The sequence below is a fragment of the Pseudoalteromonas sp. 2CM32C genome (assembly GCF_023161925.1).
Taxonomy (GTDB): domain Bacteria; phylum Pseudomonadota; class Gammaproteobacteria; order Enterobacterales; family Alteromonadaceae; genus Pseudoalteromonas; species Pseudoalteromonas marina.
The window spans coordinates 773,520-831,190 of sequence record NZ_JALNTI010000001.1; the positions used below are offsets into that span (position 1 = coordinate 773,520).

Consider the following 57,671-nt stretch of genomic DNA (forward strand, 5'->3'; position numbering starts at 1 on the left):
CCACTTTCGTGAACCTCTATAGCAGCTTGAGTGTCTTGTAAAAATACAAGTACCTTTGCCTCACCTTTCTCACCACGTCTAAAATCAATAGATTGGATGCGGTTAATGTAGTTTCCACTCACATCACCTGTCAGAACGGCTTCATCTTCAGTTACTGAACCGGTTAATGGGTTATCCGATACACGTATTGAAACTAAGTTGTTATTAACTTCTGTTTCATACATTTTTAATCTGTCTAGATTAACTGTTACCTTTAAACCTTGCTCAGATAACACATTGGTGACACTACTAATACCTGCTTGATTAACTTCAACGTCATTTAATCCTAATTCTAACTCTGCGGTATCAAAAAACATTTCAATACGCGCTGGGCTGTTAAATACTTGAATTTGCGGTTCTAAAGTTATTTCTTCGTCGAAAACAAGCTGTAGTTCGGTTTCACCTTTAAGTAATGGGTTATAACGTACATCGTAAAGCAATGGTCCTGCCAAAGCATTGTTAGCACAAACCAAAGCGGCTGTTGCAAATAAAGCTCTCGCAATGCGATTAAACCAAAGAACATCCTTATGCATGTTATTTTTACCTTTTTTATTATTAATTTGCGCCATCAGTTGCCGCCTCTAACATTTCCAGTTTAGTCAGGCGCTCTTTCCAACAACCAGACCCATCAGGGATTAATTCAACTAATTCTATAAAATCGTTACTCACAGCTTTTACCTTGCCATCGTAACTACCCAAATAATTACCAATCGTTACACGATGTAATGTTTCATCTGCAGCAGTTATAAGCGCCCAAACTTGACCACTTGAACCAATTGTACCTTTCATTGCTAAATTATCTAATGGGTATTTTTCTAATGGCTCTCTGCGCCTGTCTGGGTCAGGGTGTAAACAGTTTTTTATTTGCGTCAGTTTGTTCTGAATTATTTCAGGTTGAGGTGCCACAAATGGACTTCGTAAATTACCTGCACTATATTCAAAAATCTCAAATTGAGTAAGTTCAGGAATCGACTCAACTTTAGGCGTTGTGCTTGCTTTTACCTGATCAATAAATTCTTTTTGTTCCGAGGTATCGTCGTTACACCCCACTAACGCAACAACAGCCAATAGCGGCATTAAATGAAGGAGCCTCATTTTTTAACTCCTTCTTCATAACGGTAAGTTTTTGCTACAACACTAAATGTTAGTTGTTTTTCGCCAGAAGACGTAATAGAAAAGTCATGCAAACTAACTATTCGTGGTAACTGAGCAACTTTGCCAACAAATTCACCAAATTCATGATAAGTACCTACTACTTCTATTTTGATAGGTAGCTCGGTATAAAACTCTTTCTCTACTTCAGGTAACCAACCAATTTTTAAAAATGTTAAACCGCTCGTTGTGCCAACATAAGATAAATCGTCAAGTAAGCCTGGTATTTCGTTTGATGTCGGTAACCGCTTAAGTAATTGAGAAAACTTATCTTCCATTTCTATCATTTGTTGGCGATAAATATCTAGCTTACTCGCTACAGCGTATTTTGTTCTGTAGGTACTTCTTAAGTCGACCTCTTTTGATACCGCATTATGGTAGCTATCAATCTCGTCAGAAACTAACAGGCTATAGCTAAAAAATAATATGAGCCCAGCAACAAATGCACAGCAAATTACTTTTACAGCAGCAGGCCAATCACCAATATTGTCTAACTCAATTTCATTCCAATCTATTTCGCCAAGCGCTTTAAAATCAAGGTTCATTACGTACCTCACCAATCTCGTCAAATGGTTTTACGTAAAACTCCATACTAAAGTCACTAAGTAAACGCGAAGACTGATCACCTGCTACAATATCCTGCATAGTCAGACGCTCTAGCAAATATGAACTTTGTACCTGGCGGATCATGGTAGATAAACGGTTATTTGATTCACTTCGGCCAAGTACATAAATCTGGTTTCCTCTGCGCTCCAGCTTTGTTAAGTAAATACCTTGAGGTACTATTTTTGTTACTTCATCCATAATTTGTGTGCCAAGGTTACGGCTACTTTGCAGCTCTTCGATTAATCGCATTCGCTGCTGTAGGTTTTCTTTTCGTTTGTCTAATTCTCTAATATCACTGATCTTTCGATCAAGCATGCTTATTTCAGAACTTAAGTAATTATTTTTTAAGTTTTGCCCGTCTTTTAATGCACTGTAAAACATACTTAATAAGTACATACTTAAAAAACAAGCTAAAACAATTCCAACTAGTATGGTTACAAATTTCTTTTTAGATTCTTCGCGCTGCAGTTCTCGCCAAGGCAATAGATTTATATGTGGCATGATGAAAAGCTCCTTAATGCCAAACCTGTTGCAATTGCAAACTGTGTTCGGTGACGCTGCATAACATTACGATCTACTTTTGGCGAAATTTCCATATTTGCAAACGGTTCTGCAACAACACTGTGTATACCTAATTCTTCAATTAATAAGCGATCAAGCCCTTTGATCATAGAAGTTCCACCGGTAAGCACAATGTAGTCTATTTGTTCTTTACCACTCGTTGTTAAAAACATTTGCACCGCTCTACGTACTTGCTGAAGCAACGCTGTTTGAAATGGCGCTAATACCTCAAAGGTATAGTTAGGTGGTAAGTCGCCTGATGTTTTACCTATTTCAGCTTCATCAAACCCTTTGTTGTAGTAGTTAACAATACTATTTGTGTATTGATCACCACCAAAAACCTGGTCACGTGTATAAATAGTTTCACCAGCTTGCACAACACTTACAAGCATGAGTACGGCACCAATATCTACAACAGCAACACACTTATTGAAGGCATCGCTTGGTAGTTGTTGGTAATAAACGTCCATCGCACGGCTTAAGGCGTAACTTTCTACATCAACAATCTTAGTATCGAGATTAGCCTCTTCTAATGCGCCAACACGTGCTTCAACACTTTCTGTTCGGGCTGCTGAAAGTAATACATTCATTTTACTCGGGTCAGCTTCGTTAGTAGAGAGCTTTTCGAAGTCTAAGCTAACTTCATCGAGTGGGTAAGGTATTAAACTATCTGCTTCAATTTCAATTTGAGATTCAAGTTCTGCATCGCTCAACGACACATCCATAAAAATTACTTTTGTAATAACCGTTTGCCCTGACACCGCCACTGCTGCATTTTTAAGTGACTTAGGTAATTTTCTTTTTAATTTTGTTATTACATTACCAATCGCTTCAATATCTTGAATCGTTCTTTCACTCATGGCGCCTTTAGGCATGGGCTCAATTGCTAGGGCCTCTAATCGAAATCCACTTTCAATTTCTCTCAGAAGCACCGCTTTAATCGAGTGCGATCCGATATCAATTCCTACCATCATTGGCGACGGCTTTTGAAATAGTTGACTTAGCATGTTTGCAACTTGGCCTTTGTTTTAATAATAAACAAGTTATAATTTTTTTCTGAAAAAATATTATTCATTTTTTAATCAATATATACTATCAGTCCAAACTCGCAATTGGGAGTCCATTTAGGGAAATATAAGTGATTTTATTAAAACGAACTTTACAATTTTTTATCATTTGTACGTTAATCGGTCTGATAACTTTGGTCAGTCTTTATTACTACGTTAAACCTGATATCCCCAGTGTGCAAGTTTTAAAAGACGTGCAATTACAAACTCCTATGCAAGTATTCACTAAAGATGGCCTCTTGATCAATCAATTTGGTGAAAAACGTCGAATTCCGGTCACTATTGATGAAATCCCACAACCTTTAATTGATGCATTTTTAGCAACTGAAGATAATCGCTTTTATGACCATATAGGTATAGACCCTATTGGTATAGTTCGCTCTGCTATTGTTCTTATTTCTACAGGCGAGAAAAAACAAGGTGCTAGTACTATTACCATGCAACTTGCACGTAATTTTTTCTTAACCCGAGAAAAAGCTTATATCCGTAAAATAAAAGAGATATTCATCGCTCTACACATAGAAAATGTACTTACTAAAGATGAAATTTTAGAGCTTTACCTAAACAAAATCGAGCTAGGTAACCGCGCCTTTGGTATTGGAGCTGCCGCTCAAGTTTATTACGGTAAAGAGTTAAAAGACTTAACGCTTGCTCAAATGGCGATGATTGCTGGCTTGCCAAAAGCGCCTTCGGCGTTAAACCCAATTCGCAACCCTACCCGTGCAAAAGCACGCCGTAATGTTGTACTTGGTCGTTTATTAACTGAAAACTACATAACACAAGACGTGTATGATGATGCAACAAGCCAACCTATTACCGCTTACTTTCATGGTGCTGAAATAGATTTATACGCACCGTACATTTCTGAAATGGTGCGTGCAGAAATGGTTTCACGTTACGGAATAGACAAGGCATATAATTCAGGCTTTAAGATATTTACCTCTGTTGAGTCTAAAGTACAAAAAGCGGCGCAAACCGCGCTAGTTAATAATCTTCATAGCTACGATATGCGTCATGGCTTTAGAGGCCCAACCGCTATTTTATGGGATCCTGAAAAACAATCAGCGCTAAGTGAAGAGAAAATACTAGCTAAACTCAATGAAGCCAAAGAGATAGGAACGTTAAAAGCAGCTGCTGTTATTAACGTGGATGAAAAAAATGCCACGGTATTGCTTAAAAATGCAGAGCAAATAAACCTGAATTGGGACAACTTAAAATGGGCACGCAAATACATAACTCGTTATCGCCAAGGTTTTGCTCCAACTACGGCAACTGAAATATTAACGCCAGGAATGCAAATCTGGGTGCGTAAGAACAGCAATAACGAGTATGAACTAAGCCAACTACCTGAAGCATCAAGCGCAATTGTTTCACTTGACCCACAAGATGGCCGCATTAAAGCCATTGTTGGCGGCTATAGCTTTGAACAGAGCCAATACAACCGAGCTATTCAAGCAAAGCGCCAAGTGGGGTCAAACATAAAACCATTTATTTATTCTGCTGCGCTTGAAAACGGCTATACGCTCGCCTCAATTTTAAACGATGCGCCAATTAATCAGTGGGATAAAAGCCAAGGTGTGGCATGGCGACCTAAGAATAGTCCGGCTGTTTACAATGGCCCGATTAGAATTCGTCGCGCGTTAGCACAATCTAAAAACGTAATATCAGTTCGTTTGCTCCGAGGTGTTGGTTTGCAACGAACAGCAGATCACTTACTAAAATTTGGCTTTAAAAATTCAGACATCAACCGCAGTGAATCCTTAGCACTGGGCAGTGCTTCAATTACTCCAATTGAACTAGCTCGCGGTATGAGTGCATTTGCGAATGGTGGGCATTTGATTGAGCCGTACTTTATCTCAGAAATCCAAGATGCTTACGGTAACAGTTTGTTTAAAGCTAATCCTTCAGTAGTGTGTGACGACACTTCAGATCAGTCATTAACCCCAGACAATGCTACTGGATTATTCCCACAACAAAATACTGATACGCCACAATTAAAATGTGCCCCTCAGGTCATATCAAAACAAAATGCATTTTTAATTGCTCAAGCAATGCATAGCGCTGTTTGGGGAGGTGGAAACTGGTCACATAAAACGGGTTGGTCAGGAACAGGTTGGCGCGCTCAAGCATTAGGCCGTCGTGATCTATCAGGAAAAACAGGCACAACTAATGACTCTGTAGATACTTGGTTTAGTGGCTTTAATCGAAATGTTATGACCTCGGTATGGGTTGGTTTTGATAACCCTGGCAACCCGCTAGGCAGAACTTCATACAATAATAATCTTGATAACGGGCAAATATCAGGGGCTGAATCTGGCGCTAAAACAGCACAGCCAGCTTGGGTTGAGTTTATGAAAGTTGCGCTTGAAGGTAAACCTGAAGCCCCCATAGAGCCGCCAGAAGGTTTAGTGTCTATTCGGATTGATTTAGAAACCGGTTTATTAAGTCATAAAAATGATTACACCAGTCGCTTTGAGTATTTTGACAAAGGCACCGCCCCCACAAAATACGTAATGTCTCAACCAACAGATATATTTGAAGAAGACACTAAAACAGAAGAAGAACTGTTTTAAATAAAGAACGGCAGCCATTGGCTGCCGTTTTTAGTTGATACCAAATTTAGCTGTTCTAAATAAGAATTTTTTAACGCATGTAGCGACACGTTTAGCCCCGCAAAATGATTAGGTATTATTGCGGATTGATACAAGGCCCTTGTAACCTTTATTTTATATTTTGTACCAGCCAATATAAGTCAGAATGAATACCCGCCGCGGTTACTTCCTTACCCGCACCAGGCCCTTGAATCACAAGAGCGTTAGCGCTATACCACTTACTATTAATGACAAAAATATTATCGCCAGGTGTTAAATTAGCTAACGCATCACCAATAGGAGTATAAGTAATACCTACTTGAGCGGTTACTTTGTTTTCCGTAATTTCAAGTAAACCCGTGTAACGAAGTACGGAACTTTGTGCTTTGGCATTTGCAGCATGAGCGTCAATAAAGTCATTGAGGGTGGATTCATTAGCCAAAAAGTCGTCCCAACTTCCTATAGCAAGCGTTTCGGGCATGAGTGCTGATAAGCTTATATCATCAAGGTCGAGTTCTAAACCAAGCTCTCTGGCAAGTATAAGCAGTTTACGCTGCATATCACGCCCTGATAAATCTTCACGCGGATCGGGCTCTGTGAACCCCATCTTTTGTGCTTCAAGCACCAGATCAGAAAATGGTATTGTTCCGTCAAACTTACTGCATAACCACGATAACGTGCCTGAAAAAACACCTTCAATACGAGTGATTTTGTCACCACTGTTTTGCAAATCTGCCAATGCAAAGTTAACAGGTAAGCCTGCACCTACGCTTGTGTTGTAGCGCCAATGCAAATTTCGCTCACTAATACTCGTACGCAAAGCTTTATACCATGCTGTATCTGCAGTTCCAGCGTATTTGTTAGCACTGATCAAGTGGCAATCTAATGCAACAAACTGCGGGTATAACTGGCTAAATGCCTCGCTTGCGGTAATATCAACAACCACTTTATGCTCATAATCAAGTTCACTAATTATGTTTAGTAATGTTTGGTTATTATAAGCTTTGCTTTGTGAGAGAAAATGCGTTTTCCAATCAGCAATGTTTATACCACTGGGATTAAAAAGTAACGTTTCAGAGCGTATTAACCCAACCAATTTAATTGTAAAGTCATCAGAGAAACGCTCGAATTGAGCTGACAACTGCTCTATAAATACCTCTCCCACATTTCCAAGGCCCGCGATTATTAAAGCGACTTCTTGGCCTTTATTAATAAGCTTATCGTGTAAAACACTGAGTATATCGCTATCTATAACCTGATCCGTTAATAGTAAAATGTATCCACTGTCTTGGTGAATAAAGCGCGGCTCGATGGCATGAGCATTTAACGTATCAATAGCCAATACATTCAATTTTGAAATATCATTAACAGGCGCTACAACCGCACAGCCATTTAAGCTCGACTCGCTAATGTTTGCTCTACCCTCAAAATAACTAACAACTTTATATGCTGAAGCAGAGGGGACAACTAAATAAGTTTCACCATTTTGACTAAAGTGATGAATGCTGTGTTGAATCAGCTGGCTAACATCTGCGACTTCGCCTTCGGCCAGCTTTTCAACTGTTAATAAATCGATGTTGTTTAACGTGGTAATAAAACGCTTTTGTTTTACATTTCCTTCTTTAACTATATCTGTAGGCGTTGCTTGCACATCAAAACTACTACGAACAGATAGTTTTATATCGCTGTTTCTTAAAGGAGAAAGCGTTTTAGCGTGTAAAACAGGATTACCTAATCGCGCTAATAGGTTGGCTTGACCTCTACATACTTTATTGTATTTAACCGCTTTACTAACTTTGCGAGGGTCTGTGCTGTATACACCTTGTGTATCAGTCCAAATACACACCTGCTTAGCATGGCAGTAATTAGCGAGTAAGGTTGCACTATAGTCACTCCCATTGCGGCCAAGTGTAACCGTGTCACCCAACGTATTTGATGCAATAAAGCCTGTGACAACATTAATGTAGTCTGGGGTTATAAACTTTGCACATTGCTGCGCATTTTGGGTATGTAACAATTGCCCATTATTTAATGTAAAAAGTGTTCGAGCATCAAGGTCACAAGCATTAATATTTAATTGCGTAAGGTAAAGCGCCAATAAACGTGCAGACCAGACCTCACCATGAGCAAGCAAGGGAGCCTCTTTCAAGCCTTGGTTTTTTATCAATTCACTAATCGCTGTTAGTTCACTATGCAAACGCGTTAAAGCAGTTCGCTTAAGATCTGCATGGAGTAACTGTGTGATTAAATCAGTTTGATGATTATTTAATTGCAGCAATATATCAGCAACGACATGCGTATCTTGTTGCTGATAGCTTTGCCATAACTTCACCAAAGTATCGGTTGTTTTTCCCGCCGCAGATACAACAACACAATCGCCCGGCTGAGTATGCTCTAAAATAATACTCGCAACCCGCTCATACCGCTGAGCCGAACTAAGGCTTGAACCACCAAATTTATGTACTGTTTGTGTCATATTGTTCACCAAAGCGCTGGATGAGCGGCACTTAATTTAATGTCACCGCCAGCTCCTTTGTTTAAATTTGCTTTACTGCCTGGCTTTACAAGCTGAAACACGCGCTCTAAATCAGCTAATAAGTCGTTTATATCTTCTATACCTACTGAAACTCGAATAAGTGTATCGCCCACTCCCGCTTCAAGACGTGCTTTAGGCTCCATGCCAGCATGGGTCATGGTTGCAGGATGGCATATTAAGCTCTCTACTCCGCCCAAAGACTCTGCCAAGCTAAAGTCACGTAAGCTGGTTAAAAACGCCGCAGCATCGTTTACGTCTCCTTTAATATCAAAACTCACCATGCCACCAAAGCCTAGTTGCTGCGCTTTGGCTAATTCATGCTGTGGGTGTGATTCAAGACCAGGGTAATAAACTTGGCGAACAAATTCCGACTTTTCTAGGTATTTAGCAATCGCTAATGCGTTTTCTTGATGCTGCTTTAAACGCACATTTAGTGTTCGCAACCCGCGCAATGTTAAATAACTATCAAATGGCGCACCTGTAATACCTATATTATTTGCCCACCATCCCAGTTCATCGCCCAGCTCTTGTGAAGCGGCAATCACCGCACCGCCCACTACATCTGAATGACCATTAATGTACTTGGTGGTGGAATGTACAACTATATCAACACCAAATTTAATAGGGTTTTGTAATGCTGGTGATAAAAATGTGTTATCGGCAGCGACTAAAGCACCGCACTGTTTAGCAACATCGGTTATTGCTTTAATATCAGTTAAGCGTAGTAATGGGTTACTTGGTGTTTCTATCCAAATTAGCTTAGGCTTAATTGCTAAAATTTTATCTAAACTTTGTGCTTGTGTTAAATCTAAAACTTCTAGCTTGAGCAAACCGCGCTTTTGCAGTGAAGTAAATAAACGATAGCTTCCGCCGTAACAATCATGTGGGATCACTAACGTATCGTCATGATTCAGGATTTGCGTAGCCAAATGAACGGCAGACATACCCGTGGCAGTAATAATACCGCGTGCGCCACCTTCAAGCTCAGCCAAGGTTTCAGCTAAAATATCACGATTGGGGTTACCACTTCGCCCGTAATCGTATTGACGCTTTGTATCAAAGTCGGCAAACGAATAGGTGGTTGATAAGTAAATAGGTGCGACAACTGCGCCATGATGTTTGTCTGCTTCAACACCACTTCTCACTGCAATGGTTGCTTTATTTTTTTCGCTCATATTCGTCACCTATTTAATTTGGATGTTTAGACGTCTAAAAGAGTAATTTATCTTATTAAAGATGTCAAAACATTTAAAGCTCCAGATGGCTAAACAACTAGTATTTGACTATCTTTTTTAAATCGATAGAATTTCACGCATATTCATATGTATTGTAGTGCATATGAGCAATTATTAATCTGAGGCGACGATACATCTTATGGCTAAATGGAATGGTGAGTATATTCACCCATACGCAGAACACGGGAAAAAATCAGAACAAGTAAAAAAAATTACCGTTTCAATCCCACTAAATGTATTAAAGGTATTAACGGACGAACGCACGCGTCGTCAAATTAATAACTTACGTCATGCAACAAATAGTGAATTACTTTGTGAAGCATTTTTACATGCATTTACCGGTCAACCTTTGCCTAACGACGACGACTTACGTAAAGACAACGCCGAAAAAGTGCCTGAAGAAGTAAAAAAAATAATGCAAGAAATGGGGCTAGAAGTGCCTGTTTTAAACGAAGACTAAACGTAATTTAGACACAAAAAAACCTCAATTAATTGAGGTTTTTTTGTGTCTAAATTACAACTTAGTCGTTATTCCATATAGTTTTCTGGTAAATCAATTTGTGCAACACCTGACTCTACAGCAGCTATTGCAACCGCTTTTGCAATGCGTGGTAATAAACGAGGATCCATTGGTTTTGGAATAATATACTTATCACCAAACTCCAGCTTATCAACACCCGCAGCCGTCAGTACTTCAGCAGGTACAGGCTCTTTGGCAATACTTCTAATCGCTTCTACAGCTGCAATTTTCATTTCATCATTTATTGCACTGGCGCGTACATCAAGAGCACCGCGGAATATAAACGGAAAACACAGTACATTATTAACTTGGTTAGGGTAATCTGATCGACCCGTTGCCATAATTAGATCGTTTCGAGCAGAATGAGCCAGTGCAGGATCAATTTCTGGATCTGGGTTTGAACAAGCAAACACAACTGGTTTTTCTGCCATTAATTTTAAATCATCGGCAGCTAATAGATTAGGCCCCGATACACCAACAAATACATCTGCATCTTCAATAACATCTTGCAACGTGCGCTTGTCTGTATTGTTAGCAAAAAGTTTTTTGTATTCATTTAAGTCATCACGACGAGTATGAATAACACCTTTACGGTCAAGCATATAAATGTGCTCGCGCAAAGCACCACACTTAATTAACAGCTCCATACAAGCAACCGCAGCAGCACCAGCACCCAAACACACAATGGTCGCATTTTCGATAGACTTGCCTTGCACCTCAAGCGCGTTCAACATACCCGCAGCAGTTACAATGGCTGTACCGTGCTGATCATCATGAAATATCGGAATACTGCAACGCTCAATCAATGCTTTTTCTATTTCAAAACACTCTGGCGCCTTAATATCTTCAAGGTTAATTCCGCCAAACGTGTCGGCAATATTAGCAACTGTATTAATAAAGTCTTCAGTAGTGCGGTGTTTCACTTCGATATCAATAGAATCAAGGCCAGCAAATCGCTTAAACAGTAACGCCTTACCTTCCATTACAGGTTTTGAAGCAAGTGGGCCTAAATTACCTAAGCCTAAAATTGCAGTACCATTAGTGATAACCGCAACCATATTCCCTTTGCCTGTGTATTTATAAGCGTTTGCAGGATCTGCAGCGATTTCACGTACGGGTTCTGCAACTCCTGGGCTATATGCTAATGCGAGATCTTTTACCGTTTCAGCAGGCTTTGTTAGTTCAATGCTAATTTTTCCTGGAACGGGATGCGAATGATAGTGTAGTGCTTGTTCACGAAAGTCTGACATAACGCGATTGTATCCTGCAATTAAAGTAAAAGTGAGAGGTGAAGTTTAGGCTACGATACCCTTATTATTTTTAAATTCCAAGCAATATCAGGTCTATCCTGTTATATGCTAGTTCGATTAATTTTAAGAGGTTTTTCAATAACTTTTGTAAATTATATCGACACTTTATAAATAAAAATTCATCCAATAACGGATTCTAAAGGCACATTTGTTCTTTCATTATTTTTTATAAAACATCTTAATAAAGTACTATAAAAATAAGCAAAAATAGGCTTATTCACATACTTTAAAAACATATAACTTCACGTTAGCTACATTTAACTACTTAGTTAAAAAATGAACTAATTAAAAATATAGAGAATAATTTGCGGTTTGTCTGTAAAGGTTTATGCATATTCAGAATAAGAACAGGAAATAGTTATGCATAGCAGGGAAATATGAAAATCGAGCAATAAGCTAAATAATTTGTTATTTAGTTGTCCTATATTAAAAAATATTGACGCCGTTCGTGTAACACTTAACTTTTTAAATCGAAACGTTATTACGATTAAATTGGTATAACTAAACTAAAAGCATAAAAAAAGCACCCTAAGGTGCTTAATTTAACAAGACAGCAAAAATTACTTCTTGCTACCAAGTGCACCGAAACGCTTGTTGAAACGATCAACACGTCCGCCAGTGTCTAAAACTTTTTGCTTACCAGTGTAAAAAGGGTGACACGCTGAACATACGTCAAGGTGAATGTCTTTACATAAAGTAGAGCTTGTTTCGAATTTATTGCCGCATGAACAAGTTGCAGAAATTACTTCGTACTTAGGGTGAATACCTTCTTTCATAGAAACCTCTAGTTAAGGCCGCATCGCTCTCCAAACCCGAAGTCTGGCACCATACGTCGTTAAAACAAATTTGTTGGTCGCGGATTTTATCCAACTACCATCAAACACACAAGCTATTATTAACTGTTTTGCTAAAAAAGTAGGCAGACACTTAAGCAAGCAATATTTGCTAGTAGGTTTTTAACGTTATTTTTAGTACATTACATCATTAATTTTATGAGTTGAGTTGCTATGTGTTTTGCTGAAGTCGCTATAAAAGTCCCCTTACCGCGCACCTTTGATTATAAAGTAGATAAGCAACTCGATGGCATGGCATCACCACTTAAACCGGGTATGCGTGTGTTGGTGCCTTTTGGTAACCAAAAAAAAGTCGCCGTTGTTTTAGCTATTAAAAGCATGACCGACGTCCCCGAAAACAAAATAAAATCCATCATCGAAGTCATTGATGACGCGCCTATTTTATCATCTGAACACATTGCGCTTTTGAGTTTTACATCTCGCTATTACTGTTACCCACTCGGCGAAACAATTCATATAGCGCTACCTAGTGCGCTGCGCCAAGGTGAGTCACCGGATAAAACCAGTATCAATATGGTTATGCTGACAGAAAAAGGATCAACACTTCCGTCACTCAAAGCAAAAACTCAACTTAACTTATTAAAGCAACTTGCACAGTCAGGTAAATCATCATTAACCGAGCTCAAAGCACTCGGCTTTAGTAAAAAAACTATCGATAGCCTTATTGCAAAAGCGCTTGTTACACAAACCATAGAACATGATAATCAGTGGCAAAGTACTGCACCAACAGTAGGTAGTAAGCCTACACTGAACAAGGAGCAAGCCGTAGCTTGCACTGCAATTAATCAAAGTAAAGGCTTTAACACATTTTTATTAGAAGGGGTTACTGGTAGTGGTAAAACCGAAGTCTATCTTCAATGTCTTGAAGAAGTATTAAAGCGAGGTGAACAAGCCTTAGTACTTGTCCCCGAAATAGGCCTTACCCCTCAAACGGTAAATCGTTTTCGTCGCCGCTTTCCAGATACCCCCATCATGTTATGGCATTCTGCACTTACCGATAACGAACGCCTACAAACATGGCGCTTTTGCGAAAAAGGGAGTTGCGCTATTGTAATAGGTACGCGCTCAAGTATTTTTTTACCCTTTTTAAAGCTCGGTATGATTGTAGTTGACGAGGAACATGACTCATCATTTAAACAACAAGATACCCTTCGTTACCATGCTCGAGATTTAGCAGCTTATCGTGCATTCCAGCATAAAATCCCACTTATACTCGGCAGTGCTACTCCAGCGCTCGAAACCTTGCATAAAGCCATTAATAATAAGTACCAACTATTAAGCCTGACTGAGCGCGCTCAAACCTCAACCGATAACCAATTTAAATTACTCGACATGAAAGGCCAGCCCGATCAGGCCGGTATTGCTCACGCAAGCCTTGCTACTATGCGCCAACATTTAAATCGTGGTAAACAGGTTATGGTGTTTTTAAATCGTCGTGGTTTTTCACCTACACTTATTTGCCATGAATGTGGTTGGTTAAGTGAATGTAACCGTTGCAGTACTAGTGCCACGTTCCATAAAGCGATTGGTCAAATGATTTGCCACCATTGTGGCGACCAACATCAAGTACCTCATCAATGCCCAGATTGCGGGAGCACGCAAATATTCCCTAATGGTAAAGGGACTGAACAAATAGAAGAATTTTTAACAAACGAGTTTCCTGATACACCAGTAACCCGTATTGATCGCGATTCAACTCGTCGTAAAGGCAGTTTAGAAAAAGCCCTAGACGAAATTAATTTAGGTGGAGCGCGCATATTAGTAGGTACGCAAATGCTTGCAAAAGGTCATCACTTTGCTGATGTAAGCCTTGTCATAATTTTAGACGTAGACAGCGGCCTATATTCCTGTGACTTCAGAGCAACGGAACATTTAGCGCAGTTAGTGACTCAAGTAGCAGGACGTGCTGGTCGCTCAGGAGAGCCTGGCCAGGTGTTATTACAAACACATTTCCCAGAACATCCTCTTTTACAAGATTTGGTCAATAATGGTTACCAAGATTTTGCACGCTTTGCGTTAAGCGAGCGTGATGACGCCGACTTACCGCCTATTACTAATATGGCCATAGTTAGAGCACAAGGGCTAAGTATTAAACTAGTCGTCGACTTTTTGACAGATTTGGTTCCAGTTAACGGGGTATCTGGTATACAATTGCTCGGTCCGATCCCTGCCCCATTAGAAAGAATTGCGGGTATGTATCGGTTTCAATTGCACATTCAAGCGCAAGATCGCCGCATATTACATCAGTATCTTGCGCAAATGGTTGATTATTTAAGCACCAGTAAACTTGCACAAAAAGTTCGCTGGAGTTTAGATGTAGACCCTATAGATATGATTTAGGTTAAGGCCAAAATAACGCTATGGCACAGCACGATTACATTAATAAAAAACCAAAAAATAGAAAAAACACCAAAAAAGAACCTGCTAAAAAGCCATTCCCTTATCTTTTGGTAATTGTTGCAGCTTTGCTTGTGGGCGGTTTTGCCTATGGATTATGGTTTATTAAAAATAATGCCGACCCCGAGCTTGTTGAAAAACAAACTAACCCAGCCGAAAAAGAAAAAATAGAAGTGGTCGTTCCTCGTGCGCCTGAATTTATAAAAGAAATCAGAAACCATGAAGTGCAAGTAGAAGTAAAAGAAATTGAACAAAAAGGTCCTTATGTTATGCAATGCGGCTCGTTCAGGACTCATGAACAGGCTGAATCGTTAAAAGCTAAAATAGCCTTTGCTGGTCTTATATCTGAAATAAGAGAAACCAAAGGCGAAACGGGTATTTGGTATAAAGTACGTTTAGGGCCTTATAAAACGAAGCGCCAAGCAGAAAGTGATAAAAATAAACTCAAGCGTGTCAAAGTCGTCGGCTGCGGAATTTGGGGCTGGACTTGAAAATAAACCATTCACCCATATAACCTCATCATAATCGTTTTTAACGAGTTGCCCCTGCAACTCGATGATGAGGAATAACATGACCACTATTGTAAGTGTACGCCGCGACAACAAAGTTGTAATTGGTGGCGACGGCCAAGTTTCATTGGGTAATACCGTAATGAAGGGTAACGCCCGTAAAGTTCGACGTCTTTATAATGGCAAAGTAATCGCAGGCTTTGCCGGCGGTACTGCTGATGCCTTCACCCTTTTCGAACGTTTTGAAAGCAAACTAGAAATGCATCAAGGTAATCTCACCAAAGCTGCTGTTGAAATGGCGAAAGATTGGCGTAGTGACCGTGCACTCAGAAAGTTAGAAGCCCTTTTAGCTGTAGCCGATGAAACTGCCTCTTTAATTATCACCGGTAACGGCGACGTCGTTCAGCCAGAAAATGACTTAATTGCCATTGGTAGTGGTGGTAACTTTGCCCAATCGGCCGCAACCGCGTTATTAGAAAACACCGATTTAAGCGCTCGTGAAATAGTAGAAAAAAGCCTAACTATTGCAGGTGATATCTGCGTATTTACTAACAACTTCCAAACTATTGAAGAATTATAATAGGAACCGCTATGTCTGCTATGACCCCAAGAGAAATTGTTCACGAGTTAGATCAACATATTATTGGCCAAGCTAACGCAAAAAAAGCCGTTGCTATTGCACTTCGTAATCGCTGGCGCCGTATGCAATTAAACGATGATTTACGTGCAGAAGTAACGCCAAAAAATATTTTAATGATTGGTCCTACAGGTGTTGGTAAAACAGAGATTGCGCGCCGCTTAGCCAAACTTGCCAATGCCCCTTTTATTAAAGTAGAAGCAACCAAGTTCACCGAAGTGGGTTATGTTGGTAAGGAAGTTGAAACCATCATTCGCGACTTAGTTGAAGTGTCTATTAAAATGACACGTGAACAACAAACTAAAAAGTTTAAACACCGCGCAGAAGAAGCGGCCGAAGATCGTATTTTAGATGCACTTTTACCACCTGTTAAAGATCAATACGGTGAAACTCAGCGTGATGAAAACTCATCAACACGCCAAACATTCCGTAAAAAGCTTCGCGAAGGTCAACTAGACGATAAAGAAATTGAAATCGATTTAGCACAAGTACAACCAAACGTAGAAATTATGGCGCCTCCTGGTATGGAAGAAATGACCAACCAGCTACAGGGCATGTTTCAAAACATGGGTGGCGATAAGCGCACTAAGCGCAAGCTCAAAATTAAGGAAGCCTTTAAGTTACTAACCGAAGAAGAAGCAGGCAAATTAGTAAACCCAGAAGAGCTAAAAGAGCAGGCTATATTTGCTGTAGAGCAAAATGGTATTGTGTTTATCGATGAAATAGACAAAATTTGTAAGCGCGGAGATTCATCGGGTCCAGATGTTAGTCGAGAAGGTGTACAACGCGATTTACTTCCGCTTATTGAAGGTTCAACAGTAAATACTAAGCACGGTATGGTTAAAACTGACCACATGCTATTTATTGCCTCTGGTGCATTCCAAATGGCTAAACCATCAGACATGATCCCTGAACTACAAGGTCGCTTACCTATTCGCGTTGAGCTTGAAGCTCTTACTGCAAACGACTTCAAACGTATACTTACAGAGCCTCATGCATCACTCACAGAGCAACAACGCGAGCTACTTAAAACAGAGCAAGTTGATGTTCAGTACAGTGATGACGCTATTGAGCGTATTGCAAAAGCTGCATGGCAAGTTAACGAGAAAACCGAAAATATTGGTGCTCGTCGTCTTCATACCGTGATGGAAAAGCTAATGGAAGAAATTTCATACGATGCGTCTGAGCAAGCTGGATCGTCGGTAGTTATTGATGCGGCTTATGTTGAAAAACATTTAGGTGCACTAGTTGAAGATGAAGATTTAAGCCGCTTTATTCTTTAATTGGTACTATAAGTAGTTATACTAAAAGCCTCCATATTGGGGGCTTTTTAATGGGATACAAAACATGAAACACGTAACAAAAGTGCATTATCATAGCGTGAGCAAAAATTTAGATGTTTACTTTGACGATGATAGTAAAGCCGTATTTAGTTGTGAATTTTTACGTGTTCACTCTCCATCAGCAGAGGTACAAGGCCATGGCTCTGGCCCTATGAAGCTGGTTTTAAACAAGCAATCAGTCGGGATAAAAAAAATAGTCCCGGTTGGGCATTACGCACTGCGCCTAGATTTTGACGATGGCCATAATAGCGGATTATTTAGCTGGAACTATTTTGCTAAGCTGCAAGAACAGCAGACTAAGCTGTGGAATGAATATTTAGAACGTGTAAGCGAAAACACAAAAAATAAAGATAGTGTGCCAATAAAGTTTATTCCTTAAACCTTATTGGCTCTTTAATAAATTTAGACTTTAAATTTATCTATCGCAGCATATAGTACGCGACCTTGCTCAGATACCTCTTCACTAGTTTGTGCGTTACGCGATGCATGCTCTGATGCATCTTGTGCAATATCTCTAATACGTACCACGTTTTTATTAACCTCTGATGCAACTTGGCTTTGCTCATCAATAGCAACGGCAATTTGTGTACTCATTTCCATAATGGTTTGTACATCTTCAGTAATAGCACCCAACAACTCGCCCGCTTTAATTGCCTGGGATGCACTTTCATCACCTTGTGAGCGACATTGGTGCATAATGCTTACAACTTCCTGAGTACGTTGCTGTAGGGTATTAATAATCCCTTCTATTTCACTAGTAGACTCTTGCGTACGCTGGGCTAATGAGCGCACTTCATCAGCAACCACCGCAAAGCCACGACCTTGCTCACCAGCACGAGCTGCTTCAATTGCAGCATTAAGCGCAAGTAAATTAGTTTGTTCAGCAATACCACGAATAACATCAAGCACCGAGCCAATCGTTTCACCGTCTTTTTCTAGTTGAGACACCACATCAGATGCACTGCCTAAAGATCCAGACAATTCTCTGATATGGTTAACGGTTGATTCAACTTCGCTGCGGCCTTGTTGAGCACTCAAGTTTGTAGACTCCGCTTTTTTAGCCGCCGCTTCAGTGTTGTGTGAAATATCCTGAATAGTCGCTTGCATTTCTGTTGCTGCGGTAGCAACCATGTCAGCTTCGTGTAATTGCTCTTGCATACCTGAGCTTGTGGCTGCTGTGCTCTCAGATAAATGATCTGTTGCTACATTGAGTGTGTTTAATGCGCCATTAACTTCATAAATCAGGTTTTTAAAATCACCTATTAAACTATTAAAGTCTGTGGTCATGATGGTGATTTCATCTTTACCCGTTTGCTCTATCATTACGCTTAAGTCGTTATTGCGCCTAATGTCATTTATGCTGTGATAAACGCGTTCAATAGGCACAATAATAGAATGGCTAGTAAAATAAACCAATACTAAAACAATAACGCCTGCAATAACGAAAATAGTAATTGCCAAAAACTGTGCCTCACTTACGCTGTTTTTGACATGAGTTACTGTTTCCTCAACAATTTGGCCAACCACAGTGTCACTTTTTGACACGCTTTCTCGCATTTTACCAAGAGCTCCTGACTCTAAGTTTACCCCTAATTCAACTTGGGCTTTTACCAGCGCCTGAAAAGAATTTTGATAAGTAGCAATTAAGCTATTGAGCTGTGATTTGGTGTTTGAGTCTATTGTTGAACGAGAAAGGCTTTGTTCAAGCTTAGTAATTGTGTCGTCAAAACGTGGGAGATACTTGATATCTAAACGCAGCATAAAATCCTTTTCAGCACGTCTTAATTGCAACATAAGTACTAGCAACTCATCGCTTTGCTGCTCGTTAAGCAAGGTTTCTACTTTATGCACTGCACTTCTTAGTTCACCATAAAGAGCATCTTTGGGATTTAAGCCTATTTTTCTTTGAAGAGAGACTACGTTATTAAAATCGCTATTATATTTAGCAACTAAGCTTTTTAATTGCGCTGCTTTTTGAGTATCAATATTTAAACTAGACATTAAAGCCTGTAATTCAGCTAACTTTGTATCCAGGACTGCATACTCTTTTTCGAACGACTCTAAAGAGCTCTCTGTTTTGTAAAACAAAAAGTTTTTTTCATGCTTTCTTAACTCTAATTGCTGAATATTCAGCTCTTTCGCTAGCTGTATAGTCTGATTTAATTTAAGATTTTCCTTTCCCTCAAAAATAGTTACACATAATAGAATAACCATTGCTAAACCAACTACCAAAGCATTAAGTTGCAATCGCCTCTTAATCGTTAAATTTTCTAAAAAACTCATTTCAAACACCTTTGGTTAATATGCAACCTTATTATAGACTAATGTCTTAATCTGCTTTTATTTTTTTTAGCTTTTTGCAAACTGGTCATACCTGAAGAGTATATGGCATTACAAATTAACACTGCCCCATAAACCTCTGTGTAGTAATTGAGTTTTATGCCACTGTTTTTGTAATAACCAATCTACAAGTGGTTCAGGGTCGCTAGGGTAATTAATTTGCCTGTTTTGAGGTGCATTATTCCAGTCATCTAATGCTTGTGGATTTAAGTAATTCATTACATGAGCCATTCCCATAGTGAGTAATGTTTGTGCATTTTCACTTTGTTCAAACTGGCCATCTAACGGCTTTAGTAATAACTTTTTACCCAACTTTAATGCCTCACTGGCAAGTTCAAACCCGGCATTACCAATCACGCCGCTTGTATTGGCTAAATCATTTAAAAAGTCAGATCTTGAAGGCGAACGTAAATGTATATTACCCAGCGATCTATTTTGCGCATCGGGGTGATAACAATAAAACTCTTTTTCGGGAAAGTCCTTTAGGTAGTCAATAATGCTAGCAAGGTTTTCAAAGGGTAAGTACACCAACACTTTGTTAATAATCGCAACAGGATTACTATGTTCATGATGTGCAATAAATGGTGGAATAATGTTTTCAGCAAATGGCTGCCAATGAACCCCTAAGTACGTATCAGCAGGTGCATAATATTTTATTAACGACTTACGTAAAATACCTCGGCTAAACATAGGAACACTGTTAGATAAAAAAGCCGCCTGGTGACTGATACCAACCACAGGAACACCGGCTCGTTTAGCTGCCCATGCAGTAATTGGCTCGAAATCATTAAGCACAAAGTCATACTGCTTTACATCGAACGATTTAATGTCTTTTACTAACTTACAAATACGCGCATTTTTAACGGTTTGAAGGCTTTTTACTTGCCCGTTTTTAGTATTAAACGACAGCCCTCTAAAGCTTTTATAGTTCGCAAAGTCGTGCATATCAAAGTAATCTTTATTTGCACGTCCTGAAAAAACATAATCAACGTCAATATTTAGTTTTTTAAAGCAGCTAGCCATAACACGGGCCCGTGTTATATGGCCATTCCCAGTACCTTGAATACCGTATAATATTTTCATGCTGGCACCACTAGTGCCAATGCAAATAACCCACATGAACTACCTATCAGTGCACCAATAATAATATCAGCAGGATAATGGACCCCCAATACCACTCTCGATATTGCCACACCACCAGCCCAGCCTAAAAATAGCCATACATACTGAGGGAAAAAGTGACACAAAATAATAGCAACTAAAAAAGCGGCAGCACTGTGACCTGACGGTAAGCTAAATTTGTCACTCGGTACTATATAAGCATTGGTTACTAAACAATCGCATGGCCTTATTCGTGCAAAATACTTTTTAGCTAAAAAGTAAATAGGCCGCTCAATAATAAAGCCAAGCATTATTGCAATTGGTAGTAGCTGGTGCAGCTCGTTTTTACTAAGCCACCACACACCTGCACATATAACTAAATACAATCCGCCGTCACCACTTTTAGATAATCCAAACGCCATTTTTTTTAGCCACTTAGGTGAGTTACAATTAAACAAAGTTAAAAATAATCGCTCGTCAAACTGAGCTACTTTTTTAAGTATATTATTATTTCCCATTGCTTATTCCTCATCGCATAATATATGAACACTGATTTAGCTTAGGTGTTGTAAATAACAATTGAGTGACGCTTTTAAGACACTATTGTTGCCATTCTTGATTTACTCCTTGTTTTGCTTAAATTTACTACGATTAAGTCGTTGTTATTGGTTATAAGGCAGGTATACTGAGTTATAAATTAATGTACCTTTTGAGGATAAAATAATGGATTACAGCACTTCTGATTTATGTGACCACTTTGCTGACGTGGTTGACGTGCTAGAACCAATGTTCATCAACTTTGGTGGTCGACACAGTTTTGGTGGCCGCATTAAAACGGTTAAATGTTTTGAAAATAATGAACTGATCCGCGAAATACTATCTCAAGACGGTACAGAACAAGTGCTATTAATTGACGGTGGTGGCTCTACTCGCCGCGCACTTATTGATATTGAACTTGCTGAACTAGCGTTTGAAAACAATTGGAATGGCATTGTTGTGTACGGAGCTGTCCGCCATGTAGATGAGCTAGAAGAGCTTGATGTAGGTATTCAAGCCATAGCATCAATCCCTGTGGCTGCCGACAGCGAAGGCGCTGGCGAAAATGGCATTGGTGTTAACTTTGCTGGTGTGTCGTTTTTCGATGACGACTTCATCTATGCCGACAGCACGGGTATTGTGTTATCTGCTGAGGAACTTGAGTTGGAAGTTGTAGAAGTATAACGTGACCACTCAGTTAAAAGTATATGATGAAAGCGCGGTTAAAGCCTTATGCTCTACCCGCGCAAACGAAAAAAAAGCATGGCAAGCCATGTCTTTACTCGACACTCACGTAGATGTTCAACAAGCCCTTGTTGATGCCGCTGAGTTTGGTATGCGCTATGTACTTTTAGGCATATGTGAAGACATTGGCCCTAAAGCAAATTTAGGCAATGGTGGAGCAAGTGAAGCCTGGCCTGCTTTTTTATCTAAGTTTTTAAACCAACCCCATAATCAATTTATTGCCACTCAAAAAGTGTTGTTACTTGGCGAAGTCCACGTTGATGACCTATTGGCGCAAAGTAACCAATTAAACAACAAAAGCCCTGAACAACTTCAGCAATTACGTTTGCTATGCCAACAGTTAGATGAGCGCGTAGAAAGTGTATTAAATCTAATATTTAAAGCGGGTCTTGAACCAATTGTGATTGGTGGCGGGCATAATAACTGCTTAGGGATTATTCGTGCATTTAGTGGTTCACAGCATACACCAGTTAATGCAATAAACTTTGACCCTCATGCTGACTTTAGAGAATGCGAAGGGCGCCACAGTGGCAATGGGTTTCGATATGCTTATAACGAGAAGCTACTCAATAATTACCATGTTATTGGCCTACACGAGCAGAAAAATAACCAAGCAATTATTGATGCCATGACGCAGGCAAACTTCACGTTTGATAGCTACCAGTCACTCAAAGTAAAACGCGACATAACGCTTACTCAGTCTATTGATAAGGCTATTAACGGTTTTGATTCATTACCCCTAGGCATTGAAGTAGATCTAGACAGCATTACATTTATGCCTGTAAGTGCCTATACGTGCTGTGGGTTTAGTGTCAGCGACACTGAACATTTTATATATAAAGCAGCAAGTAACCGAAACGCTAAATACTTACACTTATGTGAGGCATCACCAAGCCAACACCCAAACGGACCTGAAATAGGCGCAGCGCATGTAGGACAAGTGATCAGTGCATTGGTAAATAGCTATTTACTGGCAAAAGAAAGCGAGGGCTCATTCAAATAAATTTGATCGTGATGTGAGGCTATAAATTAATAGATAATGTAACCTTAGCAGCATTACTCTCCTGTATTACAACCTTGAAACGTCAGTAAGGTAGCGCAAAACGAAGTCCTTTGCGCTCACTTTAATTAACCTTGTGCTTGTTGCCACTCTTTTAACCAGCTCATTAAGCCTATGCTACTAAGCGGATGCCCAAAGTAATAACCTTGGGCAGCATAGGCATTTAAACTTTTAACAAATTTAAGTTGCTCAAGGGTTTCCACCCCTTCAAAAATGACTTTTGTTTTTTGCTGATTATGCATTTCAACCATACCGCCAACTAAACTGCGGATATTATTTTGGTTGCTAAAATCAGCCGTTAATGACGGCGCTACTTTTATATATTCCACTGCTAAGCTAGGTAACTTAGAAAGCAGTACAGGGTTATCACCTAAGCCATCAACACAAAGCTTTAAGCCAATATTGTTCAGCCTTGCGATCATCGCTCTGCCTTTATCATCGAGCCCCGTAAATATATGTAATGGACACTCAACAATTAAATCCCCCATTTGTAAGTTGTGCTCTGTTATTACATTATCAACAAACTCAACAAACTCTTCATTAAGCATTTCTGGGCCAAATACGTTAATGCTTAGCGGTATAGCTATGCCTTCCATTCTAAGTGCCATAGCAAGTTCTGCAGCCCGTTCTATAACAAACTTAGCAAGTGGGTAACCAAGCCCTGCAATTCTAATATCATCAATAAAACGATTAGCAGATAAAATCCCTTGTTTAGGATGCTGCCAACGCAATAACAATTCTAAAAATTCAATTTGACCATTTTTATTACAAATAACCGGTTGAAAATACAACTCAAGCTCGCTTGCAAAGTCAATGTTAGCAAGCTCTTTTAAGCGCGCTTGCTGTTCTAATTGCTCAATCATCATTTGCTGGTGATAAGGCACCACTTTTTGAGTAGGCTGGCTATCAAGGGCTAAGTAGGCATAAGAAATTAAATCGTCAAAGTTAGTATCTTGCTCATTACAGGCAACGTAGCTTGCTCGCGCTTTCACTTCAACCGTACAATTGGCGACATTAAAAGGCTTAAGTGTTGCACCGAGTATGGTATCAATAATTTGTTCGTGTAAATGCTTGTGATTAGCTAAGCTGCAAATAAACGCAAAATTTAATCCACCTAAATGAGCAAGTTTTTCATTACCCACTAAAGTAATCACTTCTTCGCTTTCTAATTGTTCTTGTATTCTATTTGCTGATTGCGCTAATAAAATATCGCCAAAGCCACGCCCTATATGCTGATTAACTTGCTCAAAGCCTTCAAGTCGAATAATAATAAGCACGGCTTCAACTTGAGTATCATCACACCAAACATAGTAACCTTGACGTAACTCTTTTTTGCTAGCAAATACTGAAAGGGGTGACTCTTCTACAAAGGCGTCGTCGACCTGCTTTGGGGCCATGCTAACCTTGGGCTCGTCACTTTCATCATTTAGCAAACCAACTACAGCACACAGTAATATAGCTAGTACAACCCAAAATAACGGCACATCCAATAACAAATGTGCTGAAAACAACACCACAAACAACAGTCCCGCGGCAGAGCTGGTAATAATCATACTCCAATTATTACGTTCGAATGATTGCCATAAATGAAAACAAAAACCAAAGGCCAATAAAATAGATAACCATGCTTCACCGCTACTTAAAATAGCTAAACCTACAACACCTGTGCATAAATAACTAAATTTAATGTTGGTATTTTTAACCGAAAATAAAGTGGTGATCATCGCCATTAAAAGCGCTCCACTAAAAAAAATCGGAAAATTACTGTCGGTTAATATATTCAAGTTAACGGCACTCGTATTCGTAAAAAAACTTTAACAACAACATGTTAAATATGAACAAAAATAATACAAACTAATTAAGTTTACCCAAAATCCATAAATTTGACAGTTTATTTACGCCGAATTGGTAACTTAATTGCGATGGGTGGCTTATTTGCCAATGTGCAATGTCGGCTCTGGCTCCCACTTTTAACACTCCTCTATCATTTAATCCCAGAGCTTTAGCTGCGTTACTGGTAACACCTGCCAGTGCTTGCTCTGGTGTTAATCTAAAGAGTGTACATGCCATATTCATCATTAATTGCACCGAACACAGCGGTGAAGTACCTGGATTAAAGTCGCTCGCAATCGCAATTGGCACCTTATATTGATTAAGTAGCTCTATGGGGGGCTGTTTAGTTTCTCTTAAAAAATAAAATGCCCCCGGTAAAAGCACAGCCACAGTGCCGGCCTTTGCCATGGCTTCTACACCTTGTTCATCAAGATACTCTATATGATCTGCAGATAACCCATTAAATTCGGCCACCAGCTCAGCACCATGCTGATTAGATAACTGCTCTGCATGGCATTTTACTGGCAAATTATGTTTAGCCGCCGCCGCAAATACGCGCTTAGTTTGCTCATAACTAAACCCTACATTTTCGCAAAACACATCAACGGCGTCGGCAAGGCCACCTGCAACGACTTGCTCAAGCATCTCGTTGCACACCAAATCAATATATTCATCTGCACAGCCTTTGTATTCCTTGGGTAATGCATGAGCGCCTAAAAATGTTGTTTTTATATCAATAGGGTGATGCTCACCCAGTAGTCTTGCCACTTCTAATAGTTTAATTTCGTTTTCGGTATCAAGCCCATAACCCGACTTAATTTCAACTGTTGTTACGCCTTCTTTTAACAGTGTATTGAGCCTGTCTTTGGCATCAACAAATAGTTGCTCTCTATCTGCAGCTCTGGTTGCTTTTACTGTACTTGCAATGCCTCCGCCTTGCGCTGCAATTTGTTCATAGCTTACGCCTTGTAATCGCTGCTCAAATTCTTGCGCACGAGAACCAGCAAATACCAAATGTGTATGGCAATCTATTAAACCAGGTGTTAGCCATTGCCCTTTTATGCTCAAAGTTGGCGTTGCAAAAGCGTCAAATGGCGGTAACGATGCTTGCTCACCTAGCCACACGATTTCTCCGTTTTTAATGGCTAACGCTGCATTTTCGATAATCCCATAAGGTGTATCTCTAGTAGGATCCATTGTGGCAATATTTGCATCGATTAAAAGTAAATCTATATTTTCTAAGTTATTATTTTGTTGAGTGTTTTGCATATTGCAGTCCATACATACCCTGACATGATTGAAATATAGTCTAACAACACATCTTGTATATACAAGAGGATTGTGTCATCTTATTTAATATAAATTACTCCTAATGCAGCTACCCAGTTAATGACAACACCTAAATTTGCGCAAATAAAACAATTTATTGTTGATAAAATTCGCAGCGGTTTGTGGCAAGAAAACCAACGCGTTCCCTCTGAAAACGAGCTAAGCACACAATTTAGCGTTAGCAGAATGACTGCTCGCCGCGCACTTAGCGAATTAACAGAAGCTGGAATACTTACGCGTAGCCAAGGCCTTGGAACATTTGTTGCTTCGTTTAAGTCGCAGTCTTCATTACTTGAAATTAAAAATATTGCCGATGAAGTTAAAGAACGTAACGGCAACTACACCTGTAGCGTGCTTATACTTGAATCAATAAACGCGGTGGCCCCTATTGCTATCGCACTAGGAGTAGAAGTAGATAGCGTCGTGTACCGAAGCGTACTGGTTCATAACGAAAACGACAGTCCAATACAGCTTGAAGAACGCTTTGTAAACCCTGCGCTTGCTAGCGGCTATTTACAACAAGATTTTAGTGCAACGACTCCTCATGAGTATCTTTCAAGTGTTGCACCTCTTACTCAAGCTAGACACACAGTAGAAGCCATTATGCCCAACAACGAAATGTGCCAATGGTTAAACCTATATAACGAAGAGCCTTGCCTGCAAGTTATTCGCAGAACATGGTCAGTTAACGGTATTGTAAGTTTTGCACGACTTGTATCGCCTGGTAGCAAATACCGCTTGGGCGGACACTTAACGTTTAAAAAATAAGATAAACAAGATTGCGCATCATGCGCTTTTTTTGTGACAAATCACCTTGTATATACAACAGGAGCAACACATGACTAACCGACTCGACACAAGTCGCGTAATACGTGCACCGCATGGCGATATGATAAGCGCAAAAAGCTGGCAAACTGAAGCGGCAAAACGCATGCTCATGAACAATTTAGACCCTGAGGTTGCAGAGCATCCTCACGCATTAGTTGTTTATGGTGGTATTGGTAGAGCGGCACGTGATTGGCCAAGTTTTGATAAAATAATAGCAACCCTAGACCGATTAAATGATGACGAAACATTGCTTGTTCAGTCAGGTAAACCTGTTGGCGTATTTAAAACACACAGCAATGCTCCTCGCGTTTTAATTGCAAATTCAAACTTGGTACCCCACTGGGCTAACTGGGAGCACTTCAACGAGCTAGATAAAAAAGGTTTAATGATGTATGGCCAAATGACGGCTGGCTCTTGGATTTATATTGGCTCTCAGGGCATTGTACAAGGCACATACGAAACATTTGTAGCCATGGCTAAACAACACTTTAATGGTCAAGCTAAAGGTAAATGGGTGTTAACAGGTGGCCTTGGTGGCATGGGCGGCGCGCAGCCACTGGCGGCAACTATGGCGGGCTTTTGCGCCTTAGTTGTTGAGTGTGACGAAAGCCGCATCGATTTTCGCATTAAAACTGGCTACGTTGATGTAAAAGCCACAAATCTTGAACATGCACTGCAGTTAATTACTGACGCATGCGTTAACGACAAAGCAATTTCGGTTGGCTTGCTGGGCAACGCTGCAGATATATTTAGCACACTTGTAAGCAGTGGCATTACACCCGATATAGTGACTGACCAAACATCAGCACACGACCCACTTAATGGTTACTTACCACAAGGTTGGACTATGGAGCACGCCGCAAAAATGCGTGAACAAAATCCAAAAGCGGTTGTAAAAGCAGCCAAACAATCAATGGCTGTACAAGTTAATGCCATGTTAGCCCTACAAAAAGCAGGCGCAGCAACCACTGACTACGGTAATAATATCCGCCAAATGGCATTTGAAGAAGGTGTTACAAACGCATTTGATTTCCCTGGCTTTGTTCCAGCTTATATCCGCCCATTATTTTGCCAAGGTATTGGCCCGTTTCGATGGGTCGCTTTATCGGGCGATCCAGAAGATATTTATAAAACAGATGCTAAAGTAAAAGAACTAATCCCTGATGATGCGCATTTGCACAATTGGCTTGATATGGCGCGCGAACGCATTCAATTCCAAGGCCTACCGGCTCGTATATGCTGGGTGGGTTTAAAAGACAGAGCACGCCTAGCACTGGCATTTAATGAAATGGTAAAAAATGGTGAGCTTAAAGCACCTATTGTTATTGGCCGTGATCATCTTGATTCTGGCTCAGTAGCAAGCCCTAATCGTGAAACAGAAAGCATGAAAGATGGTTCAGATGCCGTCTCTGATTGGCCATTGCTTAATGCGTTGCTTAACACTGCAAGCGGTGCTACGTGGGTATCACTTCACCATGGCGGTGGTGTAGGAATGGGCTTTAGCCAACACTCAGGTGTTGTTATTGTTGCCGATGGTACAGACGAAGCGAAAGCACGTGTTGGTCGCGTGCTTTGGAATGACCCCGCTACCGGTGTAATGCGCCATGCAGATGCCGGTTACGACATCGCAAAAAACTGTGCCAAAGAGCAAAACCTAGACTTACCAATGCTGAACGAGGAATAATCATGGTCGAACTAACTCTCACACCCGGCTCACTTGATTTAAATAGTCTAAGAAAGATTAATGCATCAAGTGTAAAAATAAACCTTGAAAAAAATGCCGAATCTCAAATCGCTGCCAGCGCACAAACCGTTCAAAATGTCATTAATGAGCAACGCACAGTGTATGGGATTAACACCGGGTTTGGCCTGCTTGCTAATACCAAAATTGCCGATGACGAGCTTGAGCTACTTCAGCGTTCAATTGTGCTTTCTCATGCCGCTGGCATTGGCGAGTACATGGACGACAGCACAGTAAGATTGATGATTACACTAAAAATCAACTCACTTTCTCGTGGCTTTTCTGGCATTCGCTTACAAGTCATCGAGTTTTTTATACAGTTGCTAAATAGTGAAGTTTACCCATGCGTTCCTAAAAAAGGCTCTGTTGGCGCTTCGGGTGATTTAGCTCCACTTGCACATATGTGCTTACCCTTGCTAAGCGAAGGCCAGATGCGCCATCAGGGTAAAATAATCAGTGCGGCTGAAGGTTTGAAAATAGCAGGGCTTGAACCGCTTACGCTTGCAGCAAAAGAAGGTTTAGCGCTGCTTAACGGTACTCAAGCGTCTACCGCTTTTGCATTACAGGGGTTATTTAGAGCAGAAGATTTATATGCGCAAAGCTGTGTAATAGGCTCTATAAGTATTGAAGCAGCAATGGGGAGCCGCGCTCCCTTTGACTCACGTATTCACGAAATTCGTGGGCAACGTGGTCAAATAGATACCGCACAAGTGTTTAGAGATTTGCTTGATACTCAATCACAAATTAGCGACTCCCATGTAAACTGCGAAAAAGTACAAGACCCTTATTGTTTACGTTGCCAACCTCAAGTATTGGGTGCGTGTTTAACACAAATACGCCAAGCTGCTGATGTATTGCTGTGCGAATCAAATGGTGTAACCGACAACCCACTCGTATTTGCCGATGTAGGCGATATTATTTCTGGCGGAAACTTTCACGCTGAACCTGTCGCTATGGCCGCCGACAACCTCGCTGTTGCAATTGCTGAAATTGGCGCTTTAGCAGAGCGCAGAATTGCTCTACTTATTGATTCTAACTTATCAAAATTACCGCCCTTTTTAGTTGAAAACGGTGGCGTAAACTCTGGCTTTATGATTGCTCAAGTAACAGCAGCAGCATTGGCATCTGAAAATAAATCGCTTGCGCATCCCGCGTCTGTAGATAGCTTACCAACATCTGCCAACCAAGAAGATCACGTTTCAATGGCTACGTTTGCCGCGAGGCGGTTACAAGAGATGGCAAATAATACACAAGGTGTTTTGGCTATAGAGTGGCTTGCATCAGTACAGGGCTTAGAATTTAGAAAACCGCTAAGCCCGTGTGAAAAAGTATTAAAGGCAAAAAATTTACTGCGCGAATACGTGACCTACTACGATAAAGATCGCTATTTTGCACCCGATATAGAACAAACTAACGCCCTATTGAGCGAAGGTAAATTGTGCGACTTTATTGACCACAACCCACTCCCTTCTTATTAAAATAAGTGTTAAATACCGTACTGGTAAGTAAAGTCTAACGCCTCTATCGCTGAGCCAATAACCTTGCGCTCAGCTTTTTCATCGCTCGTAAATTTTGGCATTTCGCCACCATTCTGCTTACACTTTAATGCATAGTAATCGGCTTTTGTTGGGTGCTCGGGGTTAACGATATTGTAAATATTTTGTCCTACTTGCCAATGCGCTATTACCGCAAAAATAGCATTTATTACATCTTGCTGATGCACCATGTTAACCACTTGCTGACTTGAAGTATTAAGCTCTTTACCCGCAACAAACTTACCCGGCTCTCTGTTTGGGCCAAGTAATCCTGCTAAACGCAGTACCTTGCCGTTTTGCTCAAGGACTTGCTCTTCGGCCTGATATAATTTTGTTTGCCTTGGATTGGCGCAAGCAATATCGCTACTTTCACTGTATACACCGGGTTCTTGGTCGTAAACCCCTGTGGATGAACATAATAAAAACCCTTTTGCATTTAACTTTTTAGACAACGCCAAGGCTGCAGTAAGTGTTTCTGGGTAATTACTCTCGCTATGACGACTTCGTGGTGGAATAGCACAGACCCAAAACGCATTGTCTAAATCAACCTGATGTATTAGCTGATTACCTTCTAATTTAAACTGGCGCTCAAAATCAAATTCTCGTGTATTTGACCGACGAGTACCCTGCACCTTCCAACCTGCCTGTTGTGCATTAACACATAGCGCATGACCTAACCAGCCAGCACCCAATACAACTAATTTATTCACCTTATTTTGCATGTTGAAACACACCTTCGCGTTAAGCGCACCATTGTTTAATGCTGTTATCTGAGCATAATTTTCTAAAGTTCACAAATGTAACGCCCCCCTTGTTTTTAATTTTTTAAGCACCATATATTCATAGCTCATTACTATTTTTATAGTAATGAGTTAATACCACGGCTTTTTTAGAATGCAGATCAAATTTTTCTATTTTATATACAGATCTTTTGGCTGAGATAGTTTGTTGTTTGGCAGAGTCTGGTATAGTAGCGCACGTAATAAACAGTGCTTTTTGAATGGTTTAATACAAAATTGCTAATTAATATGTACTAAGTGTTACTTAAAAGCACATATTAATTACCAATTGTTAAAAATGGGTTAGCCGATACGCGGCTAACAACGAATTGATTGTAACGGTTTTATCATGATATCTAATTTATTTACCAAGATTTTTGGTAGTCGCAACGACCGCACTATTAAAAACTTTAGAAAGACGGTCGCGCTAATCAATGCGCTAGAAACGCAGTTAGAAGCCCTTTCTGATGAAGATTTACGCGCTAAAACAGCAGAATTCAGAGAACGTTACGATAACGGACAAAGCCTTGACGATATTCTACCTGAAGCATTTGCAGTAGTTCGTGAAGCATCTAAACGCGTTAATGGCATGCGCCACTTTGACGTACAGTTACTAGGCGGCATGGTTTTACACGAAGGCCGTATTGCAGAAATGCGTACCGGTGAAGGTAAAACACTTACTGCAACCTTACCTGCTTACTTAAATGGCTTAACAGGTAAAGGGGTTCACGTTATTACCGTGAATGACTATCTTGCAAAACGCGATGCTGAAACTAACCGTCCGTTATTTGAATTTTTAGGCCTAACGGTTGGCTGCAATGTGCCTGGCATGATGCCACAACAAAAAAAGCAAGCGTATGCTGCTGACATTACCTACGGTACAAACAACGAGTTTGGTTTTGATTACCTTCGTGACAACATGGCATTTAGTATTGATGAGCGCGTTCAGCGTCCATTATTTTACGCTGTAGTCGATGAAGTTGATTCAATCCTAATTGATGAAGCGCGTACACCGCTTATCATCTCAGGTCCAGCCGAGGACAGCTCACAGCTATACACTGAAATAAATACCATCGTTCCTTTACTTGAATTACAAGAAAAAGAAGACGAGGAAGGTGTTGAAGGTGACGGCGATTACACAATCGATGAAAAGTCTAAGCAAGTTCATTTAACTGAGCGCGGCCAAGTTAAAGTAGAAGATTTACTTAGCGAGCGCGGCTTAATTGAAGAAGGCGATTCGCTGTACTCTGCCGCAAGTATTACCTTGTTAAGCCATGTATATGCTGCACTTCGCGCGCACAAATTATATCAAAAAGATGTTGATTACGTTGTTAAAGAAAACGAAGTTATCATCATTGACGAGCATACTGGTCGCTCAATGGAAGGTCGTCGTTGGTCTGAAGGTTTACACCAAGCTGTGGAAGCTAAAGAAGGTGTTAAAATTCAAAACGAAAACCAAACATTGGCGTCTATTACGTTCCAAAACTACTTCCGTTTGTACGAAACATTAGCGGGTATGACCGGTACTGCCGACACAGAAGCATTTGAGTTTCAGTCAATTTATGGCCTAGATACCGTTGTTATGCCAACTAATAAGCCAATGATCCGCGATGATCGCGCTGATTTAGTTTACCTAACGCAAGAAGAAAAGTACGAAGCTATTTTAGTTGATATTAAAGACTGTCAAGAACGCGGACAGCCTGTACTAGTAGGTACTATCTCAATTGAAAGCTCCGAGTACTTATCACAGTTTTTACGCAAAGAAAAAATTAAGCACAATGTACTTAATGCTAAATTCCACGCACAAGAAGCTGATATCGTCTCAGATGCAGGTTTACCTGGTACTGTTACCATTGCAACTAACATGGCCGGTCGTGGTACCGATATTGTGCTAGGTGGTAACTGGAATAGCGAAGTTGAAAAACTTGATAATCCAACTGATGAAAAAATTGCTGAAATTAAAGCAGCATGGAAACTTCGCCACGATGCAGTTATTGATGCTGGCGGTTTGCACATTATTGGTACTGAGCGCCATGAATCGCGCCGTATAGATAACCAATTACGTGGTCGTTCTGGCCGTCAAGGTGATGCTGGTTCTAGCCGTTTTTACCTTTCGATGGACGATGCGCTTATGCGTATATTTGCCGGCGAGCGCATGACTAACATGATGCGTAAACTAGGTATGCAACGCGGTGAAGCAATTGAACACCCATGGGTTAACCGCGCAATTGAAAATGCACAGCGTAAAGTAGAAGCACGTAACTTTGATGTTCGTAAACAGCTACTTGAATACGATGACGTAGCAAACGATCAACGTCGTGTTGTTTACTCTCAGCGTAATGAATTACTTGAAGAAGGTGATATTTCAGAAACTATCACTGCAATTCGTGGTGACGTACTAAGCAATACAATAGATCAATACATTGCTCCACAAAGCCTTGCAGAAATGTGGGATGTACCAGGTCTTGAAGAGCGCTTAAAACAAGACTTCTTAATTGAGCTACCAATTACTCAATGGTTAGCAGACGACAATAAACTATACGAAGAAAAACTTCGTGAGCGTATTGAAGAAGCTGTTGATCAAGCTTACAAGCAAAAAGAGCAGCAAGTTGGTGATTCAGTTCTACGTCAATTCGAAAAAGCAATTATGCTTCAAAGTCTTGACCAACATTGGAAAGATCATCTTGCGGCGATGGATCATTTACGCCAAGGTATTCACTTACGTGGCTACGCGCAAAAGAATCCAAAGCAAGAGTACAAACGCGAGTCGTTTGAACTGTTCTCTGAAATGCTTGAAAACTTAAAAGTTGATGTAGTTAGCATTTTAAGTAAAGTACAAGTACGTGCAGAAGAAGATGTTGAAAAAGTAGAAGAGCAACACCGTAAGAGTGAAAATGCCCCTCGCGAGTACCAACATGAAGAAGCTGAGCATGTAGGCGGCGAAGCACCTCCAAGTGCGACGGTAATGGCCAGAACAGAGCCAAAAGTTGGTCGTAACGATCCGTGTCCTTGTGGTTCAGGTCAAAAATTCAAGCAATGTTGTGGTAAATTAAAATAACCACGCATTGTAAGTAATTAAAAAGCGGCGCTTGCGTCGCTTTTTTTATGGGATAAAAATATGACAATAAAAATAGTAAATGTAGCCGTTGGTGTAATTAAAAAAAATAATGCAATATTTATCTGCAAACGTGCCGATGACCAACATCAAGGTGGCTTATGGGAGTTTCCTGGTGGTAAAGTTGAAGCGAATGAAAGTGTATTTGCAGCGCTTAAACGTGAGTTGGCTGAAGAAGTAGGTATTACTATTCACAGCTCTAGCCAGCTCATGGTGATCGAACATGATTATGGCGACAAATGCGTAAAACTCGATATTCACGTTGTCAGTAACTTTAGCGGTGAAGCGCATGGCGCTGAAGGGCAACCTAGTGAATGGGTAAATATTAGTGAGTTAACTCACTATGACTTCCCTGCCGCTAATGCTGAAATAATTGAAAAACTGCAATCTCGATACGCTTGATTAAGTGAGTTACAATGAATAACACTGTACAAAATACGTTGAGTAAACTGCTAAAACTCAACCCTGAAGCAACTCAGTTGAGTACCATCAGCAGCGGCCATATCAATAGCACATGGCTACTAACACATTTTGATCAGCGATTTATTGTGCAAAAACTTAACACTCATGTATTTAAGTACCCAGCTCAAATTGTCAGTAACGCACAATTTATTGAGCAACACCTAAATACTAAGCAGAAGCAAAAAAACTATCCGCTCGATATTGTTAAACACATTAACACAGGCAACAACGAGTATTTAACCATACTTAATGAAGAGCCATATCGCGTACTTAACTATATTGAGCACAGTTACAGCGAGGATGTTGTTAAAAACCCAGAGCAAGCGCATCAAGCTGCTTTGGCCTTTGGTACTTTTGCAAGTGCCTTACACGATTTTGACACTGCCACACTGCATACTGTGATTGATGATTTTCATAATTTGGCTATGCGCTTTGAGCAGCTAAAAACAGCAATGACGCATAGTGATGAAAGCAGGCTTAACCGCTGTAAAAAAGACATTGAATTTTGCTTATCGCAACAACACTTAGTGAATGAACTTAAAGCTATAACTCAGCATTTACCTATTCGAGTTTGCCACAACGACACTAAAATCAATAATATGCTCTACTGCAGTAAAACTCATAAAGCGAAAGCTGTTATTGATTTAGACACCTGCATGCCTGGTTTTTTATTACACGATTTTGGCGATATGGTACGTACATTTTGCTGTGCAGAAGCAGAGGATTCGACACGTCTTGATAAGGTTGTTATTAGAAAAGAGGTTTTTGAAGCACTCGTTAAAGGTTACTTAGCACCACTCAAACCAATATTGAGTAAACAAGAACAGCGCAGTTTACTTTTAGGTGCTAAAATAATGCCCCTGATGCTCAGTGTGCGCTTTTTAACAGATTACTTAAATAACGACGTGTACTTTAAAACCGCATACCCCGAACACAATTTAGTACGCACTCAAAACCAACTCGCTTTATATAAAAACATTTTAGTTAACGAAGCATGGATGTACGAAACCCTAATGAAACAATAAAGTAAGCGTTTAAAATTTCGTATCAAAAAAGCCAGTAAGTTAAACTTACTGGCTTTTTTATTAACTGGTTTTTAGTTAACTAATACCAATCTGCTTAATTAAGTGATCTATTTTGAGGATAGATAAACGTGTTGATAGCTAGGCAAAAAATTCGTTATTTAGTTATTCTAAATGAGAATTTTTTAACGCAGATAACGACACTTTTAGCCCCTAAAAATAATCAAGTATTATTGCGGATTGGTATAACATTATCTGATTACCAAATTTTTACACGGTCTTCTGGTTTGATATACATTTTGTCGCCTTCTTTTACATCAAACGCTTCGTAAAACTCTGGCATATTAGACAAAATACCAATTACACGATAATGGCTTGGTGAATGCGAGTCGGTCATTAAACGGTTACGTAATTCTTCATCGCGGTAGTTACGACGCCAAATTTGCGACCACCCCATAAAGAAGCGTTGATCGCCTGTGTAACCATCAATAACTGGCGCTTTATTATCACCTAATGATAGCTGATATGCCTTATATGCGACTGTTAACCCACCTAGGTCACCAATATTTTCGCCAAGCGTAAGCTCACCATTTACATTCGCATCGTCAAACGGTTTGTACTTGTTAAATTGCTCAACTAACGCACCTGAACGCTCCTCAAACTGTTTAAGGTCGCTTTCAGTCCACCAGTTACGTAAATTACCATCGCCGTCGTATTTAGAACCTTGGTCGTCAAAACCGTGACCAAGTTCGTGTCCAATTACCGCACCAATAGCACCATAGTTTACCGCATCATCCGCTTCTAAGTTAAAGAATGGCGGTTGTAAAATAGCAGCAGGGAATACAATTTCGTTGTTTACCGGGTTGTAGTAGGCATTCACTGTTTGCGGTGTCATGTACCATTCTGAACGGTCAACAGGTTTGCCTAATTTGGCAATCATGTCTTTATACGCCCATTGGCTGTAACGGATGTAGTTACCTACTAGCTCGTCTGAATTAATTTCAAGCTCAGAGTAATCCTTCCACTTATCTGGGTAGCCAATTTTAGGAATAAATTTGTCTAGTTTTTCCTGTGCTGCAATTTTTGTTTCAGGTCCCATCCAATCAAGACCTTCAATTGCAACACTGTAACCTTTAATTACGTTATCAACTAGCTCTTCCATACGTGCTTTAGCTTCAGGCGGAAAATTGTCTTTAACGTACACTTTACCTAAAATTTCACCTAACACACTGTTAGACGCATCTACGGCTTTTTTCCAAAGTGGTGCTTGCTCTTCTACACCACGTAATGTCGTACTGTAAAAGTTAAATTTAAGGTCAACCAAATCATCATTTAATAGCTGCGCATAGCCACTAACAAAATGAAACTTAAGGTAGTTTTTCCAGGTTGCTAAGTCGGTGTTTTGATAAATACCACCCAGCGCTTCTAAAAAGCTTGGTTGGCGCACAATAATATCAGCGGTGTTTACACCTGCCTCTTTAAAAAACGTCGATAAATCAAGCTCTCCAGCAAGTTTATCAGCCTCTGCTAGGGTCATTTTATTGTATGACTTAGTTGCATCACGGCTTTGTACACGGCTCCACTGCGCATCAGCAATGTTTTTTTCAAAGGCAAGTACGCTTGCTGCTGCTTGTGCGGCCTCTTTGACACCCGCTTTAGCTAATACATCAGTTATGTATTGCTCATAAGAGGCGCGAATTTTAGTAAACTTCTCATCGTCTTTTAAGTAGTAATCGCGATCAGGTAAACCCAAGCCAGATTGAGATAAATACAAAGCATATTCGCTTGAATTTTTAGCATCGTTATTGATAAACCAACCAAACGGTAAAGTGCCGCCTTGCTGTTGAATAGACGCCATAAGGCTAATTAGATCAGACTTAGATTCCACACTATCAATACTATCTAGCGACGGTTGCAGCGGTGTAACACCTAGCTCATTACGGGCGTTTTTATTCATATAGCTTTTATAAAACGCGCCAATTTTATACTCGTCGCTGCCTTTTTCAGCCGACTTATTGGCCGCGGCGTTCTCAAGCGCCGTTTTCATCGCTTTTTGCGACTCATCATATAATTGCGAAAAAGAACCATAGTTAGACTTGTCACCTGGAATTTCGGTTGTTGCTAACCAAGTGCCATTTACATGGTAGTAAAAGTCATCCTGCGGGCGAACTGAGCTGTCCATATTAGCCAATTCAATACCTAGCTCTAACGGTTTCTCTGCCGGTGCTGTTGCTGCTTGAGTGTCGGCTACTTGGGTTTCTTGTTGTTTTTCGCCACAACCCACTAAGCCAAGCGCAAGTGCAATACTTGCAGCGGCCATTGTTACTTTATTCATAATTAATCCATTTGTTAGTCAATTTTATAAATTGCTCATACCAACTCCATTAAGCTCTTTAACAAGATAGCAGTCAGCTATTACTTAATGGAATGGGCATCAACTTACACTAATTATTGAGTGCAATAACGCTATGATAAACCTGATTTTGAGAACATTGAAATAGATTATGTAACAAAGTATTTTGAATGAGATAAGCGTTCTAAATTGCCCTACTAATAACTTAATAAAGCAGCCGGCAATTAACCCTTATTTTTACCGTGTAGGGCCAAACGTTGTAACTTCTCTTTTAATGAAGGTGGTGCTGAGTCGGCAATCGCATTTAAATAATCGGCTGTTTGTTCACTCATTTTACGTGAATTTGTGACGGCGGCTGATGCGGGTTTGTTGGCCGAACTTAATCGCTGAGTTGCCTGTGGATTAGCTGTAATTTTAATTTGCCCTAATTCGGCCATACCTGCCGCCCTAAAGTGCGAAAGCATATCCATTTTTAAATAATTAAGCCGAAGCGCTATCGGGGCCGATACCGCTTCAATCATTAAAGTGCCATCGCGATAATTGCTTACGCGGCACTTATCCCCTAATTTAGGACCTAAAAAATCTTTAAGTAAAGTTTGCTGAGTATCAAGAGCTTGGCTTTTACCTGCGTAAGCCGACAGACGGTTGTTTAGGCCCGCCATAATATCGGTGAGTGGTTTTGGTGCGTATCTATCTTTAGCCATTAAATATCTCAACTCGTACTTATTTACACACTTAAATTTAGCACCATTAGAGTAAACTTAAGTGTGTCCATAATTAAGCCTAAATTAGGTATTAAGCACCCGCTATTTGCATTTGCTCGATTAGAACAGAGCCAGTTTGAATGCCGCCTCTGCGCTCAATATCACCACCGATAGCAGAAATTCCTTTAAACATATCTTTTAAATTACCGGCAATCGTAATTTCACTTACTGGATATTGGATCTCTCCATTTTCAACCCAAAAACCACCAGCACCTCGAGAGTAATCACCTGTTACTGTGTTTACGCCTTGCCCCATAAGCTCGGTAACTAACAAGCCGGTACCCATTGTTTTTAACAATGCTTGTAAATCATTATGCGTTTGTTCTACTAACCAGTTGTGAATACCGCCGGCATGACCTGTCGGGGTCATATTCATTTTACGCGCGGCGTAACTTGCTAATAAATAAGTTTGTAACTCACCACCTTGAATTATTTCACGATCAACCGTTTTAACACCTTCGCTATCAAACGGTGATGAAGCTAATCCTTTTAAAATATGCGGGCGTTCAGCAATATTTACACAATGACTAAATACTTGCGTACCTAAACTGTCGAGTAAAAAGCTCGACTTACGATAAAGTGCGCCACCGCCAATTGCCGAAACCAAGTGACCAAACAATGAGTTTGCAATATCAGCCCTAAATACAACCGGGACTTTCATTGTTCCTAATTTTTGGCTGTTTAATTTAGCCAATGTTTCTGATGCGGCTTCAAGCCCAACCGCAGCTGCATCAGTCAGACCTGCTTGATCGCGGGCAACCGTGTATGCTGAGTCGCGTTGCATTTGTTCACCATCTTTACCAATTACCATGGTGCTGATGCTATGACGAGTGCGAGGAAAGCCAGCAATTAAACCATGGCTGTTCCCATAAACACGAAGCCCTTGATGCGATGAAAAACTCGCGCCATCAGAATTTACAATACGTTCATCAGCATTTAATGCCGCTTGCTCAGCTGTATGACAAAGCTCAATACCTTGCTCTGGGCTTACATCCCAAGGGTGGTATAAATCGAGATCTTGTGGGTTAAACTCAAGTAGTTCTTTATCGGCGACCCCATTGAAAGGATCGTCTGATGTGAACTTTGCAATATCAATGGCTTTTTCTACTACTGTGCGCAATGTTTTAGGGTTTAAATCAGCCGTTGAGGCAGACCCTTTATTATTGCCAACATAAATACTAATACCCAGGCCACCATCTTGGTTAAACTCAATGGTTTCTACTTCACCCATTCGTGTACTCACCGATAAACCCGACGTGCTAGACATTGCTGCTTCAGCTGCTGTAGCACCTAATTTTTTAGCATGTTCGAGTACTTCAGCTACCGCATCTTTAACCTGCGATATTTGAGAATAAATTGGATCGTTTTGTTGGCTTTTCATAAATTAAGTCCTGAGCCTTAGCGGCATAATGCATGCATTTCTTATAGTTAAATGCTAACACACTCACTGCACCACATCAGCTAATATTAATCACTAAAAGAATGGCGTATAATGTTGCCAGTTATTTTTATTTAAGAGCACCCCATGGCGAAGAAAAAAGGCAAGCCTGCTGAAATTGAAGAAGAAATTGAATACGTATCAAGAACAGAGCTTAAGCGCGAAGCACAAGAATTTCATCAGTTAGGTTCTGAAATTGCCAAAATGGGTAAAAAGCAGCGTGAGCGCCTACCATTAAATGACGATTTAAAAGAAGCGATGGTTGTTGCTGATAAAATTAGTAACAAAAGTGATGCATATCGTCGTCATTTAAATTACATTGCAAAAACGCTTCGCACAGTAGAAAACATTGAAGATATTAAAGCTATTATCGATGTAATGCTTAATAAAAATAACCAGGCTGAAGTATTGGTTAAAAAAATAGAGCAACTGCGCTCAGACTTAATAGAACAAGGTGATAGTCTTATAAACGAGACTATTGAGCAGTTCCCATCGCTTGATCGTCAAAAAATGCGTCAATTAGTACGTAATGCAGCAAAAGAGGTCAAAGCCGAAAAGCCAGGTAAAGGCTATAAAGAGCTTTTTCAGTATTTAAAAGATGCGCATACCGTCACGTATTAACGCGTAATACGTTGCGATAAAAAGGTGCTTCGGCACCTTTTTTGTTATAGATCAACATATCTCCTTAGTTACTTTTTTATAATCACGGCTCTAGTTAAAACTTAGGTGCGCGTGATGATAAAACTTCCTCAATGGGACCAAGCTCTCATTAATAAATACAATGTGTCTGGTCCGCGGTATACATCCTACCCTACCGCATTATCTTTGAATGAGGGATACGATAAACACGATTTAATCAGCGCTGTAGAATCATCTCAATCTCGTGCGCTTTCTCTATATGTTCATATTCCATTTTGCAGTCAGCTTTGCTACTACTGTGGTTGTAATAAAATAATCACTCGCCACCAATCTAAAGCCGATACATATATAGACTTTTTAGCAAAAGAAATTGCCGCACAAGCACCTTTGTTTAAGCACTACAGCGTTGAGCAACTGCATTTAGGTGGAGGCACTCCTACCTTTTTAACCACCCAACAAATGAAACGCTTAATTACCCTGCTCGAACAGCACTTTAATTTTACCAGCACAACAGAGCGCGGTATTGAAGTTGACCCACGATCGCTTGCTGAAAATATGTTGGTTGATTTAAGAATGCTTGGTTTTAACCGAGTGTCGTTTGGGATCCAAGACTTTAATGACGACGTGCAACTTGCAGTTAATCGCCCTCAACATGCCGATACCGTTAAGCAGTTAATTACTCAGGCACGTGAACTGGGCTTCAAATCAATTAACGCCGATATGATTTACGGGCTTCCACTGCAAACCCCCGAAAGCTTTAAACAAACAATAGAGCAACTCATTGAGCTTAGCCCCGATCGTGTTTCGGTATTTAACTACGCTCACTTACCAGAGCGATTCGCCGCACAACGTAAAATAAAAGAGCACGACTTACCAAATGCTCACGATAAGTTAACCATGTTTAAAAATACCTTAGAGCAGATGACACAAGCAGGTTATCAGTTTATTGGTATGGATCACTTTGCGAAAGCAGACAACGAGCTGGCTATCGCACAAAATGAAGGCCAATTACATCGAAACTTTCAAGGTTATACAACGCATGGTAATTGTGATTTATTAGGGCTGGGTGCATCATCTATTTCACAAATTGGCACCGCTATTTTACAAAATAAAAAAGAGCTAAAGCATTACTACCACAGCATTGAAACGCAAAGCGGCTGCGCACTTAGTAAAGGTATGCATTTAACCCATGATGATGTTATTCGAGCGGATGCTATTAAGCAGCTTATTTGTCAGTTTGAACTAAATATAGACGAGTTTGCTAAAAAGTATCATATTGAATTTGATACCTACTTTGCGGAGGCATTGGTTTCTCTTAAACCACTTATAGAAGATAATATGTTGATTATTAAAAATAATCACGTCAGTGTCACACCGCGGGGTAACTTATTCATTCGTATAATTTGTATGTGTTTTGATGCCCACTTACAAAATAAAATCAACGCAACACGTTTTTCTCGAGTCATTTAGCCCCCTAATTAAATATTATTTGGGCACAAAAAAAGCATACCTAGGTATGCTTTTTTAATGTTATGTACGAGATTTAGTTAAAAACTACGTTTTCACTACCTGGAGCAGCTTTGAACTCAGAGATAATATTAACGCAATCGGCCTTAATCTCATCACTGTAGCTTTCTTCTGCACGCCAACGCGCCGTGTCTTGCTTAAATATTTCTTTTTTAGAATATTTTTTTCGGGCATCGTGTGTCGGCATTTCTTTTACCACTTGGTACATCTTATAAATGCCAGGGTACTGTATGGTTAAATCTCGCTCGTCTTCAAAGCCATATTGCGACATAAGCACCCACACGCGCAAACATCCCTCTGAAAACTCACATTGTTCTTCTTTCATTGCGCGCGCAATTAGATGAATACTGTCGGCGAGCTTAGCATTTCGCTTTAAACGAGATGCTGCAAGCTTTTGCTTTTGCTCTGCTTGCTTTTTAGCTATTAACTTTTTTTGTGCACTTAACTTGTACAACAACTGACCCGCATAAAATGCCAAACCAGCTATAATAATAGCGCCTAAACACAAGGCAACGATCACAGCAGTACTCATTGATTACCCTTAATTACTTATCTTCGTCTTCATCATCGTCTAGCCATTCACTGGCAAGATCGTTTGATAAATACTGGTCGAAGTCTGAATTACTCTCTTCGCCAAAGTCATCTTCATCATCAAACTCGTCTTCATCCTCAAGGCCTAATAATTTGCATAGAACCTGATGGCGAGCAATTCGACTATTAAAGTACTTAGCATCTTTACCAGTCAGCATCTCACCGCCTTCATGACGCTCAACCAACTTAAGTAAGCGTACATCATTTTCAAGCTCTTCAAGCTCTTGCTCTGGTGTAAGCTCTGGCTGAACTACTTTTTTAAGTTCAACCACTGGTTTTAAGTTACGTTTCATTTCTACTTTTGGTTCAGCAGCAACAGGCACTAAAGACACCGGCTTTTTACTACCAATACGTTTATCTCTTGAACCTGAATGCGATGTTTGGTTTTGTTCTTCAACCAAATCTGGCGCATTACGAGAACCAGGCTTAGCACCTTTGGTTTTTTTAACACGCTGCTCTTTTAACGCACGCATTTCTTTAAGCTTATCTTGGCTTAAGCGAACGGGTCCATTTGATGGGATTTTGCGTGACTTTTTCTTTCTACTCATATCTTGATCATCTCACTTAAGAGGTTTTGAGCGAGGCGTATATTAATAGGCATCGCAATGCTGGCATAGCCAGAAGAATTCAGTTTGCGCTTTAGAGGTTGGGCTTCTCTTTAACATGACGCACTAGCATATTGCTAAACGGTGGGTATTGTAACAGGACAAATAAAAAGGCGGTAGAGAAAACATCTCTACCGCCTACTAATCTGAGCGCCATAAAATGGACACTTCTCCCTTCGACTTTTTTAGTCTTTGTTATTTTTATTATTATCAGTCCGTATTGTTATTATTTTTACGTTCCTTGTTTCATTCCATTTTGTTTTTATTATTAAACTTCCATGAGTTATTTTATTATTTTCGGTCATCCTGACTCTTTTGTAGTATTTCCTTTAGTAGCACAATCTTTGTGCTATGTAGTCGTGCCGCGCTACTTTCCTTATAGCTGTTTCCATTTTTTTATTGTTTTTTGCGACAGCTGTTAATTTACTCGTTAATAATTTTGTTACAACTGGTTTATATCTTTTTTCTTACATTACAGCCATACATAAATAAAAGCCTATTTAAATAACAACAACTTAACAAATAAAAGACATTTAAAATAAGACTTTTACCATACATCCGCATGGTCAATGTCTCACAAAGTGAAAGACGATATCGCGAATTTCAGACACAAAAAAAGCAACCGAGGCTGCTTTTTTTTCATATTACACTGTAGTTGTTATCTAAATTTAGATAAATACGACTTTAGTGTAAACCGCCTAAGTACTTAGAAAGCACTTCAATGTCTTTATCTGTTAGCTTTTTAGCGATGTCACCCATCATACCGTTTAGGTCATTATGGCGTGTACCATTACGAAACTTTTCAAGTTGAGACTTTATGTACTCTGGATGCTGAAAAGACACTTTTGGAAACTTAGCTAACGATGAGCCGTTACCACGAGGACCATGACACGAAGCACATGAAGGAATGCCTCGCTCTGCATCACCCGCTTTATAAAGCATAGCGCCAACTTCAACGACGTCTTTAGGTGTTGAACCCTCTGACATGTTTAGTGACGAAAAGTAAGCTGCCAGATCTTTCATGTCTTGTTCGCTAAGTGGCATTGCCATTGCGCTCATTACAGGATCCATACGGCCTTCTTTCCCGCCTGATGTCATACCTAGTTTCAAATCCTGAAGTTGCTTTAGGATATAATCTGGGTGTTGGCCTGCAATTTTAGGGTAAATAGTAATCGGTGCATTACCGTCTGGGCCGTGACATGCCGCACACGTTGCTGATTTTTGTTTACCTGCGTTTACATCGCCATCAAATGCTGTTGCGTTGCTTGCTGACAACGCACCAAGCAATATTGTTAAAGATAGTGCTATTTTTTTCATGGTGAATTCTCTGTTCCCGACCCTGTATCATCTACAATCATGATGTTGCAATACATATATTCTACACGATAATAAATTCTCTGGCACGTTTTCTACACATATTAAGCTTATAATTTACAGGGTTTTGACTAAGGTGAAGCTTTAATATGCTTTAAATGTACCACAGACACTGATTTAAGGTATTTAAATACGCTTTTTAATACATCTTTTATAGTATAAAATACGTGCCCTAAGTAAATTTGGTTTACTTAACGTTATTTTTAAAGTTTTAGGAGAGCCTGTGCTCAAATCTCGTATCAAATATAATACCGCGTCTTTCGTTACAAGCGCTCCAGACATTACTAAATTACCTGCTGATACGGGAATTGAAGTTGCGTTTGCGGGTCGTTCTAATGCTGGTAAATCAAGTGCGCTAAATGCATTAACCGATCAAAAATTAGCACGTACGAGTAAAACCCCTGGGCGAACTCAGTTAATTAATACCTTTGAGTTAGCTGATGTTGATAACATGCGCCTAATAGATTTACCAGGCTACGGTTTTGCCAAAGTACCAATTGAAATGAAGAAGAAATGGCAAAAGTCATTAGGTGAATACCTTCAAAAACGCCAAAGCTTAAAAGGAATAGTTGTTTTAATGGATATTCGTCATCCGTTAAAAGATTTAGACCGCGACTTAATTAATTGGGCGATTGGAAGCGAGATTCCAGTATTGGCCCTGCTAACAAAAGCTGATAAATTAAAGCAAGGTGCAAGAAAGGCACAAGTACTACAAGTTCGCCGCGAACTAAGCGAGCTGGACGGTGATATTACTGTCCATGCATTTTCATCTTTAAAAGGCACTGGATTACCAGAAGTAGCTAAAAAACTAGACGAATGGTATTTAGGCCCCGTTATCGCGGTACCACCTGTAGAAAAAGTAGCTGACGAAAGCAGTTCAGACACAAACACTGCAAGCTAACTTAAGTAAAACACCTCACCTGCAGATTGAATAAAATAGCCGAGCTCATCAGACTCGGCTTTTTCTGCCCACTGATAAAACACACTTCTTGCTATACGTGCACTACAACCAAAAGGTAATATTAAATAAGGTACTTTAGCGCCCTTATAATTTTTTACCCGTAAGGGCTGCTGCTGGCAAACAATCCACTGCCTGGCTAAATTATCAATACAACACAAAGCCTCGCCTTCATTAGTTTGCTTTAAAAACCAATCAACAATAATAAACGGCGCATCTTCTACTGTAATCGTTACTTTTTCGATAGGTGTTTTTAAATAAAAATGTGCACCCTCTTTGCACAATACAGAAGCAAACAATTTGACCATAGGTAGTCTTGTTATTTTACTACCCTCGTAAAACCATTCCCCTTGGTCGTTAATAACTATTGGCAACTCACCACAATGAGAGGGTTGCCAACTATCAAAGGGCTTACTCGGCTCACTTAACTGTTTACTGAGCTCATTAAGCGAAATCACTGTTTATTAAGCGTTAATGCAAATGAAACTGGGATAGCCGTTGCGATCGAAGGCAAACCAGCAAGCTCTTGTAACTGTTTAACTCCCTCTGTCACACCAAAGTCGCCACTATTTATGATGACTGGCTTGAATGAAGCAAGTGTCAAATCACCACTTTTATTGCTATTTACCAGCACATCAATTGAAAGTGATTTTTTGTTACCATGAAAATCAAGCTCTGCGCTAATACCTTTTAATACGTAACTACCCGGTTTTTTAAGTATTGCTAACGACGGCTTCAAATTAGCTGTTAGCACGGCTTTTGGGAATGTATTCACTTCAAATAACAGGCTTGTAAGCCTTTGATTACGAATAGGTATATACGTTTCTACTGATGCTAAATCTATATAAACATTAAACTCACCTTTATCGTTAAGCTTACCTTCGATTGCAGTGAAGTGATGGGCTTCAGCAATCGTGTCTTTCTTTATAGAAACAAAACTTACTTGGCTTTTATCGTTGTCTAGCAGCCAATTAGCAAAGGCAAAATTAGACATAAATAAACTTGATAACGAAAGGCCTGTAATAGCTAACGCTTTAAACATAACGCACTCCTTTAAATACATAGATCAAGGTAAAACCTCATTGAATACTATCATTTAGAAATAGCTTAAACCATACTAAAATATGAGATTGTAATATCGTAACTCATACTCGCTATAATTACGGAATTTAAACGTAAAGATGATCACAATAGAAGTAATAATTAGGTCGAGAATACTGAAAAGTGCGGAATAAAAAACGGCCTAATAAAAGGTTATTAGGCCGATATAGCAAACTGGGGAGTCGCTAACAATTTGTTGCATCTTTACAGACGCATCATCAACAGGATGTCCTACAGAGTAGGACGGGCGGGACTTTAACAAAAGCGCGCATAAAAATACAATCATATTCTGCATTAATAGTTAGAATTGACGAACATGTAACCATTTGGCATAAATAATTACCTATTTTAACCAATTATTAACTAAATTCTGTTTATATAAAATTGACCGTTAAGGTACTACTATTTTTAATACACATAAAAAAAGCGCCTATTGGCGCTTTTATTATTTATAAAGTTTAGTGGGCTTGTTCCCAGTTTTCACCTTCGTCAGCCTCTACTATTAGCGGTACATCGAGTGAAGCAGCTTGTGACATTAACTCGCAAATTTGTTTTGTGTAAGCCTCTGCACAATCAGTTTTAATCTCAAATACTAATTCATCGTGCACTTGCATAAGCAGCTTCACGGTATTTGGAGCTTGTTCGTACACCCACTTATTAACACTTAACATAGCCTTTTTAATTATATCAGCAGCAGTGCCTTGCATAGGCGCATTTATAGCAGCACGCTCCGCGCCTTTACGACGGGCTCCGTTACGGGCATTTATTTCAGGTAAATGCAATCTGCGTCCAAATATTGTTTCAACATATCCATTTTCTGCTGCTTTTTCGCGTGTTGTTTCCATGTACTCTAATACGCCTGGAAAACGTTCAAAATATTTATCAATATAATGTTGAGCTTCATGGCGTGGTACATCTAACTGGCGTGCTAAGCCAAAAGCCGACATACCATAAATAAGACCAAAGTTTACGGCTTTTGCTTTACGGCGCATGTCTGTTGTTACGTCATCTAAATCAACACCAAACACCTCGGCCGCGGTCGCACTATGAACATCTAAACCGTTTGCAAAAGCATTAAGCAAACCTTTATCTTGTGAAAGATGCGCCATTATGCGTAATTCAATTTGGCTGTAATCGGCTGCCACTATTTTATAACCATCGGCAGCAATGAAGGCCTCTCGAATACGACGACCCTCTTCTGAGCGAATAGGAATATTTTGCAGATTAGGATCAGTAGAACTTAAACGCCCTGTCGCTGTTACAGCTTGATGATATGACGTATGTACACGCTGTGTTTTTTCATTAACCATAAGCGGTAGTTTATCGGTATATGTTGATTTAAGTTTTGATAAACCACGGTGTTCAATAATAACCTTAGGTAACGGGTAATCATGAGCGAGTTCTTGAAGTACTTCTTCTGCGGTTGAAGGTGCACCTTTAGGCGTTTTTTTAATTATTGGCAGCTCTAGCTTTTCAAACAATAATACTTGTAACTGTTTTGGTGAACTTAAATTAAAAGGTTCACCTGCAATTTCAAACGCCTCTTTTTCAAGTTCAATTAAGCGCTCACCTAAACGTTGGCTATGCGCGCCAAGCATGTTGCTATCAATCGCAACCCCTGTGCGCTCAATATCTGAAATGACGCTTACCAATGGCATTTCAATCTCTTCAAATACTGATTTAAGCTTTTCATCTGCCTCAATTTTAGGCCACAGTACTTCGTGTAAGCGAAGAGTTATGTCCGCGTCTTCTGCTGCATAAGGCGCTGCTTTGTCGAGTTCAATTTGATTAAACGTCAGCTGCTTTTTACCCTTGCCTGCAATATCTTCAAAACTAATATTTTTATGACCTAAATACTTTAATGCCAACGAATCCATATCGTGGCGCGTACCTACGCTGTTAAATACATATGACTCAAGCATAGTGTCAAATTTAATACCATTGAGTTCATAGCCGGCATTAGCTAATACGCTTTTGTCGTATTTAAGATTCTGCCCTACTTTCGCTTTATTAGCGTCAGCTAAAATTGGCCCAAGCTTTTGCATCACAAATTCAAGGCTTAGTTGATCTGGTGCATCGGGGTAATCGTGCGCAACAGGTAAATATGCAGCTTCTCCTGCTTTAACGCTAAAACTCATGCCTACTAATTGCGCTTGCATATAATCGAGGCTAGTTGTTTCTGTATCAAAAGCAAAAAGATCAGCGCCATTAAGTTGCTCTATTAACGTATCAAACTGCGCCTCTGTTAAAATAGTCTCGTAATGAGCCTCTTCAACTTTTGGTAATTCTGTTTCTTGCGATGGAACTGCTAAGTGAGTTTGTGCATCACTTGGGTTATCTAGTAGCTCAGCTAACCAACGACGAAATTCGCATTCACCATATAAAGCAATTAGCTCGTCTTTATTTGGCTCCTGCAATTTAAACGTATCAAGATCTGACTCAACCTCAACGTCACACTTAATGGTCGCCAACTCATAGCTTAAAGGTAAATGATCTAATGCATTTGCTAATTTTTCACCAATTTTACCTTTAATTTCGCCTGCGTTATCCATTACACCTTGCAGAGATCCATATTTTTGTAACCATTTTACAGCTGTTTTAGGGCCACAGCCTTCTACGCCAGGAATGTTATCAACCTTATCGCCCATCAGTGCTAGGTAATCAATTATAAGATCTGGGCCCACACCAAACTTTTCAACAACAGTGTCAGGATCTGAAATACTGTCGGTCATCGTATTAATGAGTGTCACATGCTCATTCACAAGCTGGGCCATATCTTTATCGCCGGTCGAAACCAGTACATGGCGTTTTTGCTCAGAGGCAATTCGCGCAAAGGTTCCAATGACATCGTCTGCTTCAACCCCTTCAATACTAATAAGCGGAAACCCCATTGCTTTAATAATACTGTGGATAGGTGCTATTTGGGTGCGTAAGTCGTCAGGCATAGGTGGGCGATTAGCTTTGTATTCGCTGTACATGTCGTTACGGAATGTTTTACCTTTGGCGTCAAATACAACCACCATATGCGAGGGATCATACTGTCTGATCAAGCTTTTCAGCATATTAATAACGCCATAAATAGCGCCCGTTGCCTCACCCTTAGAATTAGTTAGATGTGGAGGAGAATGATAAGCACGAAATAAATACGACGAACCATCAACTAAAATAAGTGGATTTTCGGGGATCTGAGCCATGGTGAATTTGGATCCTAAATGCTAAAAATTATGATAATTGTAAGCATGCCATAAGGGTTAAAATAAAACGACTATCAATTGATATTCGGTATTTTATTAAAATAAGAGCAAGCTGTGGATAAGTATGTAGATAACAGGCACAAATAATTCTTCCAAGGCCTATTTAAACGCCTAGAAAAATGATTAACTATATGTTTTAATTTAAAAAAGATAATGCGAAGTTCTTTTTTTATTATTTTTAAACCAATGTGGAAAAAGGTTTTGTATGGCTACTAGTGCCATCATCTACTTTGGTTATTCGTGTCCAATTAAATAACCGGAGGAGTATTCTAGCATAATGGATCGAAGATCATAGCGATCCTTTATACTTTTTTTTATTGGTGCTAATTGTGAAATGGCATATGCCGCATTGCAACTTACTTAGCGGATAATTTTTACACAAAAATTAATTTAAATAGGCAATTTCGTCCGTGTTAAACTTCAAACTATAGACTGAATAAATTAAATCAAGGAGCACAAAAGCATGAAAAAAGTAGCCGTGTTATTAGCTGGAAATGGTGTATACGATGGTGCCGAAATTAATGAAGCCATTTTGACTCTTTTACACATAGCTAAAAATGGTGCAACCTACCAGTGTTTTGCACCAGACATAGAGCAACTTCACACTATTAATCATCTAACGGGTGAGGAAATGAGTGAAAAGCGTAATGTATTAGTAGAAGCTGCACGTATTGCCCGAGGTGATATAAAAGCGCTTAACCACCTTAATAGTGATCAATTTGACGCATTAATAGTTCCAGGTGGTTTTGGTGCTGCGAAAAACTTATGTGACTTTGCGGTCAAAGGCGCACAAGCGACCATTAACAACGACGTATTAAACGCCTGTAAAAAATTCGCTAATGCCAATAAACCAGCCGGCTATATGTGTATCGCGCCTGCGTTAATTCCATTTATTTACGACGATGCAAAAATCACTATTGGCAACGATAAAGACACAGCAGCCGCACTCACTAAGCTTGGCGCAACACACTTAAATTGTGACGTTGATGACGTTGTAATTGATCAACACAATAAAATTGTGACTACACCTGCTTACATGCTAGCGCAATCGATTGTTGAAGCAGATGCGGGGATCGAAAAACTTGTTAAATCCGTATTAGCATTAAATTGATTGTAACAAAGGTTATTTATTGGATGACCAGGTATATTGGCTAAATAAATACGCCAAGGCACTTATTTTTGTTGAGCTAACGCAAAAAGTAGCCAGTTTTTAGTAATAAAAATACCTCTTAGCATTTTATAAATTGCCTCAGAGAGTTATAATCGGCGTAATTTCCGTCATCTATATCGTGATTGATCACGTTCAAATCGAAGTGAGCAAGGCAAAATGAAAAAATTAACAGCATTAGCATTATTAGTGTTAGCAACTACAGCATACGCACAGCCATATGATAACTCTATGACTGAAGATGCAATTAAAAAGCGTTTAGCACCTGTTGGTGCTGTGTACCTTGAAGGTGATAAAGCTGCAGTAGCTGCCGCGCCAACAGGGCCTCGCTCTGGTGAGCAAGTTTACCAGGCTGCGTGCTTTGCATGCCATGGTACAGGCGCATTAGGTGCACCTAAATCTGCAGACGATTGGGCACCGCGTATTGCCAAAGGCAAAGATACGCTACTTGAGCATGCAATTAACGGCTTTAATGCAATGCCAGCTAGAGGCACATGCATGGATTGTTCTGACGATGAAATAAGCGCAGCAATCGATTTCATGACAGCAGAATAACGCTCAGTTATACATAAAAAAAGGCTTAACTTGTTAAGCCTTTTTTTATGCCCAAAATACCGCGTTAACCATTATTTTTATTAGAATATCAGCTTGACGCTAAGCACTAAAAGTGAAAGTATAAGTCTAATAACTATACAATAATAATATCGGTTACATCATTGGAAGATAAACTCCCTTCATCGCGTAGATTAGCGTATCAAAATAAACGCCTCAAAACCCTACTCAAAAAGTACAAGCAATCACACCATTTGCAAAATGCGCTTATCCAACTTTCTGAGCGCGCGAGTACGGTTGCGGAGTTAACACTACTTTATCCAGCTATACACGATATTTTACAAAAGTATGTCCCCAGTAAAAGTTTTTATGTCGTTTTACAAAACCAGCAGTGCCAAACATTAGAGCTTTCTTATTTTTCAGATGAAAAAGATGGCATTGCAGTACCACTAAACCACTCTAATAGTTTTGATGAAGGTGCTACCGGTTACGTATTTAAAGAAGGTAAAACCACATACTTTACAAAGCAACAAATGCAAGACGCTGCTGCTAACGGCTTATTCAAAGCGCTAGGCACACCCGCCGAACATTGGGTAGGTGTACCTGTGTACCAAGAAAAAAATATTATTGGTGTGTTAGCCGCTCAAAGCTATGACGTAAATCAAAGTTATAACTCCCAGCAAGTACAACTTCTTGAAGTGATGTCGCTGTATTTAGCGACGGCGATAGAACGTGTAAAAAAACGTGAGTATTTAGAGTCAGAAGTAAAAATTCGCACTCGAGCACTGACTCAAAGTAACGATGCACTTAATCTTGAAGTAGCTAATCGTAAACGCGCGCTGCAACGTCAACAAATTTTATTTAAAGTATCTGAAATCGCCACTCAAGCTAAAAACCTTGATGATGCTTACGTTAAAATACATGGCATAATAAAAACAATTACCTACGCAGAAAATCTTTATATTGCACTCTATGACAAAGACTCAGGCTGGATAACATTCCCTTACTGTGTTGATGAATATAAGGAAAATACTCAGCCCCGTCAGTTTGCCAAAGGCTACAGCGAATTAGTAATAAGCACCGAAGAAACGCAGCTTATTAACCCAGAAAAAGCACAAGCATTATTAAATAGTGGCGTGGTACAACGTTCAGCCCCCGTTCCTAACAAACAAAAAGCGACGAGCTGGCTAGGTGCACCTTTAAAAACATCGCAGGGTGTTATTGGCCTTATTGTGTGCCAAGCATACAACAATAAACATATTTTTAGTCAAGACGATAACGAATTAATTACGTTTGTATCGCACCAAATAGCGGCTGTTTTACAAACTAAGCTAGCAAATCAGGCTATAGCTAAAAGTCACCAAGAGCTTGAATTTAGAGTAAACGAAAAAACGAAAGAACTACAGCAAACTAATTTGCATTTGCAAATGCAAATTGAAGAACGAAAAAAAATAGAGCAGCAGCTTTATCATGACGCCCATCACGATTCGTTAACAAGCTTGCCAAACCGCAGTTTATTTTTAACCCAATTAGAAAAAACACTTCAACATTTTCAGCGCTTTCCAGAGCGTCAATTTGCTGTTCTGTTTATTGATTTAGATAAGTTTAAAGATATTAACGACCAACTAGGTCACCAAGCTGGCGATCAGTTCTTAATTAATGTGAGTGAGCTGTTTTCACAATGTATTCGTGAACATGATTTATTAGCCCGTTTAGGTGGAGATGAATTCGTTATTTTACTAACGCATTTAACCGAACCACAACAGGCCGAAGATGTGGCTAATCGTATTATCGATTTAATGAAAAAGCCTTTTAATATTAAAGGTACTTTGCTGCAAAGCGGTGCTAGCATTGGGATAAACTACTCAAAACAAAGCTATAAACATACCGACGAAATTATTCGTGATGCTGATGCCGCGATGTATCATGCAAAAAATTCTGGAAAAAATCGTTACGAGCTGTTTCATCCGTTACTCACTCAATCAATAGCTGATGTAGGGCAAAAAGCACTGCATCATCTTGATGTCATGCCAATGAGCTTTAGAAGCTCAGAAATTATTACACTAAACGAGCAACAGCAATCTGAATCGCTATTTGAAGCGTTCGGTGAGCACCCAATTTTAGGGTTTACCAGTTTTGAGGTTTTGAAAAAATTTGCTACCGACAAAGAGCAACACTTAAAAGTAGAGTTGCAACTGCTAGCGTGTGCTTACACGCAGGCCATAAATGCAAATGTGGCAATGGCATTAGTACCGTGCTCTTGCTTATTACTTGAAAAACACGAATTTACTTTATTTGTTGATGTGTTAAATAAACAACGTGGCCCAAGCCAACTTTGTTTACTTTTTGATGAGCAAGAAATTCGCCATGCATGTGCTACTCAGCTAGAAAATCTTAAGCAATTATCTTTGTTAGGCTACTCAATTGGCTTAAATAATTTTGCTAAAGACAGATGTGAACTTAACCTATTAACCGATGTAAATTTTGACTATCTATTGCTTAGCTCCACCTTTAGCAAGCGAATATTGCAACAAGATAGTTACGACCTGCAACTACAAGGTGTGCTTCCTATCACTAAGCTCAAAAAAATGAAGGTCATTGCAAAAGGACCCTCTATTCTTAATTTTAGAGCCTTATTGGAGAAACATGGCTTGTCATATTTTGTTGGCAAACAGCACACTTTAGCTTGCCCTGAGTCACAGCCAGAACACGTCAGTCAATCAGTTTAAGCCCAGCTTTGGTTATAAAAAAGCCTGATTTCACTCAGGTTTTTTAAACATAGCCCGTAAATTTGCGACTCTGGCTTGCCCTTTTTCCATTCGCTCTGCCTGAGAACTTGGCGCTTTTTTGTTTTCAAATGCCAAATCATCTTGCGGCAACTCTTGCACAAATCGACTTAACTCTGTTTCAGAGGTTTCACCAAACTGGCGGCGGATTTTTGCATATGTAAGTGTTAACTCTTGCTGCGCACGAGTAATACCAACGTAAGCGAGTCGACGCTCTTCATCTACATTGTCTTCATCAATACTAACCTGGTGAGGTAGCAACCCCTCTTCCATACCAACCATAAACACATACGGATACTCTAAACCTTTAGAGGCATGCAATGTAAGTAACTGAACAGCATCGGATTCATCTTCTTCCTCATTACGCTCTAACATATCGCGCAGTGTCAGTTTACTAACCACTTCGGCAAGCGTCATCGGCTCGTTATCAGCGTCTCCGGTTAGCATGTCTGTGATCCAACGATACAATTCAGAGACGTTTTTCATTCTCATTTCAGCCGCTTTAGCACTGGGCGACGATTCGTATAGGTAGGCTTCGTAATTAATATTACGCACTAAGTCTTTCACTGCCTCTAACGTATCACTGCGTACCGCGTTATCTGACAATTCGACAATCCATCGAGCAAACCCAGCTAAAGCGTTAAAACCACGCCCTTTTAGCCTGTAACTCAGGTCGTTATCAAAACAAGTAGCAAACAAACTTTGATGTTTTTCGTTGGCTAAAGTGCCCAGTTTTTCAAGTGTTACCGTGCCTATTTCTCGTCTAGGCGTGTTTACTATACGTAAAAATGCGTTATCGTCGTCTTGGTTTACGAGCAAACGTAAATACGCCATGATGTCTTTAATTTCTGAACGCGCAAAAAACGACATACCGCCACTTATTTTATAGGGAATGCGGTTGCTCATTAATGACTTTTCAAAGCCACGTGCTTGGTGATTACCACGATACAATATAGCGTAGTCTTTGTAGCTGGTGCGCTTCATAAATTTATGCGAAATAATTTCAGCAACTACACGCTCAGACTCATGCTCTTCATCACGACATCCAATAACTTTTATCGGCTCACCGTACCCTAACTCACTAAATAGTTTTTTTTCTATATCGTGCGGGTTGTTGGCAATGAGTATATTGGCAGATTTAAGTATTCGCTGCGCGCTTCGGTAATTTTGCTCAAGCTTTATAAGCCTAAGTCCGGGGTAATCTTTACTCAAAAGAACAAGGTTTTGCGGACGTGCACCACGCCATGAGTAAATCGATTGGTCATCGTCGCCCACTACAGTAAAGCGTGCTCGCTCACCTACGAGTAGCTTTACAAGCTGATACTGGCTAGTGTTGGTATCTTGGTATTCATCCACCAGCAAATACTTAAAGCGTTGCTGCCAACGCTCACGAGATGTTGCATTGCTAGTAAGTAGTAACGTAGGGATCATAATCAGATCGTCAAAATCTAATGCATTATAAGCACGCAATTGTGTTTGATAGCGCGCATATAGCTGCGCGAATAACGCCTTTTGCGCGTCACGCGCTTCACGTATTGCTTGCTCTGGCAATACTAATTCGTTTTTCCAGCTACCAATTTCCATTTTAAGTAGCTTGAGTAAATCTTTGTCTTTTTTTAATTCATCTTCAGTGAGCTCCGATAACAGCTGGTTGGTATCTTGATCGTCAAATAACGAGAACCCAGGTTTAAAGCCGAGTGTGCTCAATTCTTTTTTTATTATTTCTAAACCCAGTGTATGAAACGTCGATACCCATAACCCTTTAGCCTCTTGCTTACCAAGCGTTTGTAATACGCGCTCACGCATTTCTTTAGCCGCTTTATTAGTAAAGGTAACAGCCGCAATATTACGTGCTTTGTACTCGCACTTTTGTACCAAATAAGCAATTTTATTTGTAATAACGCGGGTTTTTCCAGAGCCAGCGCCAGCAAGAACTAAGCATGGGCCACTTATATATTTTACCGCTTCATCTTGTTTTGGATTAAGTTTCATAACGACCAGAATGATTTAAAAGACGCGCAATTTTAACGTAACCATTACTACAGGCATAGCAATTGCCATAATTAATTACCTAAACATGATCATGTGTTAAATGAGGTGGGTATAAGGTAACATTAGTTATATTCATTTTAGGCAAGGCCGAAGGGACAATTATGATCAACCCAGCAAAACTAGAAGAAATTGCTAAGCAAATTACGAGTAATATGCCACAAGGTGTAAAAAATTTAGCAGACACGCTAGAAGGTAAAACAAAGCAAGTTTTACAAAACAAACTTGCTGAGATGGACTTTGTTAGCCGAGAAGAATTTGATATTCAAAGCCAAGTACTTATTCGTACACGCGAAAAACTAACTGAGCTAGAAGCTAAAGTCGCTATTCTTGAACAGCAACTAAACGAAAATACAAACGCAGAATAATTAATTCAACGCATAAAAAAGCAGCCTGAGCTGCTTTTTATGTCTAACAAAAATCTAGATAAATAGCTCATCAAGCACATAATATTTTTGCGCCTCTTTTTGCTCTAAGCTCACCGCTAACATTTTTAAAGCAACTTGCTTTCCTGTTATAGGTTTATAACGCTTTAAGAAACCAATTTTTGTAAGCAATGGTAAAATCACACTGCCTATTTTTTCAGCTAATCTAAAGTGATCTCGCTCACCTATTAACAACGACGGTTGAAAAATACTTATTTTATTAAATGCTAATGGCACAACCTGTTGCTCTAGCTGCCCCTTCATTTTTAAATAAACGCTATTGCTGTTTGCGTTAGCACCACTT

General features: G+C 39.8%; 48 protein-coding genes (2 of these 48 cut by a window edge). 22 read left to right on the forward strand and 26 right to left on the reverse strand.

Going from position 1 to position 57,671, the window contains the following annotated elements:
• The 5 genes in view from MTF67_RS03590 to MTF67_RS03610 are tightly spaced (each overlapping or abutting the next) and all read right to left on the reverse strand, a layout consistent with a single transcriptional unit that may run on beyond the window.
• Positions 1–608, reverse strand: partial view of a type IV pilus secretin PilQ family protein gene (locus MTF67_RS03590; RefSeq protein ID WP_039036262.1) — the 5' end (the start) only. 1,486 nt of this gene lie to the left of the window's left edge; 608 of the gene's 2,094 nt are visible here — the first part of the coding sequence; its start codon is at positions 606–608; the stop codon falls past the left edge of the window.
• Positions 595–1,134, reverse strand: coding sequence for a pilus assembly protein PilP (locus MTF67_RS03595; protein WP_006793101.1), 540 nt, complete (start codon positions 1,132–1,134; stop codon positions 595–597). The genes MTF67_RS03590 and MTF67_RS03595 overlap by 14 nt, the downstream gene beginning before the upstream one ends.
• The gene (locus MTF67_RS03600) at positions 1,131–1,736 is read right to left on the reverse strand and encodes a type 4a pilus biogenesis protein PilO (RefSeq protein WP_006793100.1); all 606 of its coding nucleotides are present in this window, start codon (positions 1,734–1,736) and stop codon (positions 1,131–1,133) included. The genes MTF67_RS03595 and MTF67_RS03600 overlap by 4 nt, the downstream gene beginning before the upstream one ends.
• The gene (locus tag MTF67_RS03605) at positions 1,726–2,298 is read right to left on the reverse strand and encodes a PilN domain-containing protein (RefSeq protein ID WP_006793099.1); all 573 of its coding nucleotides are present in this window, start codon (positions 2,296–2,298) and stop codon (positions 1,726–1,728) included. The genes MTF67_RS03600 and MTF67_RS03605 overlap by 11 nt, the downstream gene beginning before the upstream one ends.
• A complete protein-coding gene (locus tag MTF67_RS03610; protein WP_006793098.1) occupies positions 2,286–3,365 on the reverse strand; it encodes a pilus assembly protein PilM in 1,080 nt (359 codons plus the stop codon). Before MTF67_RS03610 ends, MTF67_RS03605 begins: the two co-directional genes overlap by 13 nt.
• A 131-nt stretch (positions 3,366–3,496) precedes the next feature.
• Here MTF67_RS03610 and MTF67_RS03615 point away from each other — a divergent pair, with 131 nt between their 5' ends.
• Positions 3,497–5,998 carry a PBP1A family penicillin-binding protein gene (locus tag MTF67_RS03615; protein ID WP_039036261.1) on the forward strand — a complete coding sequence of 834 codons (2,502 nt, stop codon included), beginning with the start codon at positions 3,497–3,499 and terminating at the stop codon, positions 5,996–5,998.
• Positions 5,999–6,146: 148 nt separating this feature from the next.
• Here MTF67_RS03615 and metL read toward each other — a convergent pair whose 3' ends face one another.
• Entirely contained in the window at positions 6,147–8,492 is a 2,346-nt protein-coding gene (metL, locus tag MTF67_RS03620; RefSeq protein WP_248518711.1) for a bifunctional aspartate kinase/homoserine dehydrogenase II, read from the reverse strand.
• 5 nt (positions 8,493–8,497) lie between these two features.
• Positions 8,498–9,727, reverse strand: coding sequence for a cystathionine gamma-synthase (metB, locus tag MTF67_RS03625; protein WP_248518712.1), 1,230 nt, complete (start codon positions 9,725–9,727; stop codon positions 8,498–8,500).
• A 199-nt stretch (positions 9,728–9,926) separates the two neighbouring features.
• Between metB and metJ the strand changes: the two genes are divergently transcribed.
• A complete protein-coding gene (gene metJ / locus MTF67_RS03630; RefSeq protein ID WP_006793094.1) occupies positions 9,927–10,247 on the forward strand; it encodes a met regulon transcriptional regulator MetJ in 321 nt (106 codons plus the stop codon).
• Between the two features lie 68 nt (positions 10,248–10,315).
• On the opposite strand, the gene MTF67_RS03635 is transcribed toward metJ, so the two are convergent.
• Positions 10,316–11,557 (reverse strand): malic enzyme-like NAD(P)-binding protein, encoded by a 1,242-nt coding sequence (locus MTF67_RS03635; protein ID WP_006793093.1) that lies wholly within the window; start codon positions 11,555–11,557, stop codon positions 10,316–10,318.
• A gap of 620 nt (positions 11,558–12,177) precedes the next feature.
• Positions 12,178–12,393, reverse strand: coding sequence for a 50S ribosomal protein L31 (rpmE, locus tag MTF67_RS03640; RefSeq protein ID WP_006793092.1), 216 nt, complete (start codon positions 12,391–12,393; stop codon positions 12,178–12,180).
• Between the two features lie 231 nt (positions 12,394–12,624).
• Between rpmE and priA the strand changes: the two genes are divergently transcribed.
• The 5 genes from priA to MTF67_RS03665 all read left to right on the forward strand — a co-directional run bounded on the left by priA (position 12,625) and on the right by MTF67_RS03665 (position 17,736).
• Positions 12,625–14,811, forward strand: coding sequence for a primosomal protein N' (gene priA / locus MTF67_RS03645; RefSeq protein WP_006793091.1), 2,187 nt, complete (start codon positions 12,625–12,627; stop codon positions 14,809–14,811).
• Positions 14,812–14,831: 20 nt separating this feature from the next.
• Positions 14,832–15,359 (forward strand): SPOR domain-containing protein, encoded by a 528-nt coding sequence (locus tag MTF67_RS03650; protein ID WP_006793090.1) that lies wholly within the window; start codon positions 14,832–14,834, stop codon positions 15,357–15,359.
• A gap of 79 nt (positions 15,360–15,438) precedes the next feature.
• Entirely contained in the window at positions 15,439–15,957 is a 519-nt protein-coding gene (gene hslV, locus MTF67_RS03655; RefSeq protein ID WP_006793089.1) for an ATP-dependent protease subunit HslV, read from the forward strand.
• 11 nt (positions 15,958–15,968) lie between these two features.
• Positions 15,969–17,297 carry an HslU--HslV peptidase ATPase subunit gene (gene hslU / locus MTF67_RS03660; protein ID WP_006793088.1) on the forward strand — a complete coding sequence of 443 codons (1,329 nt, stop codon included), beginning with the start codon at positions 15,969–15,971 and terminating at the stop codon, positions 17,295–17,297.
• Between the two features lie 64 nt (positions 17,298–17,361).
• Positions 17,362–17,736, forward strand: coding sequence for a gamma-butyrobetaine hydroxylase-like domain-containing protein (locus MTF67_RS03665; protein ID WP_058428244.1), 375 nt, complete (start codon positions 17,362–17,364; stop codon positions 17,734–17,736).
• A 23-nt stretch (positions 17,737–17,759) separates the two neighbouring features.
• Here MTF67_RS03665 and MTF67_RS03670 read toward each other — a convergent pair whose 3' ends face one another.
• From MTF67_RS03670 to MTF67_RS03680, 3 genes are all read right to left on the reverse strand, one after another.
• The gene (locus MTF67_RS03670; protein WP_248518713.1) at positions 17,760–19,640 is read right to left on the reverse strand and encodes a methyl-accepting chemotaxis protein; all 1,881 of its coding nucleotides are present in this window, start codon (positions 19,638–19,640) and stop codon (positions 17,760–17,762) included.
• A 108-nt stretch (positions 19,641–19,748) separates the two neighbouring features.
• Positions 19,749–20,780, reverse strand: a complete 1,032-nt coding sequence (locus MTF67_RS03675) for an MJ1255/VC2487 family glycosyltransferase (protein ID WP_006793085.1) — start codon at positions 20,778–20,780, stop codon at positions 19,749–19,751.
• A complete protein-coding gene (locus MTF67_RS03680; protein ID WP_006793084.1) occupies positions 20,777–21,316 on the reverse strand; it encodes a phosphatase PAP2 family protein in 540 nt (179 codons plus the stop codon). Before MTF67_RS03680 ends, MTF67_RS03675 begins: the two co-directional genes overlap by 4 nt.
• A gap of 205 nt (positions 21,317–21,521) precedes the next feature.
• On the opposite strand from MTF67_RS03680, the gene rraA reads away from it, so the two are divergent.
• Both rraA and MTF67_RS03690 read left to right on the forward strand, forming a co-directional pair.
• On the forward strand, positions 21,522–22,019 hold the full coding sequence (gene rraA, locus MTF67_RS03685) for a ribonuclease E activity regulator RraA (RefSeq protein ID WP_006793083.1): 498 nt from the start codon (positions 21,522–21,524) through the stop codon (positions 22,017–22,019).
• A gap of 1 nt (position 22,020) precedes the next feature.
• Positions 22,021–23,082, forward strand: a complete 1,062-nt coding sequence (locus MTF67_RS03690; RefSeq protein WP_248518714.1) for a formimidoylglutamase — start codon at positions 22,021–22,023, stop codon at positions 23,080–23,082.
• Positions 23,083–23,207: 125 nt separating this feature from the next.
• Here MTF67_RS03690 and MTF67_RS03695 read toward each other — a convergent pair whose 3' ends face one another.
• Positions 23,208–24,869 carry a GGDEF domain-containing phosphodiesterase gene (locus tag MTF67_RS03695; protein WP_248518715.1) on the reverse strand — a complete coding sequence of 554 codons (1,662 nt, stop codon included), beginning with the start codon at positions 24,867–24,869 and terminating at the stop codon, positions 23,208–23,210.
• 124 nt (positions 24,870–24,993) lie between these two features.
• On the reverse strand, positions 24,994–26,241 hold the full coding sequence (hutI, locus tag MTF67_RS03700) for an imidazolonepropionase (RefSeq protein ID WP_039036252.1): 1,248 nt from the start codon (positions 26,239–26,241) through the stop codon (positions 24,994–24,996).
• 120 nt (positions 26,242–26,361) lie between these two features.
• Between hutI and hutC the strand changes: the two genes are divergently transcribed.
• From hutC to hutH, 3 genes are all read left to right on the forward strand, one after another.
• Complete coding sequence (gene hutC, locus MTF67_RS03705) at positions 26,362–27,069, forward strand: histidine utilization repressor (protein WP_039036251.1); 708 nt, start codon at positions 26,362–26,364, stop codon at positions 27,067–27,069.
• A gap of 70 nt (positions 27,070–27,139) precedes the next feature.
• Positions 27,140–28,813, forward strand: a complete 1,674-nt coding sequence (hutU, locus tag MTF67_RS03710) for a urocanate hydratase (RefSeq protein WP_006793078.1) — start codon at positions 27,140–27,142, stop codon at positions 28,811–28,813.
• A 2-nt stretch (positions 28,814–28,815) separates the two neighbouring features.
• Positions 28,816–30,348 carry a histidine ammonia-lyase gene (gene hutH / locus MTF67_RS03715; protein ID WP_039036250.1) on the forward strand — a complete coding sequence of 511 codons (1,533 nt, stop codon included), beginning with the start codon at positions 28,816–28,818 and terminating at the stop codon, positions 30,346–30,348.
• Between the two features lie 8 nt (positions 30,349–30,356).
• Here hutH and MTF67_RS03720 read toward each other — a convergent pair whose 3' ends face one another.
• Positions 30,357–31,127, reverse strand: a complete 771-nt coding sequence (locus tag MTF67_RS03720; RefSeq protein ID WP_039036249.1) for an NADP-binding protein — start codon at positions 31,125–31,127, stop codon at positions 30,357–30,359.
• A 406-nt stretch (positions 31,128–31,533) separates the two neighbouring features.
• On the opposite strand from MTF67_RS03720, the gene secA reads away from it, so the two are divergent.
• From secA to MTF67_RS03735, 3 genes are read left to right on the forward strand one after another with little or no spacing between them, the layout of a single operon-like run.
• Positions 31,534–34,242, forward strand: a complete 2,709-nt coding sequence (gene secA, locus MTF67_RS03725; RefSeq protein WP_039036248.1) for a preprotein translocase subunit SecA — start codon at positions 31,534–31,536, stop codon at positions 34,240–34,242.
• Between the two features lie 60 nt (positions 34,243–34,302).
• Positions 34,303–34,701 (forward strand): 8-oxo-dGTP diphosphatase MutT, encoded by a 399-nt coding sequence (mutT, locus tag MTF67_RS03730; protein WP_039036247.1) that lies wholly within the window; start codon positions 34,303–34,305, stop codon positions 34,699–34,701.
• A 14-nt stretch (positions 34,702–34,715) separates the two neighbouring features.
• Complete coding sequence (locus MTF67_RS03735) at positions 34,716–35,786, forward strand: aminoglycoside phosphotransferase family protein (RefSeq protein ID WP_039036246.1); 1,071 nt, start codon at positions 34,716–34,718, stop codon at positions 35,784–35,786.
• A gap of 256 nt (positions 35,787–36,042) precedes the next feature.
• Here MTF67_RS03735 and MTF67_RS03740 read toward each other — a convergent pair whose 3' ends face one another.
• The 3 genes from MTF67_RS03740 to pmbA form a co-directional block, all read right to left on the reverse strand.
• Entirely contained in the window at positions 36,043–38,118 is a 2,076-nt protein-coding gene (locus MTF67_RS03740; RefSeq protein ID WP_039036245.1) for a M13-type metalloendopeptidase, read from the reverse strand.
• Positions 38,119–38,360: 242 nt separating this feature from the next.
• Positions 38,361–38,840 carry a DUF721 domain-containing protein gene (locus MTF67_RS03745; RefSeq protein ID WP_006793071.1) on the reverse strand — a complete coding sequence of 160 codons (480 nt, stop codon included), beginning with the start codon at positions 38,838–38,840 and terminating at the stop codon, positions 38,361–38,363.
• 91 nt (positions 38,841–38,931) lie between these two features.
• Positions 38,932–40,281 carry a metalloprotease PmbA gene (pmbA, locus tag MTF67_RS03750; protein ID WP_039036244.1) on the reverse strand — a complete coding sequence of 450 codons (1,350 nt, stop codon included), beginning with the start codon at positions 40,279–40,281 and terminating at the stop codon, positions 38,932–38,934.
• A 144-nt stretch (positions 40,282–40,425) separates the two neighbouring features.
• Between pmbA and yjgA the strand changes: the two genes are divergently transcribed.
• Together yjgA and hemN are read left to right on the forward strand one after the other, a co-directional pair.
• The gene (yjgA, locus tag MTF67_RS03755) at positions 40,426–40,959 is read left to right on the forward strand and encodes a ribosome biogenesis factor YjgA (protein ID WP_006793069.1); all 534 of its coding nucleotides are present in this window, start codon (positions 40,426–40,428) and stop codon (positions 40,957–40,959) included.
• Between the two features lie 114 nt (positions 40,960–41,073).
• Complete coding sequence (gene hemN, locus MTF67_RS03760) at positions 41,074–42,447, forward strand: oxygen-independent coproporphyrinogen III oxidase (RefSeq protein WP_248518716.1); 1,374 nt, start codon at positions 41,074–41,076, stop codon at positions 42,445–42,447.
• A gap of 73 nt (positions 42,448–42,520) precedes the next feature.
• Here hemN and MTF67_RS03765 read toward each other — a convergent pair whose 3' ends face one another.
• The 3 genes from MTF67_RS03765 to MTF67_RS03775 form a co-directional block, all read right to left on the reverse strand.
• Positions 42,521–43,036, reverse strand: a complete 516-nt coding sequence (locus MTF67_RS03765; RefSeq protein ID WP_248518717.1) for a DUF2489 domain-containing protein — start codon at positions 43,034–43,036, stop codon at positions 42,521–42,523.
• 13 nt (positions 43,037–43,049) lie between these two features.
• Complete coding sequence (gene yihI, locus MTF67_RS03770; RefSeq protein ID WP_008133239.1) at positions 43,050–43,643, reverse strand: Der GTPase-activating protein YihI; 594 nt, start codon at positions 43,641–43,643, stop codon at positions 43,050–43,052.
• Between the two features lie 741 nt (positions 43,644–44,384).
• The gene (locus tag MTF67_RS03775) at positions 44,385–45,017 is read right to left on the reverse strand and encodes a c-type cytochrome (protein ID WP_006793065.1); all 633 of its coding nucleotides are present in this window, start codon (positions 45,015–45,017) and stop codon (positions 44,385–44,387) included.
• Between the two features lie 280 nt (positions 45,018–45,297).
• On the opposite strand from MTF67_RS03775, the gene yihA reads away from it, so the two are divergent.
• Positions 45,298–45,975 (forward strand): ribosome biogenesis GTP-binding protein YihA/YsxC, encoded by a 678-nt coding sequence (yihA, locus tag MTF67_RS03780; RefSeq protein ID WP_008133243.1) that lies wholly within the window; start codon positions 45,298–45,300, stop codon positions 45,973–45,975.
• Here yihA and MTF67_RS03785 read toward each other — a convergent pair.
• The 3 genes from MTF67_RS03785 to polA form a co-directional block, all read right to left on the reverse strand.
• Positions 45,972–46,490, reverse strand: coding sequence for a DUF1285 domain-containing protein (locus tag MTF67_RS03785; RefSeq protein ID WP_248518718.1), 519 nt, complete (start codon positions 46,488–46,490; stop codon positions 45,972–45,974). The genes yihA and MTF67_RS03785 overlap by 4 nt on opposite strands.
• Positions 46,487–47,074 (reverse strand): YceI family protein, encoded by a 588-nt coding sequence (locus MTF67_RS03790; protein WP_248518719.1) that lies wholly within the window; start codon positions 47,072–47,074, stop codon positions 46,487–46,489. Before MTF67_RS03790 ends, MTF67_RS03785 begins: the two co-directional genes overlap by 4 nt.
• 517 nt (positions 47,075–47,591) lie before the next feature.
• Entirely contained in the window at positions 47,592–50,327 is a 2,736-nt protein-coding gene (gene polA / locus MTF67_RS03795) for a DNA polymerase I (RefSeq protein ID WP_039036240.1), read from the reverse strand.
• Positions 50,328–50,850: 523 nt separating this feature from the next.
• Between polA and elbB the strand changes: the two genes are divergently transcribed.
• The 3 genes from elbB (at position 50,851) to MTF67_RS03810 (ending at position 54,836) form a co-directional block, all read left to right on the forward strand.
• A complete protein-coding gene (elbB, locus tag MTF67_RS03800; RefSeq protein WP_039036239.1) occupies positions 50,851–51,498 on the forward strand; it encodes an isoprenoid biosynthesis glyoxalase ElbB in 648 nt (215 codons plus the stop codon).
• 216 nt (positions 51,499–51,714) lie between these two features.
• Positions 51,715–52,110 carry a cytochrome c5 family protein gene (locus MTF67_RS03805; RefSeq protein ID WP_006793059.1) on the forward strand — a complete coding sequence of 132 codons (396 nt, stop codon included), beginning with the start codon at positions 51,715–51,717 and terminating at the stop codon, positions 52,108–52,110.
• 161 nt (positions 52,111–52,271) lie between these two features.
• Complete coding sequence (locus MTF67_RS03810; protein ID WP_039036238.1) at positions 52,272–54,836, forward strand: diguanylate cyclase; 2,565 nt, start codon at positions 52,272–52,274, stop codon at positions 54,834–54,836.
• Between the two features lie 30 nt (positions 54,837–54,866).
• Here the strand turns inward: MTF67_RS03810 and rep are convergent, their stop codons facing one another.
• Complete coding sequence (gene rep, locus MTF67_RS03815) at positions 54,867–56,885, reverse strand: DNA helicase Rep (RefSeq protein ID WP_248518720.1); 2,019 nt, start codon at positions 56,883–56,885, stop codon at positions 54,867–54,869.
• Between the two features lie 161 nt (positions 56,886–57,046).
• Between rep and MTF67_RS03820 the strand changes: the two genes are divergently transcribed.
• A complete protein-coding gene (locus MTF67_RS03820) occupies positions 57,047–57,310 on the forward strand; it encodes an accessory factor UbiK family protein (RefSeq protein WP_006793056.1) in 264 nt (87 codons plus the stop codon).
• A gap of 54 nt (positions 57,311–57,364) precedes the next feature.
• Here MTF67_RS03820 and MTF67_RS03825 read toward each other — a convergent pair whose 3' ends face one another.
• A protein-coding gene (locus MTF67_RS03825; RefSeq protein ID WP_248518721.1) for a short chain dehydrogenase crosses the window boundary here: on the reverse strand, positions 57,365–57,671 show its 3' portion. Its footprint extends 338 nt past the window's final position; the window shows 307 of its 645 coding nt (coding positions 339–645); its start codon lies beyond the right edge, outside the window; its stop codon occupies positions 57,365–57,367.

Coding starts and splice junctions, on each gene's coding strand:
- MTF67_RS03595 (WP_006793101.1), bottom strand. CDS start 1,134: ATGAGGCTCCTTCATTTAATGCCGCTATTGGCTGTTGTTGCGTTAGTG.
- MTF67_RS03600 (WP_006793100.1), bottom strand. CDS start 1,736: ATGAACCTTGATTTTAAAGCGCTTGGCGAAATAGATTGGAATGAAATT.
- MTF67_RS03605 (WP_006793099.1), bottom strand. CDS start 2,298: ATGCCACATATAAATCTATTGCCTTGGCGAGAACTGCAGCGCGAAGAA.
- MTF67_RS03610 (WP_006793098.1), bottom strand. CDS start 3,365: ATGCTAAGTCAACTATTTCAAAAGCCGTCGCCAATGATGGTAGGAATT.
- metL (WP_248518711.1), bottom strand. CDS start 8,492: ATGACACAAACAGTACATAAATTTGGTGGTTCAAGCCTTAGTTCGGCT.
- metB (WP_248518712.1), bottom strand. CDS start 9,727: ATGAGCGAAAAAAATAAAGCAACCATTGCAGTGAGAAGTGGTGTTGAA.
- metJ (WP_006793094.1), top strand. CDS start 9,927: ATGGCTAAATGGAATGGTGAGTATATTCACCCATACGCAGAACACGGG.
- MTF67_RS03635 (WP_006793093.1), bottom strand. CDS start 11,557: ATGTCAGACTTTCGTGAACAAGCACTACACTATCATTCGCATCCCGTT.
- rpmE (WP_006793092.1), bottom strand. CDS start 12,393: ATGAAAGAAGGTATTCACCCTAAGTACGAAGTAATTTCTGCAACTTGT.
- priA (WP_006793091.1), top strand. CDS start 12,625: ATGTGTTTTGCTGAAGTCGCTATAAAAGTCCCCTTACCGCGCACCTTT.
- MTF67_RS03650 (WP_006793090.1), top strand. CDS start 14,832: ATGGCACAGCACGATTACATTAATAAAAAACCAAAAAATAGAAAAAAC.
- hslV (WP_006793089.1), top strand. CDS start 15,439: ATGACCACTATTGTAAGTGTACGCCGCGACAACAAAGTTGTAATTGGT.
- hslU (WP_006793088.1), top strand. CDS start 15,969: ATGTCTGCTATGACCCCAAGAGAAATTGTTCACGAGTTAGATCAACAT.
- MTF67_RS03665 (WP_058428244.1), top strand. CDS start 17,362: ATGAAACACGTAACAAAAGTGCATTATCATAGCGTGAGCAAAAATTTA.
- MTF67_RS03670 (WP_248518713.1), bottom strand. CDS start 19,640: ATGAGTTTTTTAGAAAATTTAACGATTAAGAGGCGATTGCAACTTAAT.
- MTF67_RS03675 (WP_006793085.1), bottom strand. CDS start 20,780: ATGAAAATATTATACGGTATTCAAGGTACTGGGAATGGCCATATAACA.
- MTF67_RS03680 (WP_006793084.1), bottom strand. CDS start 21,316: ATGGGAAATAATAATATACTTAAAAAAGTAGCTCAGTTTGACGAGCGA.
- rraA (WP_006793083.1), top strand. CDS start 21,522: ATGGATTACAGCACTTCTGATTTATGTGACCACTTTGCTGACGTGGTT.
- MTF67_RS03695 (WP_248518715.1), bottom strand. CDS start 24,869: ATGGCGATGATCACCACTTTATTTTCGGTTAAAAATACCAACATTAAA.
- hutI (WP_039036252.1), bottom strand. CDS start 26,241: ATGCAAAACACTCAACAAAATAATAACTTAGAAAATATAGATTTACTT.
- hutC (WP_039036251.1), top strand. CDS start 26,362: ATGACAACACCTAAATTTGCGCAAATAAAACAATTTATTGTTGATAAA.
- hutU (WP_006793078.1), top strand. CDS start 27,140: ATGACTAACCGACTCGACACAAGTCGCGTAATACGTGCACCGCATGGC.
- hutH (WP_039036250.1), top strand. CDS start 28,816: ATGGTCGAACTAACTCTCACACCCGGCTCACTTGATTTAAATAGTCTA.
- MTF67_RS03720 (WP_039036249.1), bottom strand. CDS start 31,127: ATGCAAAATAAGGTGAATAAATTAGTTGTATTGGGTGCTGGCTGGTTA.
- secA (WP_039036248.1), top strand. CDS start 31,534: ATGATATCTAATTTATTTACCAAGATTTTTGGTAGTCGCAACGACCGC.
- mutT (WP_039036247.1), top strand. CDS start 34,303: ATGACAATAAAAATAGTAAATGTAGCCGTTGGTGTAATTAAAAAAAAT.
- MTF67_RS03735 (WP_039036246.1), top strand. CDS start 34,716: ATGAATAACACTGTACAAAATACGTTGAGTAAACTGCTAAAACTCAAC.
- MTF67_RS03740 (WP_039036245.1), bottom strand. CDS start 38,118: ATGAATAAAGTAACAATGGCCGCTGCAAGTATTGCACTTGCGCTTGGC.
- MTF67_RS03745 (WP_006793071.1), bottom strand. CDS start 38,840: ATGGCTAAAGATAGATACGCACCAAAACCACTCACCGATATTATGGCG.
- pmbA (WP_039036244.1), bottom strand. CDS start 40,281: ATGAAAAGCCAACAAAACGATCCAATTTATTCTCAAATATCGCAGGTT.
- yjgA (WP_006793069.1), top strand. CDS start 40,426: ATGGCGAAGAAAAAAGGCAAGCCTGCTGAAATTGAAGAAGAAATTGAA.
- hemN (WP_248518716.1), top strand. CDS start 41,074: ATGATAAAACTTCCTCAATGGGACCAAGCTCTCATTAATAAATACAAT.
- MTF67_RS03765 (WP_248518717.1), bottom strand. CDS start 43,036: ATGAGTACTGCTGTGATCGTTGCCTTGTGTTTAGGCGCTATTATTATA.
- yihI (WP_008133239.1), bottom strand. CDS start 43,643: ATGAGTAGAAAGAAAAAGTCACGCAAAATCCCATCAAATGGACCCGTT.
- MTF67_RS03775 (WP_006793065.1), bottom strand. CDS start 45,017: ATGAAAAAAATAGCACTATCTTTAACAATATTGCTTGGTGCGTTGTCA.
- MTF67_RS03790 (WP_248518719.1), bottom strand. CDS start 47,074: ATGTTTAAAGCGTTAGCTATTACAGGCCTTTCGTTATCAAGTTTATTT.
- polA (WP_039036240.1), bottom strand. CDS start 50,327: ATGGCTCAGATCCCCGAAAATCCACTTATTTTAGTTGATGGTTCGTCG.
- elbB (WP_039036239.1), top strand. CDS start 50,851: ATGAAAAAAGTAGCCGTGTTATTAGCTGGAAATGGTGTATACGATGGT.
- MTF67_RS03805 (WP_006793059.1), top strand. CDS start 51,715: ATGAAAAAATTAACAGCATTAGCATTATTAGTGTTAGCAACTACAGCA.
- rep (WP_248518720.1), bottom strand. CDS start 56,885: ATGAAACTTAATCCAAAACAAGATGAAGCGGTAAAATATATAAGTGGC.
- MTF67_RS03820 (WP_006793056.1), top strand. CDS start 57,047: ATGATCAACCCAGCAAAACTAGAAGAAATTGCTAAGCAAATTACGAGT.